The sequence below is a fragment of the Dyella sp. 01N36 genome (assembly GCF_056399745.1).
Map to the genome: position 1 here is coordinate 1 of NZ_JBFTRY010000020.1, position 45,765 is coordinate 45,765.

Annotated in this window: 48 protein-coding genes; 27 read left to right on the forward strand and 21 right to left on the reverse strand. The window is 64.4% G+C overall.

What is annotated here, in order from left to right; translation table 11 throughout:
• The first annotated feature begins 70 nt into the window (after nt 1-70).
• The 4 genes from AC1DMG_RS06800 to AC1DMG_RS06815 are packed head-to-tail and all read left to right on the forward strand — an operon-like array spanning nt 71 to nt 5,769.
• Nucleotides 71-640: a LexA family protein gene (locus tag AC1DMG_RS06800; protein ID WP_441602259.1), complete on the forward strand. Its 570-nt coding sequence runs from the start codon at nt 71-73 to the stop codon at nt 638-640.
• Nucleotides 641-652: 12 nt separating this feature from the next.
• Nucleotides 653-1,276 (forward strand): translesion DNA synthesis-associated protein ImuA, encoded by a 624-nt coding sequence (gene imuA / locus AC1DMG_RS06805; protein WP_477175590.1) that lies wholly within the window; start codon nt 653-655, stop codon nt 1,274-1,276.
• A 6-nt stretch (nt 1,277-1,282) separates the two neighbouring features.
• A complete protein-coding gene (locus AC1DMG_RS06810) occupies nt 1,283-2,695 on the forward strand; it encodes a Y-family DNA polymerase (protein ID WP_477175589.1) in 1,413 nt (470 codons plus the stop codon).
• Complete coding sequence (locus tag AC1DMG_RS06815; protein WP_477175588.1) at nt 2,692-5,769, forward strand: error-prone DNA polymerase; 3,078 nt, start codon at nt 2,692-2,694, stop codon at nt 5,767-5,769. Before AC1DMG_RS06810 ends, AC1DMG_RS06815 begins: the two co-directional genes overlap by 4 nt.
• A 12-nt stretch (nt 5,770-5,781) precedes the next feature.
• Here the strand turns inward: AC1DMG_RS06815 and AC1DMG_RS06820 are convergent, their stop codons facing one another.
• The 4 genes from AC1DMG_RS06820 to AC1DMG_RS06835 form a co-directional block, all read right to left on the reverse strand.
• Entirely contained in the window at nt 5,782-6,504 is a 723-nt protein-coding gene (locus tag AC1DMG_RS06820; protein WP_477175587.1) for an SDR family oxidoreductase, read from the reverse strand.
• 34 nt (nt 6,505-6,538) lie between these two features.
• On the reverse strand, nt 6,539-7,135 hold the full coding sequence (locus AC1DMG_RS06825; RefSeq protein ID WP_477175586.1) for a TetR/AcrR family transcriptional regulator: 597 nt from the start codon (nt 7,133-7,135) through the stop codon (nt 6,539-6,541).
• A gap of 95 nt (nt 7,136-7,230) precedes the next feature.
• Nucleotides 7,231-9,153: an FTR1 family protein gene (locus AC1DMG_RS06830; RefSeq protein WP_477175585.1), complete on the reverse strand. Its 1,923-nt coding sequence runs from the start codon at nt 9,151-9,153 to the stop codon at nt 7,231-7,233.
• 91 nt (nt 9,154-9,244) lie between these two features.
• Nucleotides 9,245-9,664: a group III truncated hemoglobin gene (locus AC1DMG_RS06835; protein ID WP_477180339.1), complete on the reverse strand. Its 420-nt coding sequence runs from the start codon at nt 9,662-9,664 to the stop codon at nt 9,245-9,247.
• Between the two features lie 213 nt (nt 9,665-9,877).
• Here AC1DMG_RS06835 and AC1DMG_RS06840 point away from each other — a divergent pair, with 213 nt between their 5' ends.
• On the forward strand, nt 9,878-10,612 hold the full coding sequence (locus tag AC1DMG_RS06840; RefSeq protein ID WP_477178936.1) for a nuclear transport factor 2 family protein: 735 nt from the start codon (nt 9,878-9,880) through the stop codon (nt 10,610-10,612).
• Nucleotides 10,613-10,664: 52 nt separating this feature from the next.
• Entirely contained in the window at nt 10,665-11,099 is a 435-nt protein-coding gene (locus AC1DMG_RS06845; RefSeq protein ID WP_477175582.1) for a DUF6326 family protein, read from the forward strand.
• Between the two features lie 18 nt (nt 11,100-11,117).
• Here the strand turns inward: AC1DMG_RS06845 and AC1DMG_RS06850 are convergent, their stop codons facing one another.
• Entirely contained in the window at nt 11,118-11,756 is a 639-nt protein-coding gene (locus AC1DMG_RS06850) for an HD domain-containing protein (RefSeq protein ID WP_477175581.1), read from the reverse strand.
• A gap of 139 nt (nt 11,757-11,895) precedes the next feature.
• Between AC1DMG_RS06850 and AC1DMG_RS06855 the strand changes: the two genes are divergently transcribed.
• Complete coding sequence (locus AC1DMG_RS06855) at nt 11,896-12,870, forward strand: GlxA family transcriptional regulator (RefSeq protein WP_477175580.1); 975 nt, start codon at nt 11,896-11,898, stop codon at nt 12,868-12,870.
• Nucleotides 12,871-12,875: 5 nt separating this feature from the next.
• Here the strand turns inward: AC1DMG_RS06855 and AC1DMG_RS06860 are convergent, their stop codons facing one another.
• On the reverse strand, nt 12,876-13,931 hold the full coding sequence (locus tag AC1DMG_RS06860) for a DNA topoisomerase IB (RefSeq protein WP_477175579.1): 1,056 nt from the start codon (nt 13,929-13,931) through the stop codon (nt 12,876-12,878).
• 23 nt (nt 13,932-13,954) lie between these two features.
• Between AC1DMG_RS06860 and AC1DMG_RS06865 the strand changes: the two genes are divergently transcribed.
• A complete protein-coding gene (locus AC1DMG_RS06865; RefSeq protein WP_477179491.1) occupies nt 13,955-14,632 on the forward strand; it encodes a GIY-YIG nuclease family protein in 678 nt (225 codons plus the stop codon).
• 63 nt (nt 14,633-14,695) lie between these two features.
• Nucleotides 14,696-14,923, forward strand: a complete 228-nt coding sequence (locus tag AC1DMG_RS06870; protein ID WP_441602245.1) for a hypothetical protein — start codon at nt 14,696-14,698, stop codon at nt 14,921-14,923.
• Between the two features lie 3 nt (nt 14,924-14,926).
• Here the strand turns inward: AC1DMG_RS06870 and AC1DMG_RS06875 are convergent, their stop codons facing one another.
• The 5 genes from AC1DMG_RS06875 to AC1DMG_RS06895 all read right to left on the reverse strand — a co-directional run bounded on the left by AC1DMG_RS06875 (nt 14,927) and on the right by AC1DMG_RS06895 (nt 20,180).
• Entirely contained in the window at nt 14,927-17,071 is a 2,145-nt protein-coding gene (locus AC1DMG_RS06875) for an amylo-alpha-1,6-glucosidase (protein ID WP_441602244.1), read from the reverse strand.
• A gap of 4 nt (nt 17,072-17,075) precedes the next feature.
• Nucleotides 17,076-18,134 carry a glycosyltransferase family 4 protein gene (locus AC1DMG_RS06880; protein WP_441602243.1) on the reverse strand — a complete coding sequence of 353 codons (1,059 nt, stop codon included), beginning with the start codon at nt 18,132-18,134 and terminating at the stop codon, nt 17,076-17,078.
• A 309-nt stretch (nt 18,135-18,443) separates the two neighbouring features.
• Nucleotides 18,444-19,199 (reverse strand): response regulator transcription factor, encoded by a 756-nt coding sequence (locus tag AC1DMG_RS06885; RefSeq protein ID WP_441602242.1) that lies wholly within the window; start codon nt 19,197-19,199, stop codon nt 18,444-18,446.
• 125 nt (nt 19,200-19,324) lie between these two features.
• Complete coding sequence (locus AC1DMG_RS06890; protein ID WP_441602241.1) at nt 19,325-19,843, reverse strand: hypothetical protein; 519 nt, start codon at nt 19,841-19,843, stop codon at nt 19,325-19,327.
• Nucleotides 19,844-19,889: 46 nt separating this feature from the next.
• Nucleotides 19,890-20,180 (reverse strand): glycine zipper 2TM domain-containing protein, encoded by a 291-nt coding sequence (locus tag AC1DMG_RS06895; RefSeq protein WP_441602446.1) that lies wholly within the window; start codon nt 20,178-20,180, stop codon nt 19,890-19,892.
• A gap of 287 nt (nt 20,181-20,467) precedes the next feature.
• Between AC1DMG_RS06895 and AC1DMG_RS06900 the strand changes: the two genes are divergently transcribed.
• Nucleotides 20,468-20,668, forward strand: coding sequence for a hypothetical protein (locus AC1DMG_RS06900; protein ID WP_477180340.1), 201 nt, complete (start codon nt 20,468-20,470; stop codon nt 20,666-20,668).
• Between the two features lie 57 nt (nt 20,669-20,725).
• On the opposite strand, the gene AC1DMG_RS06905 is transcribed toward AC1DMG_RS06900, so the two are convergent.
• Complete coding sequence (locus AC1DMG_RS06905; RefSeq protein WP_441602239.1) at nt 20,726-21,172, reverse strand: ferritin-like domain-containing protein; 447 nt, start codon at nt 21,170-21,172, stop codon at nt 20,726-20,728.
• A 236-nt stretch (nt 21,173-21,408) separates the two neighbouring features.
• On the opposite strand from AC1DMG_RS06905, the gene AC1DMG_RS06910 reads away from it, so the two are divergent.
• Entirely contained in the window at nt 21,409-21,636 is a 228-nt protein-coding gene (locus AC1DMG_RS06910; protein ID WP_441602238.1) for a hypothetical protein, read from the forward strand.
• A gap of 4 nt (nt 21,637-21,640) precedes the next feature.
• Here the strand turns inward: AC1DMG_RS06910 and AC1DMG_RS06915 are convergent, their stop codons facing one another.
• Nucleotides 21,641-22,015, reverse strand: a complete 375-nt coding sequence (locus AC1DMG_RS06915; protein ID WP_477180341.1) for a response regulator — start codon at nt 22,013-22,015, stop codon at nt 21,641-21,643.
• Between the two features lie 159 nt (nt 22,016-22,174).
• Here AC1DMG_RS06915 and AC1DMG_RS06920 point away from each other — a divergent pair, with 159 nt between their 5' ends.
• From AC1DMG_RS06920 to AC1DMG_RS06950, 7 genes are all read left to right on the forward strand, one after another.
• A complete protein-coding gene (locus AC1DMG_RS06920; protein WP_441602236.1) occupies nt 22,175-23,032 on the forward strand; it encodes an STAS domain-containing protein in 858 nt (285 codons plus the stop codon).
• Between the two features lie 4 nt (nt 23,033-23,036).
• Entirely contained in the window at nt 23,037-23,399 is a 363-nt protein-coding gene (locus AC1DMG_RS06925) for an STAS domain-containing protein (protein ID WP_441602235.1), read from the forward strand.
• Nucleotides 23,396-23,800: an anti-sigma regulatory factor gene (locus AC1DMG_RS06930; RefSeq protein ID WP_441602234.1), complete on the forward strand. Its 405-nt coding sequence runs from the start codon at nt 23,396-23,398 to the stop codon at nt 23,798-23,800. The genes AC1DMG_RS06925 and AC1DMG_RS06930 overlap by 4 nt, the downstream gene beginning before the upstream one ends.
• Complete coding sequence (locus AC1DMG_RS06935) at nt 23,791-24,807, forward strand: ATP-binding protein (RefSeq protein WP_477175576.1); 1,017 nt, start codon at nt 23,791-23,793, stop codon at nt 24,805-24,807. The genes AC1DMG_RS06930 and AC1DMG_RS06935 overlap by 10 nt, the downstream gene beginning before the upstream one ends.
• The gene (locus tag AC1DMG_RS06940; protein ID WP_477175575.1) at nt 24,800-25,681 is read left to right on the forward strand and encodes a sensor histidine kinase; all 882 of its coding nucleotides are present in this window, start codon (nt 24,800-24,802) and stop codon (nt 25,679-25,681) included. Before AC1DMG_RS06935 ends, AC1DMG_RS06940 begins: the two co-directional genes overlap by 8 nt.
• Nucleotides 25,668-27,605 (forward strand): hybrid sensor histidine kinase/response regulator, encoded by a 1,938-nt coding sequence (locus AC1DMG_RS06945; RefSeq protein WP_477180342.1) that lies wholly within the window; start codon nt 25,668-25,670, stop codon nt 27,603-27,605. Before AC1DMG_RS06940 ends, AC1DMG_RS06945 begins: the two co-directional genes overlap by 14 nt.
• Before the next feature lie 184 nt (nt 27,606-27,789).
• Entirely contained in the window at nt 27,790-27,975 is a 186-nt protein-coding gene (locus tag AC1DMG_RS06950; protein ID WP_441602230.1) for a CsbD family protein, read from the forward strand.
• 58 nt (nt 27,976-28,033) lie between these two features.
• Here the strand turns inward: AC1DMG_RS06950 and AC1DMG_RS06955 are convergent, their stop codons facing one another.
• Both AC1DMG_RS06955 and AC1DMG_RS06960 read right to left on the reverse strand, forming a co-directional pair.
• Complete coding sequence (locus AC1DMG_RS06955; RefSeq protein WP_477175573.1) at nt 28,034-28,723, reverse strand: hypothetical protein; 690 nt, start codon at nt 28,721-28,723, stop codon at nt 28,034-28,036.
• A 92-nt stretch (nt 28,724-28,815) separates the two neighbouring features.
• Nucleotides 28,816-29,097, reverse strand: a complete 282-nt coding sequence (locus tag AC1DMG_RS06960; protein ID WP_441602228.1) for a hypothetical protein — start codon at nt 29,095-29,097, stop codon at nt 28,816-28,818.
• Between the two features lie 263 nt (nt 29,098-29,360).
• Here AC1DMG_RS06960 and AC1DMG_RS06965 point away from each other — a divergent pair, with 263 nt between their 5' ends.
• The 3 genes from AC1DMG_RS06965 (at nt 29,361) to AC1DMG_RS06975 (ending at nt 32,895) form a co-directional block, all read left to right on the forward strand.
• Nucleotides 29,361-31,196 carry a CHASE3 domain-containing protein gene (locus tag AC1DMG_RS06965; RefSeq protein ID WP_477175572.1) on the forward strand — a complete coding sequence of 612 codons (1,836 nt, stop codon included), beginning with the start codon at nt 29,361-29,363 and terminating at the stop codon, nt 31,194-31,196.
• 99 nt (nt 31,197-31,295) lie between these two features.
• Entirely contained in the window at nt 31,296-32,225 is a 930-nt protein-coding gene (gene ku, locus AC1DMG_RS06970; RefSeq protein ID WP_477175571.1) for a non-homologous end joining protein Ku, read from the forward strand.
• Nucleotides 32,226-32,349: 124 nt separating this feature from the next.
• Nucleotides 32,350-32,895, forward strand: coding sequence for a type 1 glutamine amidotransferase domain-containing protein (locus AC1DMG_RS06975; RefSeq protein WP_477175570.1), 546 nt, complete (start codon nt 32,350-32,352; stop codon nt 32,893-32,895).
• 9 nt (nt 32,896-32,904) lie between these two features.
• On the opposite strand, the gene AC1DMG_RS06980 is transcribed toward AC1DMG_RS06975, so the two are convergent.
• The 3 genes from AC1DMG_RS06980 to AC1DMG_RS06990 all read right to left on the reverse strand — a co-directional run bounded on the left by AC1DMG_RS06980 (nt 32,905) and on the right by AC1DMG_RS06990 (nt 34,465).
• Nucleotides 32,905-33,066: a hypothetical protein gene (locus tag AC1DMG_RS06980; protein ID WP_477175569.1), complete on the reverse strand. Its 162-nt coding sequence runs from the start codon at nt 33,064-33,066 to the stop codon at nt 32,905-32,907.
• Nucleotides 33,067-33,166: 100 nt separating this feature from the next.
• The gene (locus AC1DMG_RS06985) at nt 33,167-33,751 is read right to left on the reverse strand and encodes an alpha-ketoglutarate-dependent dioxygenase AlkB (protein ID WP_477175568.1); all 585 of its coding nucleotides are present in this window, start codon (nt 33,749-33,751) and stop codon (nt 33,167-33,169) included.
• Between the two features lie 78 nt (nt 33,752-33,829).
• The gene (locus AC1DMG_RS06990; protein WP_477175567.1) at nt 33,830-34,465 is read right to left on the reverse strand and encodes a nucleotidyltransferase family protein; all 636 of its coding nucleotides are present in this window, start codon (nt 34,463-34,465) and stop codon (nt 33,830-33,832) included.
• Nucleotides 34,466-34,676: 211 nt separating this feature from the next.
• Between AC1DMG_RS06990 and AC1DMG_RS06995 the strand changes: the two genes are divergently transcribed.
• Nucleotides 34,677-35,123, forward strand: a complete 447-nt coding sequence (locus AC1DMG_RS06995) for an H-NS histone family protein (protein ID WP_441602221.1) — start codon at nt 34,677-34,679, stop codon at nt 35,121-35,123.
• A 57-nt stretch (nt 35,124-35,180) separates the two neighbouring features.
• On the opposite strand, the gene AC1DMG_RS07000 is transcribed toward AC1DMG_RS06995, so the two are convergent.
• Complete coding sequence (locus AC1DMG_RS07000) at nt 35,181-35,480, reverse strand: hypothetical protein (RefSeq protein ID WP_477175566.1); 300 nt, start codon at nt 35,478-35,480, stop codon at nt 35,181-35,183.
• 377 nt (nt 35,481-35,857) lie between these two features.
• Here AC1DMG_RS07000 and katG point away from each other — a divergent pair, with 377 nt between their 5' ends.
• The 3 genes from katG (at nt 35,858) to AC1DMG_RS07015 (ending at nt 40,320) form a co-directional block, all read left to right on the forward strand.
• Nucleotides 35,858-38,119, forward strand: a complete 2,262-nt coding sequence (gene katG / locus AC1DMG_RS07005) for a catalase/peroxidase HPI (protein ID WP_477175565.1) — start codon at nt 35,858-35,860, stop codon at nt 38,117-38,119.
• A gap of 217 nt (nt 38,120-38,336) precedes the next feature.
• Entirely contained in the window at nt 38,337-39,527 is a 1,191-nt protein-coding gene (locus AC1DMG_RS07010; protein ID WP_477175564.1) for an acetyl-CoA C-acyltransferase, read from the forward strand.
• Nucleotides 39,528-39,717: 190 nt separating this feature from the next.
• Nucleotides 39,718-40,320, forward strand: a complete 603-nt coding sequence (locus AC1DMG_RS07015) for a peroxiredoxin (RefSeq protein ID WP_441602217.1) — start codon at nt 39,718-39,720, stop codon at nt 40,318-40,320.
• 94 nt (nt 40,321-40,414) lie between these two features.
• Here the strand turns inward: AC1DMG_RS07015 and AC1DMG_RS07020 are convergent, their stop codons facing one another.
• Together AC1DMG_RS07020 and AC1DMG_RS07025 are read right to left on the reverse strand one after the other, a co-directional pair.
• On the reverse strand, nt 40,415-40,783 hold the full coding sequence (locus tag AC1DMG_RS07020) for a response regulator transcription factor (protein WP_441602216.1): 369 nt from the start codon (nt 40,781-40,783) through the stop codon (nt 40,415-40,417).
• Nucleotides 40,780-43,059 (reverse strand): PAS domain S-box protein, encoded by a 2,280-nt coding sequence (locus AC1DMG_RS07025; RefSeq protein WP_477175562.1) that lies wholly within the window; start codon nt 43,057-43,059, stop codon nt 40,780-40,782. Before AC1DMG_RS07025 ends, AC1DMG_RS07020 begins: the two co-directional genes overlap by 4 nt.
• Before the next feature lie 407 nt (nt 43,060-43,466).
• On the opposite strand from AC1DMG_RS07025, the gene AC1DMG_RS07030 reads away from it, so the two are divergent.
• Together AC1DMG_RS07030 and AC1DMG_RS07035 are read left to right on the forward strand one after the other, a co-directional pair.
• Entirely contained in the window at nt 43,467-44,558 is a 1,092-nt protein-coding gene (locus AC1DMG_RS07030) for a redoxin domain-containing protein (protein ID WP_441602214.1), read from the forward strand.
• Nucleotides 44,559-44,589: 31 nt separating this feature from the next.
• On the forward strand, nt 44,590-45,657 hold the full coding sequence (locus AC1DMG_RS07035) for an alpha/beta fold hydrolase (protein WP_441602213.1): 1,068 nt from the start codon (nt 44,590-44,592) through the stop codon (nt 45,655-45,657).
• Nucleotides 45,658-45,765 lie beyond the last annotated feature (108 nt).

The window sequence follows — 45,765 nt, forward strand, 5'->3', positions numbered from 1 at the left end:
GTGCTGAATCTCGCTCGGTGAGAATCCCATCGTGCTATCTTGATTACCGTCCCACTAATCAAGTCGCCCCATGCCTCCTTCCGACCACGGTGGACGCCGCCCGGGAGCCGGTCGTCCCGCCGGTGAACCCAGTCAGCGCATACGCGTACCCGACAGCCAGGTACCGGGCGTGCTGGCCTACCTGGAGGCCTACCGCAGTCCTGCCACGCTGGAGGCGCCGCGGCCTTTGTCGCTGGAGCCATCGACGGTCGCGCTGACGGCTTTCCTCAGTCGCGTGCCGGCCGGCCTGCCGTCGATCGCCGACGACGATGTCGACGAAGTGGTCGACCTCAACGAACACCTCGTGCTGCCCGGCCACGAGCCGAGCACCTTCATCATCCGCGTGTCGGGCTGGTCGATGATCGGCGCCGGCATTTTCGACGGCGACGAAGTGCTGGTGGATCGTGCGCTCGCGCCGCGCCAGGGCGACATCGTGGTGGCGATGGTCAACAACGAGCTGACCATCAAGCGGCTGGGCAAGGTGGATGGGCATATCGCGCTGCTGCCGGAAAACGCGCACTTCAAGCCCATCGTGTTCCGCGAAGGCGAGACGCTCAGCGTGTGGGGCGTCGTCACCCGTTGCCTGCGCACGTTGCGCTGAGGGGCGTGCGCCGTGGGTCAGGTCCTTGCGCTCGATACACTTCTGCACAGCCGCCAGGTCTGGCAAGGCCGCGCTGCGCCGCAACCGTCGGGCAGTCAGCCCACCGGCTGGGCGACGCTCGATGCCGCCTTGCCCAGCGGCGGCTGGCCCGAGCACGCGATGACTGAAATCCTGCTGCCCGCCGATGGCGTGGGTGAGCTGCAATTGTTGTTGCCTACGCTGGCGCGCCTCACCCGCGAAGGGCGTCCGGTGATGGTGATCTCGCCGCCGTACGTGCCTTATGTGGCGGGCTGGGAAGCGCGCGGCGTGGTGATGTCGAACGTGGACATCGTGCACGCGGACGAACGCGATGTGCTGTGGGCGGCCGAGCAATGCCTGCGCTCGGCCAGTTGCGCCGCCGTGCTGGCGTGGCCGGTGCACGCCGATGACCGTGCCTTGCGTCGATTGCAGGTGGCGGCCGATACCGGCAAGGCGCTGGCCTTTCTGTTCCGCGATCGCCGCCATGCCGTGCAGGCGTCGCCCGCGGCATTGCGATTGGAACTGGAAAGCACGCCCAGCTGGCAGATACGCGTGCGCAAATGCCGTGGCGGCAATCCGCCGGCACAGGCGGTATCGCTAGCTTCCGGCTGGTCGTGACGCGCCATGCTCTGGGCTTGCATCTTGCTGCCGCAACTGGCGCTGGACGGTGTCCTCCGGCGACGGCCGCCGTCGGACGAACCACTGGTGCTGGTGAGCGGTCCCGCGCAGGCGCGCATCGTGCACGCGGCCAATGCGAGCGCGCGTGCGGCGGGCATTTATCGCGGGCAGCGACTCACCGCGGCGCAAGCCTTGTTGCAGCAGTTCGCGATGGTCGAGCACGATCCGGAAGACGAGGCGCGCTGGCATCGTCTGCTCGCTGCCTGGGCGTATCGCTATAGCGCCGAGGTGGGGCTGTACGCGCACGCCGTGGTGCTGGAGGTGAGTCGCAGCCTCAACCTGTTCGGGCCATGGCCGCGTTTTGAATCGCTGTTGCGGGACGATCTGCAGGGACTGGCTTTCCGTCATCGCATCGCGCTCGCACCGACACCGCATGCGGCCTATGTGCTGGCCGGCGTGCACGACGGGCTGGCGGTGATGTCGCCGGAGATCCTGCGCGAGGCGCTGGCGCCTGTGCCGATTGCGCGTGCGCGCCTGCCGGCCGATGCCGCGCAGGGTTTGCCGTCGATGGGCATCCGCACCCTGGGCCAAGTCTTGAAGCTGCCGCGCGCAGGCCTGCAACGCCGCTTCGGCGCCGAGCTGGTGGCGCAGCTCGATCGCCTCACCGGCGACGAGCCCACGCCAATGGACAGCTACCGTCCGCCCGATGCGTTCGAGCAGCGCATGGAGTGGACGCACGAAATCGAGCACGTCGAGGCGCTGGTGTTTCCGCTGCGCCGTCTCACCGGCGACCTGGCGGCGTATCTCGCCGGTCGCGATGGCGGCGTGCAGCGATTCGAACTGGAACTGGAACATCGCAGCGGTCTGCCCACCTGCGTGACGGTGGGCATGCTGGCCGCCGCGCGTGATGCCACGCTGTTGTTCGACTGCGCGCGCGGACGGCTCGAGCGCCTGGAATTGCACCAGCCGGTGCTGGCGATGCGGCTGGTGGCAAGCGACTTGCCGCCGTTCGTTCCCGCCGGCCGCGACCTGTTCGATACCCGGCCCACGCATGCCGTGCCGCTGGATCAGCTGCGCGAACGCTTGCGTGCACGCCTGGGCGAGCAGGCCATCCAGCATCTGCATCGCACGGTGGATCCGCGCCCGGAGCGTGCGCAGTCCGATGCGGCGCATGTGAAAGCAGCCACCACGCCGGAAACCTTGCCGCGCCCGACCTGGCTGCTGGCCTCGCCATGCCCGCTGCGTGGCCCGGCGCCGGAGGTGCTCGCCGGCCCCGAGCGCATCGAAACCGGCTGGTGGGATGGTGGCGACATCCGGCGCGATTACTACGTGGTGCGCACCTCGCAGGGACAGTGTGCGTGGGTGTATTGCGCGCCGGGCGAGCAGGGCCACTGGATGTTGCATGGGTGGTTCGCATGAACGACTACGCCGAACTGCATTGCCTGTCCAACTTCTCGTTCCAGCGTGGCGCGTCGAGTGCGCGCGAGTTGTTCGAGCGGGCCAAGGCCTGCGGTTATCGCGCGCTGGCGATCACCGACGAATGTTCGCTCGCCGGCATCGTGCGCGCCTACGAGGCCTCGCGCGATACCGGGCTGCCGCTGATCGTCGGCGCCGAGTTCCAGATCGAGCATGGCCCGAAGCTGGTGCTGTTGTGCGAGAACCTGCAGGGCTATACCTCGCTGTGTGCACTCATCACGCGCGGTCGGCGCGTGGCAGAGAAGGGCACGTATCGGGTGACGCGCGAGGACTTTGCCGACGGCCTGCCCGGCACGCTGGCCTTGTGGTTGCCGCAGGCCGAGCTGCAGCAGGCGCATGGTGAGTGGCTGCGCTCGCTGTTCGAGGCGCGATTGTGGCTGGCGGTCGAACTGCATCGTGGCCCCGACGACGACCGCCGTTTCGCCCGGCTGCAGATGCTGGCCGATGCACTGCAGCTGCCAATGGTGGCCGCGGGCGACGTACACATGCACGTGCGCCGCCGCCGTGCCTTGCAGGATGTGATGACGGCGATCCGCCACCATCGCACCGTGGCCGATGCCGGTGACCTGCTGTTTCCCAATGGCGAGCGACATCTGCGTACGCGCGTGGCTTTGTCCGCGATCCATCCCGACGAACTGATGGCCGAAAGCGTGCGCATCGCCGAGCGCTGCCAGTTCGTGATGACCGACCTGAGCTATCGCTATCCCGCCGAACTGGTGCCGGCAGGACATACGCCGACCACATGGTTGCGCCAGCTCACCGAAGAGGGCGTGCGCTGGCGCTGGCCGCAGGGCGAGCCGCCCAAGGTGAGGGAGCAGATCGAGTATGAGCTGAAGCTGGTCGAGCAGCTCAAGTACGAGTCGTACTTCCTGACCGTGCAGGAAATCGTGAGCTTCGCGCGCGGCAAGGACATCCTGTGCCAGGGCCGCGGTTCGGCCGCCAATTCGGCGGTTTGCTACGCGCTCGGCGTGACGGCGGTGGATCCGGCCACGACCACGCTGCTGGTCGAGCGTTTTATTTCCGCCAAACGCAACGAGCCGCCGGATATCGATATCGACTTCGAGCACGAGCGGCGCGAAGAAGTCATCCAGCATATCTACGAGAAATACGGCCGCGAGAGGGCCGCGCTGGCCGCCACCGTGATCTGCTATCGAGGCCGCAGCGCGGTACGCGACGTGGCACGCGTGCTCGGCCTGCCATCGGATCAGATCGACCTGTTGTCGCGCACCTTCGCCTGGCAGGACGGCGACGATCCGCTGGACGGCCGCCTGCGCGAGCGCGGCTTCGATCCGGATAGTCCCGTGCTGCGGCGGGTGATGGCGCTCACCGAAGAGCTGATGGATTTTCCGCGCCACCTGTCCCAGCACGTGGGTGGCTTTGTGATTTCCGATCAGCCGCTGTCACATCTGGTGCCGGTGGAAAATGCCTCGATGCCCGACCGCACCATCATCCAGTGGGACAAGGATGATCTGGACACCATGCGCCTGCTCAAGGTCGATTGCCTGGCGCTGGGCATGCTCACCTGTATCCGCAAATGTCTTGATCTATTGAAGAGTCATCATGGTCGCGTGGAAACGCTGGCGTCGATTCCGCCGGATGATCCGCCGACCTATGAACTGATCCAGCGCGCCGACACCATCGGCGTGTTCCAGATCGAATCGCGCGCGCAGATGGCGATGCTGCCGCGGCATCGGCCGGAGAATTTCTACGACCTGGTGATCCAGGTGGCGATCGTGCGGCCGGGCCCGATTCAGGGCGACATGGTGCATCCGTATCTGCGCCGCAAGCGCGGCGAGGAGCCGATCACTTATCCGTCGGAGGCCTTGAAGGATGTGTTCGAGCGCACGCTCGGCGTGCCCTTGTTCCAGGAACAGGTGATGAAGCTGGCGATCGTCGCGGCGGAATACACGCCCGGCGAGGCGGACCAGCTGCGCCGTTCGATGGCGGCGTGGCGACGCAACGGCGACATGGAAATCCATCGCCAGAAACTGATGGCCGGCATGCTGAAAAACGGCTTCACGCCGGATTTTGCCGCGCGCCTGTTCGAGCAGATCAAGGGCTTTGGTTCCTACGGTTTTCCCGAAAGCCATGCGGCGAGCTTCGCTTTGCTGGTGTATGCCAGCTGCTGGCTCAAATGCCATTACTGCGCGGCCTTCATGTGCGCCTTGCTCAACGCGCAGCCGATGGGTTTCTACGGCCCGAGCCAGATCGTGCAGGACACCCAGCGCCATGGCATCAAGGTGCGACCGGTGGATGTGCGCCACAGCGACTGGGACAACACGCTCGAAGCCGATGACTCCTCGCGCGGCGGCTATGCCATGCGGCTTGGCTTGCGGCAGGTGCGCGGCTGCCGCGAGGAGGTGATGACGCAACTGATGGCGGCGCGTGCACGCCGGCCGTTCGAAGACGTGGCCGACCTGTGCGCGCGCGCCGGACTCAACAAGCAACAGCAGGATGCGCTGGCCGAGGCGGATGCATTACGCGGCCTGGCCGGCCATCGTCATCGTGCGCGCTGGGTCATGGCGGGCATCGAGGCGCAGCTGCCCTTGTTCGGCAACACCAGTCCGGTGGAAGAAGAGGTCGTGCTGCCGCCACCATCGCAAGGTGAAAGCACGCTGGCCGATTACGCGCGTATGGGGCTCAGTCTGGGGCCGCATCCGCTGCAGCAGATCCGTGCGCGCCTGCGCGCGGCGCGCTGCCTGGATTCCAAGAGCCTGCACCTGCGCCCGCATGCCAGCAAGGTGCGCGCGGCCGGGCTGGTGACGCAGCGCCAGCGTCCGCAGACGGCCAGCGGCGTCACCTTCATCACCATGGAAGACGAGTTCGGACCCATCAACGTGGTGGTGTGGAGTCACGTGGCCGAACGTCAGCGCCGCATCTTTCTCGAGTCGCGCCTGCTGGGCGTGGATGGACGTTGGGAACACGCGGACGGCGTAAGCCATCTCATCGCCGATCGACTCATCGACCTGAGCGAGTTGCTGGGTTCGCTGGACAGCCGTTCGCGCGATTTCCACTGAACCGTCGCACGATCAGGCGGCGGAGCGACCGATCGATGCGCCGCCATCGACATACAACGTCTGCCCGGTGATAAAGCTGGCGCCATCAGACAGCAGGAACTCCACGGTCGCCGCCAATTCGTCCGGCTTGCCCAGGCGCTTCATCGGCACCACCGAGAGAAAGCGCTGCTCGGCCTCGCTGCCTTCGGGCGTGTTCGCACGGAACAGCTCCGTTTCGGTCGGACCGGGCGCCACCGCATTCACCGTGATGCCGCTTTCCGCGAGCTCCAGGCCCCAGGTGCGGGTGAAACTGTTCACCGCAGCCTTGGCGGCTGCATACGACGTGCGATTCGCATAACCCAGCGCGACGAAGCTGGTGATATTCACCACGCGGCCCCAGCCCTTGGCACGCATCTGCGGCAGCAGCGCCTGAACGGTCTGGATGGTGGGCACGAGGTTGATGCGCAGGATGTCGTCGAGATCGTTGAGGTCTACCTCGTCGATTGGCGCCACGCGCACATAGCCGACGTTGTTGACCACGCCGTCGAAGGAATATTGCTCGACCAGCGCCTTGAGCGCCTTGGCGGTGGCTGCGCGGTCGCCAAGATCGACGGACACCAGGGTGCCCGGGAAGTCCGGCTCGTCGATGTTACGCGCCAGGCCGACGACGTGATGTCCTGCGTTGGCGAGACGTTGGGAAATAGCGCGGCCGATGCCCTTGGTGGCGCCGGTGATGAGGAAAGTGCGGGGTGACATGAGGGGTAGTTCCAGAGGGGAATGGGGATGTTGTTCAGCGGTGTTTCGCGATGCCGGCGGCTTTCAGCGCCGTGGCTACGGCAGCCGTCATCGTGGTGCGATCGGGATCGACGCGGGCCATCACGCGCAGGCCGAGCATGACGGTCAGGAGATGCGCGGAAGCTTCCGCTGCGGAAACGGATGAGGGCACTTCACCGCTGCGGCGGGCGGCCAGCAGGCAGCGACGGAAAAAGGCGCGGATGGCGTCGATTTCGGCAGCAATCGCAGCGCGCAGTTCGGGCGCTTCGGGCGTGGCCTCCAGCGCCGAGTTCACCAGGAAACAGCCGCGCTGCTGCGTATCGGACAGCGAGCGCTCGATCACTTCCTGGAAGAACGCGGCGATCGCCTCGCTGGGAGCCAGTGACTTCTCCTGGCGGTCGATGCGCTCGCGGAGCGTTGCATCCAGATAGTGCTCCAAGGCGCGTTGAAACAGCGCCCGCTTGTCGCCGAACGCGTTGTACAGGCTGGTCACCGTCAGGCCGGTGCGCTCCGCCAGTTCACGCGTGGAGGTGGCCTCATAGCCACGCGCCCAGAAAGCCTCGGCAACGGCCTCCAGGGTCTTCTGTTCGTCGAATTCGCGTGGGCGGGCCATAACGCACCTTCATTCTGTATCGATTGATACAATAATATGTATCGACCGATACAGAATTCAAGTGCCGCCCGGCAGAGGCCTCCAGGGCGACAACTTCAGGTGGCGTTGGCCCGCCAGCGGTTGTAGGTGAAGCCGATGGCCAGCATCACGGCCACGGCCAGCTGCGCCAGCAGCGACTGCCAGGTGGGATAGATGCCCAGCAGATCGATGGACGGCACCGGGGCCACGGTGACGGCGGTCCATCCCGCTTCCTGCAACGCTGCCACGCCCTTGCCGGTCAGCACGATCGCCAGCACGGCGATCACCAGCGAACTCACCGAGAAGAACAGGCCCAGCGGCAGGCGCTGGCTGGTGCGCAGCAGTACCCAGGCAATGAAGCCCAGGATGATGGCGCCCACCACGATGCCAGCAAGCAACCACTGTCCCTGGCCTTCGTTCCACAGTGCCGTGTAGAACAGGATGGTTTCGAAGACTTCGCGATAGACCGAGATGAAGGTCAGGCCGAACACGAACCACGCTGAGCGACGATCGAGCGCCGTGGCCATCTTCGCCTTCAGATAAGACTGCCAGCGGCCGCCGATGCTCTTCTGGTGCATCCACAAGCCAACCGCAAGCAGCACGCCCGCGGCAAACAACGACGACAGGCCTTCGGTGAGCTCGCGGCTGGCGCCACTGATCGAGATGAAATAGCTCGCCACCGCCCAGGTGGCAGCGCCTGCCAGCAGCGCGAGCAGCCAGCCCGCGTGCACATAGCGGGTGGCGTCGTGCCGATCGGCCTTGCGCAGGAAGGCCAGCAGCGCCACGACCACAAGCAAGGCTTCCAGCCCCTCGCGGACCAGGATGGTGAGCGCGCCGATGAAGGTCGTCATCGGGCTGGCCGTGCCTTCCATCAGCAGGGATTGCGCTTGCGCAAGCAGTTGATCCACCGCGTGCGCCTGCGTGGTCACCGCATCGCCTGCCGCGGACTGCGACAGCGAGGTGCGATAGGCGCCCATGGCGGTTTCGATGCGTGCGCGCAACGCTGCATCGCGTGCATCCAGTCGCGCCTCCATGGGTTCGACGCCATCGAGATAAGCCGAGAGTGCGAGCTGTCGCGCTTCTTCAGGCTTGCCTCTGCGATACGCCTCTACGCTGTCGGCGACGCGAGTGCGCGCCAGTGGAATCCCGGCCAGGGCCTCGTGCACGGCCTCGGGATGTGCGCGCAAGTAGCCGACGATAAGGCGTGCCTGGGTCGTGCCGATCAGATCTGACAGACCGGAAACGCGTGCACGCGCCAGTTCGCTGGGCGATGCGATGGCGCCGCGGGCTTGTTGATCCTTGCGCCATGCCTGTTCGCCTTGCGCGCTCGCCTCGGGATAGGCGAGGGTGCCGACGTAATAGGCAAGCGACCAGCGGTCGTCGCTCGAGAGCGTCTGTGCGTAGCTGGCCATCGGCGTGCCGGCGACGCCCTGGGTGATCACTTCATAGAGCGACAAGGCACTGCGTTGATCGGCGCGCGATGCGTCGGTGAAATCGATGGGCCGCGGCGACAGCTGCAGTCCCGCCGGGCCATCGCCATGTCCACTCGCGCCGTGGCAGAGAGCGCACTGCGTCTGATAGAGCGCCGCTCCGCGCGCAAGCTCCGGTGCCTTGGTCGGTGCGGTGGGAATGGGATAGGCCTGCAGCAAGGTGTCGGTCAGCGCGTGCGCCTGATGGGCGACCTCGGACTCTGGCGCCTTGGCGTCGATCAGTTCGACCAATTTGTCGGCCTGTTCGCGCAGGACGGGCGAGGCGGAGCTGGGCGGCAATGCGGTCACGCGATCGCGCGCATGGCGCGCGAACTCGCGCATCTCGTCGTATTCCGAAGCGCTTACCACCTCGCCGTGTTTGACCGCGCCCGCGTAATCCGCGGCGAGGTAATCGAGCATTTGCCAAGTCTGCGGCACGCTGGCCGCGGGATCGTTGGCGTCCGCCTGGGCGTGGGCGGGCGGCGAGGCCAGGCCCAGCAGGAGGATCAGGAGCGGGACTGCGCGCAGCACATCACAAATGCGATTGATTCTCATCTGTGCAGTGTACTCTGACTCAGCGCCGTTGCGTCGTTCGTGCCGGCAAACGCGGCGTTCGGTTGCGTCAGGAGATGATGTGCAACGGACCCAGCACCCGCGAGGGGTGGTCGACCGACAAGCGTCCGTGACCCAGCCCCATGCTGAGGCCCTGCGCCACGCGCTCGGCGGTGCCGATGAACAGCTCGGCCGCCGGTGTGTCGAAGACCTCGCGCGCGGTTTCCCGCCACAACGCCAGCCAGCGATGAAACAGGTGCTGCGGGAACGCGGGCAGGGCGCGATGCACGCCCATCGGGTTGCCTTGATAACGCCCCGAGCGCAACACCAGGGACGACCAGAAGTCGCGCAACAGCACTTTGTGCGCCGGCCAGTCATGGACGGCCGCGTTGAACTCGTGGCCGAGCTCGGCGTCCGCGCGCACCTTGTCGTAGAAGCGGTCGATCAGGGTGGCAATGCCGATGTCGTTGGCAGCGGGGAAAAGTGCCATGAGATGAAATCCATGCTGCGGAGCCTGCCTGCCTTGGGGACGGCGCGGAGCTCCATGATCGGGCTGATTCTGGTCGTCTTTGCCACACCGGTCGATGGATCGATTGCCGCATGCGTCGCACGCGGCCCTGGACCGTGGGGCATCCAATGACTTAAAGCACGGGTGTGGCATGGCGGCCGAGCGCATGCTTCACGGCATCGCCGGAGGGATGCCATGTTCAAGCGATCCATCGTATCGGGACTGATTGCCGCAGTGACCATCGTGCCGCTGCACGCGGCCGAAGCGCCGACCGCCTTGCGCGACGAGCTGGTGCAGACCACGCAGAAGCTGATGGACGCGCTACCCACAGGCGACAAAACCATCTGGGAAAAGGCGGTCACCGACGATGCGGTGATGATCGACGAGTTTGGCCGCGTCGCCAGCAAGGCCGAAACCATCGCCTCGCTGCACCCCTTTCCCGCCGGCATCACCGGCAGCATGGAGATGCGCGATCCGCACGCCTGGGTGCATGGCGACAGCGCCTTGCTCAGCGTGGAGCAGTACGAGCGCGAAACGTATTTTGGACAGTCCTTCGTCGTGCGCTATCGCGCACTGCTCACCTTCGTGAAGCAGGGCGGCGAGTGGAAGGTGGCCGGCTTCGAGGATGTGACCATTCCCACCGCGCCGCCGAAAATCGACGTACCAGGTCTTGTGCTGAATGATTACGCGGGCACCTATCGTTTCGCGCCGAATCGCGCATGGACGGTCTCGGTGGATCATGGCGTGCTCAGCTATGTCACGCGCGCCGGCGGCCCCGTCAATACCTTGCAGCCGGTGGCGAAGGACGTATTCATGGGCACGGATGACGAACGCAACCTGCTGGTGTTCCAGCGCGATGCCAACGGAAAAATCACCGCGCTGATCGAGCGACGCAAGTTCAACGATCTGCGCCTCAACAGGGAGGGCTGAGCGCGTCCCATCGGCGCACACTCCATTGACTCATCGCACGCAAGGAGCAGACGTGAATTCGCAACCAAGTGCCAAGGCGCCGCTCGAAGACCTGAAGGTGCCGGTCAAGCTGAAGCTCGCCGGGCTATGGACGAGCCTCATGTTCCTTTACATCTACGTCGATTACTTCGGCCTCTACCAGCCCGGCAATTTGCAGGACATGCTGAAGGGAAACATAGGCCCGCTCGGTCCCGCCACGCAGGGCGTTCTGCTGGGTACGTCACTGCTCATGGCCGTACCCAGCCTGATGATTTTTCTTTCGCTGGTGATGAGGCCGATGTTGAGTCGGGTGCTCAATATCTTCCTTGGCCTGGTCTACGCCATCATCATGCTCGTCACCATGCCGGGTGCCTGGACGTTCTACCTGGTGATGGGCGCCATCGAGATCGCGCTGTCCCTGCTTATCGTCTGGCATGCCTGGACGTGGCCCCGCCTGGCTACGGGTTGAACGATCGACGGCGAAGCCTCAGCCCGGCCAAGCCGAATGGAGGATGACGCTGCAGAAGTTGCCGCGATGGAAGTGCGGCTCCTTCAGGGCCATCACGTCGGCTTTGACATTGCCGAAGGTCGTGTCGGGCTTGTGGCGTATGCCCTGGTAGAACGCCTCGATGATGTCCTGCTTGAACTGCGCGCTGCGGGGATGCGCTTCCACCACGGTGGCGCGATCGCCATCGGCGACATTCGAAAAGCCCAGTCCGAGCACATCCATTTCCACGCCGGCGGTGAGCAGGGCGATTTCCGGGCGCATGAATTCGGGAATGCCCGGCGTGGTGTGCAGCGCGATCGAGGTCCACACCAGTTCGATGCTCTGCTGGGGAATGCCGTGACGGCGCAGGAAGTCCGCGGCCGCGTTGGCGCCATCCACTTCGAAGCGGTGGTCCGGGCTGCTGTGGGCAGGCATCAATCCCATGTCGTGGAACATGGCGCCGATATAGAGCAGTTCGGGATCGAAGCTGAGCTGCTTCTGGCGGCCGGTGAGTGCGCCGAACAGGAAGACGCGGCGCGAGTGGTGGTACAGCAGATCCGTTTCGGTGTCGCGCACCAGGTCGGTAACTTCCCGGGCGAGCTGGCTGTCCGGAATGGCAATGCCTGCAATCGTGGTCATGATGGATGCTCCAAGGTGGCCGGCATACGGCATGCCGCCTTCGCAGCCATTGGAACGCGAAATCCATCCGTCATGATTTGACTCAAAGTGGCAGATCATGCCATTTTGTGGCCAGGACGGACGCGTGCCGGAGGCGCCCATGATCCGCACCATCGCCATCCTTGCCTTTCCCGGCGTGCAGCTGCTGGATGTATCCGGGCCGCTTGACGTATTTGCCGAAGCGAATCGACGCCTTGGCAAGACGGTTTATCAGCTGCGGGTGGTGGGCACGTCCGCGCGTGCGATCGAAAGCTCGTCCGGCGTGCGACTGATGCCCGATCTGACCCTGCGCGATGCGCTCCCGCGCTTCGATACGGTGCTCGTGGCCGGCGCACCCGGCATGGCCCATGCGCCGACTCATCTCAATGCATTGGATTGGTTGCGGCGCGCAGCGAAGCGCAGTCGGCGCTATGGGTCCGTGTGCAACGGTGCCTTGGTGCTGGCGGCCAGCGGCCTGATCGAGGCGCGTCGAATCACCACCCATTGGGGCGTGGTCGACGTGATGCGTGAGCGCTATCCCCAGATCCAGGTCGAGCCCGATGCGCTTTATCTGCGCGATGGTCCGGTATGCACCGCGGCAGGCGTGACGGCAGGCATGGATCTCGCGCTCGCCCTGGTCGAGGAAGATCTCGGCCGCGAGGTGGCGATGCAGGTGGCCAGTGAGCTGGTGATGTTCTTCAAGCGTCCCGGCGGGCAACTGCAGTTCAGTCGTCATGGCGAAGCCGGGCTGGCGGGACATGCCGCCATCCAGGAGCTGCAGCGCTGGATTGGCGCCCATCCCGGCGAGGACCACTCGGTGGCGGCATTGGCGCAGCGTGCGGGCTTGAGTCCACGTCATTTCGCGCGCGTGTTCCATCAGGAAGTGGGCGTGCCGCCTGCGGAGTACGTGGAACAGGTGCGGGTGGAAGCGGCACGTCGACTGCTCGAACTGGGACAGGAACCGCCCAAGCGCGTGGCCAGCTTGTGCGGCTACGCGGATGCCAATGGGCTGCGCCGGGCCTTCATGCGTCAAGTTGGCGTGACGCCGGCGGACTATCGGCGCATGCATCGACCGGCTGCCGTCACTGAGGAGTGAACGACTCAGCGGCTGCGCGGACGATATTTCAAAAAGCGCAGCGTGGCGCTTTCCAGCTTTCTCGGTTGATGCGCCACCGACGCAGATACCAGGCGCTGCAGACTGCCATCCTTCCATCCCTCGAACGCCTTGGGGTGGATATACGACGTGCGGCAGACCTTGGGCGTGTTGCGCAGCGCGTCGGCCACCTCACGGACGACCAGGTTGATCGCTTCCTGCAGCTCGCGCTCGCTGGCCTCGGCCGGCATGGGCTGTTCGGCAAGCAGGCCGATCGCCATCACCGTACCGGCCCAGGTGCGAAAATCCTTGGCGGTGAAATCGCCGCCGCTGGCCTCGTGCAGGTAGTCGTTGACCATGCCCGAGTCGACGGCATGGCGCTTGCCGTCATCGTCGACGTATTGAAACAGGCGCTGTCCCGGCAGCTGCTGGACGCGTCGCAACAGGCGAGCCAGGCGTTTATTGCTGAGCGTCACGTCGCTCTGCTGTCCGCTTTTGGCGCGAAAAATAAGGTGCAGCTTGCCGGCTTCCGTGCGCAGGTGGCGCGAGCGCAACGTGGTGAGGCCGTAACTGCCGTTGTCCGTGGCATAAGCCTCGTTGCCCACGCGGATCAGCGTTTCATCCAGTAGCCGCACCAGCAGCGCCAACACCTTTTGCTTGGGCCAGCCGGGCAACGCGAGATCGAGACGAACGCGTCGCCGAATGCGCGGCAGTGCAGCCCCGAATTCGGCCATATGCGAAAACTTGCCGCCATCGCGCACGCGTCGCCAGCGTGCGTGGTAGCGATACTGCTTGCGACCCTTGGCATCGCGCCCGGTGGCCTGCAGGTGGCCGCGCGGGTTGGCGCTGATCCAGACATCGACATAGGCCGGCGGAATGGCGAGCAGGCGGATGCGATCGAGCACGCGTGCCTGGGTGACCCGATGCCCGCGGGCGTCGAGATAGACAAACCCCTTGCCCTGGCGACGACGACGCAGACCGGGTTCGTCGCCGCGCATGTAGACCAGGCCTTCGGACGCGGCATCGCGTTCGGGTCGGGTGGCTGCCTGTTGGGTCGCGGTCATGCGGCGAGGCTTTCACGGGCTGCGTGAATCGCCTGATTGGCTTTTGTGACCGGGGCATGGGCTTCGACTCGGGCGATGCCTGTGTAACCATCGTGCGCATGGATGAATTCGTCATGCCCAGGACGCTCAGCAAGGGGCGTACCTTCGTCTACCTGCTGCCATGGCGGGAGCAGGACCTGGTGAAAGTCGGCTACTCACGGCAGCCGCTGGTGCGCATGCGCAACCTGCATCGACGGTTTTTCGACGTATTCGATCTGGATCGCGGCTTGCTGCTGGAAACCGAACGGCTCGCCCAGGCGCGCCAGGTGGAGCGAAGCATCCTGTTGCGGCATGCCGAACAGCGTTCGCCGGCGCCGCTGGTCATACCTGATGCGGCAGCCGGTTACAGCGAATGGCTGCGCGGCGTCTGTCCCGAAGTGACTGCCGAGTTGCAGGAGGTGTCGGTCCGCGACGACCTGCCATTGCACACGCTCAAGGACTGGCTGCAACGGTGGTTCCAGAGTCAGGGCGACGGTCTCTACGAGTGGTCGCTGCGGATGCTGGAGGCCATCGAGTACGAGGCCTTCAATGTGCCGCGCGAACTGCAACGGGGCGAGGCGGCGCGTTCGCTGGCTTATGTGATGGATGCCTGCGAAGCGGTCGACGTGCCGCTGGCGGGGCTCTTTCCGGACACGGTGCTGGCGTGGCGAAGGCAGTTTTAGGCAAGACGCCCCGCTCGCAAAAATCCCACATCGCCGTGATGAATCCGGGCTTACGCTCCGCCCATGAAGCCCAACCGACTACGCCTGGAACGCAGCCTCGACGAACTGGACATCGAGGTGTCCTCGTTGCTGCAGGCGCATCCTTCGGCGACCGAATTCTGGCCGCGCTTCGCCGAGCTCGCCGACGAGCTGATGCAGCGCAGCGATCCGCTCGATCAGGACTGGTTGACGGCGCGCATCGGCGCCATGTTGACCACGCACGGCGTGCAGGGCTGCTATCCGATGTTCTAAGCGCTATTGCTCGACCTGGATGCGCAAGTCGTTGTCGCCACGTTCGCGGAAGGTCACCACGCGTCCGCCGATGCGTTCAAAGCCCAGGTCCAGTTGCGCGCCGCCCACTTCGAGGCCGTTGACGACCAGTCGGTCGATGCCTTGGGGCAGGCGCGGACGGCGCACGTGCACGATGCCGCGGCGTCCGTCGATCTCCACACCCAGACAGGCCTGCATCAGCATGAACATGGTGCCGGCCGCCCAGGCCTGCGGCATGCATGCCACCGGATAGGCCACCGGCGGCTCGCCCGCGCGGCGGGGGAAACCGCAGAACAACTCCGGCAGGCGCATGCCGAAGTACGTGGCGGCCTCAAAAGTCTCGCCGACCAGACGCACCACATCCGCGCGCTCGCCGTACTGCGCCATGCCTGCGGCGCCCATGGCGACATCGTGCGGCCATACCGAACCGTCGTGATAAGACATGGGGTTGTAGCGCGCCTGTTCGTTCGCCAGCGTGCGGATGCCCCAGCCGCCATCGAAGGCCGCCGAACTGAGCTGGCGGATCACCTGGCGCGCCCGCTTCTTGCGCGGCAGTCCCGTGTAAAGCAGATGCCCCACGTTGGAAGCGCGCACGCGGCATAGCGAATCGTCGCCGTCGCGGGCAATCGCGTAGTTGGCCAGGTCCTCATCCCAGAACAGCTCTTCCACCGCGTGCCGCATGTCGCTGGCGCGGGTGCGCCAGCGTGTCGCGCAGTCGCTGTCGCCGCGGTGCTCGGCCAGTTTCGCCATGCTGCGCAACGCGGCATAGACATAGCCCTGCACTTCGACCAGGGCGATCGGCCCCTGCGGAATGCGGCCATCGGCGTGGAAGACCGAATCGTTGCTGTCCTTCCAGCCCTGATTGACCAGGCCGCCCTCGGCACCGCGCGCATAGGCGAGAAAACCGTGGGCATGCGCATCGCAGGTGGTTTCAATCCAGCCCATGGCAGCCTTGAGCGAGGGCCATAGCTGGTCGATGAAGGCATAGTTGGCGGTGCGTTGCGCATAGGCGCCGGCCAGCATCACGAACAGCGGCGTGCTGTCCACGCCGCCGTAGTACAGACCGAAAGGCACTTCGCCCAGCGAGGCCATTTCGCCCGAGCGCGTCTCGTGCATGATCTTGCCCGGCGCGGAATCGCGGAATGCCGAGGTTTGCGTGGCCTGTCGACTGGACAGATAAGCCAGCACGCCGCGCGCCAGACTGGGATCCACCCATAGCGTCTGCAGGGCCGTGATCAGCCCGTCGCGCCCGAACGGCGTGGAAAACCAGGGGATGCCTGCGTAAGGGTAAGGGCCGGTAGGCAGGTCAGCTACCAGCAGCGCGATATCGGCGCGCGAGCGATCCAGCCAGTTGTTGAACAGGCGCGAATTGCTCTTCAGGCAGGCGCCACGATGGCGACGGCGGCGCATGGTGGCGCGCGCTGCGGCGGCGGCACTGCGGTAGCGTTCGCGTGTGGGTTGCAGATGCTCGTCGCCCACCTCGAGGTAAATCGAGGTGCTGCCCAATCGTGGTATGGCCAGCTCGAAGTCCGCCCGCTGCGCGGCGAGCTGATGCGGTTTTTCGGAAAACGAAATCACCGTGCTGCGCAACACCTCATCGAGCCCGCGATAACCGAGCTGGACGTGGTCGCCATGCAGCTGGGCGGGCAGTGCTTCGCCGCGCTGTTTGCGGGTCATGCCGCGCACTTCGAAGATGTCGCGAAAATCCGCATGGAAGCGCAGGCGCACCAGCACCGTCAGGTCGCTGTCGTCGAAGTTGTGTAGGTGGATCTGCTCGAACAGGCGGTTGTCCCACAACAGCCGCGTGCGTTGCACATGGATCACGCCCGCCGGCGCCGCCTTGCCGCCGGTGGGCGGCAAGGGCTCGTTGGTGAGGTCGGCGGTGAACAGCACGTTGTCGTGGCTCACCGCGCCGCTGAGCAGGGAAGGGCGCTCGCCGCCCAGTTCGAGAATCCAGTGGGACAGCACGCGCGTATCGTTGCGAAACATACCCTCTGCGCCGCCCAGCATGTCGCCGCGTGCGTCGCTCACGGCAAAGCTGTGCGCCGCCTTGAGCGCAAACATCGCCCGCGTTTCGCCGATGCTGAGGCTGTCCGTTATCTCATTGGGAGTAAACGCGTCTTCATTCATCCGCTCAGGTTCCTACCGCGCGAAGATCGGCCGACTCCATCAAGGCCTGGCGGTAGACCGTCTCGTACGCGGCCGCCATGACGTCGGCAGTGAAGCGTCGTTCGAAGACGCTACGGATACTCTTGCGGTTGAGCCTGGGGATGCGTTTGACGGCTTCGACCGCTTCGTCCTCACTGTTTACTATGAAGCCGGTCAAGCCATCGTCGACGACGCTGGGCACCGATCCGCAGTTCCATGCGATGACGGGTGTGCCGCAGGCCATCGCCTCGATCATCACCAGCCCGAACGGCTCGGGCCAGTCGATCGGAAACAGCAGGGCGCGGGCGTTGCCAAGGAACGCCTCTTTCTCTGCATCGCTGATCTCGCCCACGTACTGCACCAGCGGATCGTCGAGCATCGGCGCGATATGCTCGTGGAAATACGCCTTATCCACCGCATCCACCTTGGCGGCAATGCGCAGCGGAATGCCGGCACGTCGCGCGATGGCGATTGCCCGATCCGGTCGCTTCTCCGGCGAAATGCGGCCGAGGAAGGCCAGATAGCCCTCGCCCGAGTGCGGGTGCGCACGATAGAGCTCGGCCGGTATGCCGTGGGGCACGGTGGCAAGCCAGGACGCATTCGGCATGGGCGCGCGCTGCTGCCTGGAGATGGAGACCAGCGGATATTGCGGCCAGCGCGCATAGGCGTCGGCCAGATCGGACAGATCCAGGCGGCCGTGCAAGGTGGTGATGGTGCGCGAGGCCACCGCTTCAAACGCCGGCAGGTGCAGCAGGTCGATATGGAAGTGCAGCACATCAAATCGATCGATCTGTCGCTGTACCTCGTGCAGCAAGGTCAGGTGCGCGGCGAGATCGGATTTCAGCGGCGATGGATCGAGCCGGATCGATTGCGCACGCGTAGCGCACAATCGCGCCCGGGTCTGGGCGTCCGCGCTGGCGAACAGGGTGACGTCGTGACCGCGTTTGACCAGGGCGTCGGTCAGATAGGCGACGATGCGCTCGGTGCCACCATAGAGTTTGGGCGGAACCGATTCATAGAGCGGTGAGATCTGGGCGATACGCACGGTCACCTCGCTGATGGCGGACGGCGCCGCGTGGCGTCATCGGTGGAAGGGTGCATCCATGCGGTAGGCCGGGCGACTGCGTTGATGCGCATCAGCCTGGCGGCTGCATGCGTCCAATCGGCGAGGCGGGTATCGCGGCGCTTGCGGTCGATGGTTTGCTTGCGCGGGGCGGTGTTGGTCCGTGCCTTCAACTTTGCGTGGTCGAAGGTGCAGCCTGCGTGGAGATGATGTTTGACGCCACCATTCTCGAAAAAACAACGGCCGCCGATTGCTCGGCGGCCGTCGCGTCGGTGCATGTGGGGCGCTGTATCAGGCCATCGCGAGAGTCGTGCCCGACGCCTTCGGCGTTGCGCCCTTGGCGGCGGGCGAGAGATCGGCAAGGCGATAACCGGCCGTCGGCAAGGTGTGCATCAAGGGGTTGGCAAACGGCTTGTCGATCGCGCGACGCAGGATGTACAGGTGCGAGCGCAAGGTGTCCGAATCGGGCAGCGATTCGCCCCACACTTCGCGTTCCAGGCGGGAGCGGCTGACCACGCGGGGCGATTCGCGCATCAGGATGGCCAGCAGGCGCAATCCGATCGGCGACAAAGTGAGCTCCTGCTCGGCGCGCGTCACGCTCAGCGTGCCGGTGTCGAAGGTGAGATCACCCACCGTGAGGACTTCACGCGACACCTGGCGCCGCTCACGACGGATGAGCGTGCGCAGGCGTGCTTCCAGCTCGCGCAGATCGAATGGCTTGCACAGGTAATCGTCGGCACCGGTGTCAAGACCGGCGACCTTGTCGTCCAGGGTGTTGCGGCCGGTGAGCATCAGGATGGGCGCGGCCAGCTTGTGCTCGGTGCGCAGGCGGCGACAGACCTCCAGGCCATCCATGCCGGGCAGCATGCCGTCGAGCACGACGGCGTCGTAGTCGTTGGACGAAGCCAAGTGCAGGCCGGTAATGCCATCGTAGGCGTAATCCACCGTATAGCCCTGGCTTTCCAGGTATTCACCCGTGGCCTGCGCGTTCTGGCGATTGTCTTCCACCAGTATCACGAAACCGGATCGACGTTTCTTGGCGTGCATGTCTTTGCCCCCACTGTGCTGTACGTGGTGAATGGCCGGATCAAATCGTTCCGGTCGTGAGCCACGTGTGAAAACCTCGTTGCCGCCGCTGGGTCGAGTCAGCTGGCGTCAGGATCGCCGCGGGCTCAGTGCACCCGCGCCTCCGAAGCGGTCGAGATATCGTCCGCATTGTTGCGTTTGAACACGTCCTTGGCGACATCCTTTTGCTTGCCGCTTTCCGTGTGCACGGAAATGAGGATGTTCCCCTCGCGGATCTTCGCGTCGTAGCGCTTGGCTTCGAACTCCGGCATGCCCAGACCCACCAGGCTGCCGACCACGCCGCCGGTGGCGGTGCCGACGGCCGCGCCGCTGAGTGCGGCCATGATCGGGCCGGCTGCGATAAATGGCCCGACGCCCGGTATCGCCAACGCGCCGACGCCAGCCAGCCAACCCAGTGCAGCGCCGACGCCCATGCCGGCGATGCCGCCCGCGGTTGCGCCCTCCGGCGCCTTGGTGTTGTGTTCGTGGGCGAAGTCCTTGGTGCCCCGGCGATCCGGCAGCAGGGCGGAAATATCGTTATTGGTGAACCCGGCCTGCTTGAGTTCCAGCAGGATCACTTCAGCCTGCTCCGAGGTGCGGGCCATGCAATAGACGGACGTTTGCATGCAGGAGTCTCCTAAGAGCGATGGATGGGCGGTGATACAGCGAGGATCAGTACTGCTCCTGATGGCAGCGGCGTTCGGTGGTATAGGTGGCGTTCTTGTCCTGATGCGATTTCTGCACCTGGTTGCCCACCACGCCGCCGGCAACCGCGCCGCCGACCGTCGCAAGCGTCTTGCCCTTGCCGCCGCCGACCTGGTTGCCGAGCACGCCGCCGGCGACGGCGCCGATGGCCGTGCCTGCAACGCGATGGGTATCGCTGGAATTGACCTGCTTCACCGGTACGTCTTCGCACACGGTGCGGGTTTGCGTCTGCGCAAACGTCGCACCCGTAAAAGTCATCAGGACGATGGCGAGAGTAGTGATGGCACGCGTCTTCATGCGTCGGTCCTCCGTTGGCATGGCAACGAGAATTACGCGCCAACAAGTGACCAGCCAGTCAAATTTCAATGGTGCAAGTCAGCTGCGGTTGCAGCAATCACAGCGGCGCGTACAGGCTGATGAATCGTTCCGATACGGCGCACCGTGAATATCGGTATTCACGCCGTGCGTGCACGCAGTTCAATCGCCAATGGCGAGGATGAAGGCGTCTACGCAGGAGTCGAACGATGATCGCCGAGAAATTCGTCATGTACGTCGCGCACGGCGAGGTGCCTGCGCCCACGCCCGATCCGGTCAAGCCGCCGGGGCCGCCCAGCCCGGTCGAGCCGCCCGCGCCCCCGGAGCCGCCGGTGCCCACACCCGCGCGTCCGCCATTGACCGATCCCGAGCCGCAGCCACCGCCGGTTGGCGATCCGGTGCCACCGCCGGAGCAGCAGCCGCAGATGTGATCAAGCAAAGCGACGGACGGCATGCCGTCCGTCGCAGGTCAACGAGATGGCAATGATTTACTGCACGGCGTGCTTGATCGCACTCATCTGATCATGGCCCTGGCGCACCGAGGTATAGGCCTGCTGGATGGATTCGCGGGCAGAGAGCGACAGCTTGTCGTCCTTGAGCGCTTCATCGTATTTGGCCTTGATGTGATCTTCGCCGCGTTCCACTTCCTCGATCACCGCCTTGTCGCCATGGCTCATGGAACTGCGCAGGCCGGTGAAGACGCGATGCGCCGAGGCGAGCACGGTGCCGTCATCGGCAGGCTCGCCGCCTTCGCGACGCACGGCCTCGCGCAGATGCGCGGCGACCTGGCGGCGCTCGGCGGCGCGGGTCAGGAAGAGATCGCGGAACTGGGCGTTTTCCGCATCCTTGGCCGCTTCGGCGTAACCGTCGACGCTGTCGATGGTGGTTTCGATCAGGCCGTTCAGTACCTTGATTTCGTGGTCGTGCTGACTCATGGGGAATAACCTCGTCGTGGGGTGTGCGACGACGATGGCGGTCCGCTCGTGAGTGCACTGCCGCTCAAATGTGAAACATCCGGAGTGAGGCGCAGATCCACTTGTCGCATTAGGCTGACGTTGCAAGAGGGCTGTGCGCATCACGCGCAGCCGACATGTTCACGACGCGATGCATAACGTCGCGCCGCTACAACACAGGCGCCGAAGACTTTGGCCAGATGAGTCGTTGAGTCACCATGACCAAGAATCGCGACAACCTCGATAGCGATCTGGATCGACTGCAAGGCTATGCGCAGGCACTGGCCCGTAAATATCCGGAGCCGCCTTTGTTCTGGCAGGAATTCTCAGGCCTGGCGGAAGAAGTGCTGCGCAATGCTGCGCGCGACGATCACGATTGGGCGCTGCAGCGTATTCGCCGCATGGTGGCGGAGGTGGGCATGGGGGCTCCGCCGGCCAGGACGTGATCGATCAGGCCACGGCCTTGGCGGTTGCGTCGATGGCCGCAAGCAGTGTTCGACGGTCATACGGCTTGTTCAGATAGTGAATGCCCGATGCCAGCCATGCGGGATCGGGCACGGCCTCGCCCGAGGTCATCAGCACGCGCAGCCCCGGATGGGCCAGTCGCGCGAGGCGCGCCAGTTCCGTGCCGCTCATGCCGCCGGGCATGTTGATATCGGTAAACAGCACGTCAGGCTGGCCTTGTTTAAGCCATTCGCTGGCCAGTTCGCCATTGGCCATCGCATGCACGCGATGGCCCTGCGACTCCAATAACACGCTTGCAATCGTGCGGATGCCGTCGTCATCTTCGACGAGCAGAATGGTCAGGACGTGATCGGAGCTCATGGAGTCGCTTAGTGGACGAAAGGCTGTAACCGTTCTGTCTAAGGGCGTGAGCGTCAACGGCGTGTCAAATTTCCATACACATCGATCTTTTGCTCAGCGCCTATTCCCAAGCCCTGCTTGATCCCGGATGATGAATGAATTCAACGGGGAGACTGCCATATGTCGATTCTCAAGCCGGCAACCATCGACGCCATCAAGAACAACGAGCCTGCCTTGCTCGCAGGGTGGGTCGCGAACTTGGAGCAGGGTGGTTCGTTGTCGGATAACCGCATCAGTCGCGACGACGTGAGCCGCCAGGCGAAGGAATTCCTGGCCTTGCTGGTGAGCGCGTCGGCCACGGGCGATGCGGCCGACCTGTCAACGACCGATTGGGCGGAATCGCGCCAGTTCCTCGAAACGCTGTCGCGCAGCCGCGCGATGCAGGGCTTCGACTCGTATCACACGGCGCACTTCATATTTTCGCTGAAGCGTCCGTTGTTTGATCTGCTGCAGAAGACCTATGCGAGCAATCCCTCGGTGCTGTCAGGTGAGCTGTGGGCCATCTCCGAGCTGCTCGATACCTTGGGCATGCACACCATTCGCGCGTTCCAGAAGTCCCGCGAAGAAGTGATCCGGCGTCAGCAGGAAGAATTGCTCGAGCTTTCCACCCCCGTGGTCAAGCTGTGGGATGGCGTACTGGCCTTGCCGATGATCGGTACGCTCGATTCGCAGCGCACCCAGGTGGTGATGGAGTCGCTGCTGCAGCGTATCGTGGAAACCGGTTCGGATATCGCCATCATCGACATCACCGGCGTGCCCACCGTGGATACGCTGGTGGCACAGCACCTGTTGAAGACCGTGACGGCGATCCGGCTGATGGGCGCGGACTGCATCATCAGCGGCATCCGGCCGCAGATCGCGCAGACCATCGTGCATCTGGGCCTGGACCTGGGCGGTATCGTGACCAAGGCCAACCTGGCCGACGCGCTGGCGCTGGCGCTCAAGCGCTCGGGCCTGAGCGTGACGAAGGCCGGGTAAGCTCATGGATCGCATTCCCATTCTTCGCATGGGTAGCTTTCTGCTGGTCACCATCCAGGTCGACATGCATGATCAGCTCGCCATGACACTGCAGGACGATCTCTCGGCCAAGATCAGCGAGACCTCGGCCAAGGGTGTGCTGATCGATATTTCCGCGCTTGACGTGGTCGACTCCTTCATCGGCCGGATGATCGGCATGATCTCGGGCCTGTCGCGCATCATGGATGCCGAGACCGTGGTGGTCGGCATGCAGCCGGCCGTGGCCATCACCCTGGTGGAACTGGGCCTCACCTTGTCCGGCGTGAGCACGGCGCTCGATGTCGAGCGCGGCATGAAACTTCTGCGCGAGCGTGTCCCGACGCAATGAGTACGCCGCGCAGTGGAACCTACGCCATCCGCTCTGAGCAGGACGTTGTGCTCGGGCGCCAGGCCGTGCGCAAGCTGGCGCAGGAATGCGGCTTGCGCCTGGTGGATCAGACCAAGCTGGTGACTGCGGTCAGCGAGCTGGCGCGCAACGCCGTGATCTACGGCGGCGGCGGAGACATGGATTGGACGATCGTGGAAGAGGGCGCGCGCAAAGGCGTGCAGCTGGTTTTTCGCGATACCGGTCCGGGCATCGCCGATCTCAAGCAGGCCATGACCGATGGCTGGACCTCCGGCAATGGCCTGGGGCTTGGCCTGGCGGGTGCCAAGCGGCTGGTCGATCAATTCGAAATACAGAGCGCGCCGGGAAAGGGAACGCGCGTCACCATCACCAAATGGAACTGACGCTGCCCGGATCGCTCGGCGTCGCCATTGCGATCGATGAAATCACCCAGGTCGGCCAGGCGCGCCGTTACGCGCAGCAGCTGGCCGATGAAGCGGGTTTCGACGATGGCGACGCAGGGCGTGTCGCGCTGGTGGTGACCGAGCTGGCCACCAATGTGATCAAGCATGGCCGTGGGGGCGCGGTCTATTTGCGAGCGGTCCCTGGGCGACGCACGCGCGGCATCGAGATCATCGCGGTGGACCGCGGACCGGGCTTCAGTCTTGCCCATTGCCTGCCGGACGGCTTCTCCACCGGCGGCACGCGGGGCATCGGGCTCGGCGCCGTGGTTCGCCAGTCGCAGGTGATGGATGTCTACGCCGATAGCCGCGGCGCGGTGGTGCTGGCCCGTTTCTATCCGCGTCAGCAGGCCGACGATGATCTGCGTTTCGGCGTGAGCCAGACGGCGTTGCATGGTGAAGCGTATTGCGGGGATGGCTGGGCGCTGGCGAGCAAGGGCACCACCTGGTCGTTCCTGATGGTCGACGGGTTGGGACATGGCGAAGCCGCAGCGTTGGCCGCAGAGGCCGCCGTCAAGGCCTTTGTCGCCCAGCCGCTGGCCGAGCCTGCGGCCCTGATGGCGGATCTGCACCAGGCCATGATGGGTACGCGCGGTGGTGCGGTGGCCTTGGCTCGGGTGGACACTGCCCAGGGAACGTTGCGCTTTTCCGGCATCGGCAACATCTCTGCGTCGTTGCTCACGCCGGAGGCCACGCGCGGCCTGGCCTCCCACCCCGGCATTGTCGGTGCGCAGTTTCGACGCGCCCAGGCCTTCGATTTCAGCGATATCATCGGGCAGTTGCTGATCATGCATAGCGACGGGCTGCAGTCGAGGTGGCGCATGGCGGATTATCCGGGCTTGTGGCAGCGGCATCCGGCGGTGATTGCCGCGGTATTGCATCGCGACTTCAATCGGATTCGCGACGACGCCACCGTCATGGTGATCTCCCTGGAGCGGACGCATGGCTGAATCCACTGAACCCCGTTCCGAGGCATCCATGCGCGAGGAGTTGGAGCGCTTGCGCGAGGAGTCGGAGTCGCTGCGCGCCGAGCTTGAGGAAACCAATCAGGGCGTGGTTGCGCTCTACGCCGAACTGGACAAGCAGGCCGAGCAGTTGCGCGAAGCCTCCGAGCTGAAGAGCCGCTTCCTGTCCTATATGAGTCACGAATTCCGCACGCCGCTGGGTTCCATCCTCAGCATCGCGCGCATCATGACCGACGAAATGGATGGCCAGCTTTCGGAAGAACAGCATCGCCAGGTCAAGTACATCTCCAACGCCGCGCGCGAACTGAGCGACATGGTCGACGACTTGCTGGACCTGGCCAAGATCGAGGCGGGGCGCATCACCATCTCGCCGGCCTGGTTCGACATGGTGGACCTGTTCTCCGCGCTGCGCGGCACCTTCCGTCCGATCACCGAGCTGACCGACGCCGACCTGATCTTCGAAGATCCCGAAGGCATGCCCAAGCTCTACACCGACGACCGCAAGGTGGCGCAGATCCTGCGCAATTACATCTCGAACGCCTTGAAGTTCACGCCGCGCGGCACCGTGAAAGTGTCGGCAACCCTGCAGGACGACGGCACCGTGTGCTTTGCCGTGCGCGATACCGGCATCGGCATCCCGCAAGACCTGCAGCAGGATCTGTTCAAGGATTTCAGCCAGCTGGAATCGCCGTTGCAGAAGCGCCTGCGCGGCACCGGCCTGGGTCTTGCGCTGTGCAAGCGCTATGCGGAATTGCTCGGTGGCCACGTCGGCATGGAAAGCAAGCCGGGCGAGGGTTCGGTGTTCTTCGTCGTTCTGCCGCGCACGCTCCCGGAGGCTGCTGCCGATGCCACGCCATAACCCGCTGCTGATCGTCGACGACAACGCCGCGACACGCTACTCGATGCGGCGCGTGCTCGAGCGCCACGGCTATCCCGTGCTGGAGGCAGGCACCGGCGCGGACGGCCTCGCCTTGATGGCGCAGCATGTGTTTGCCGCCCTGATCCTGGACGTGAATCTGCCCGATATCAGCGGCTTCGACATTGTCCGGCACCTGCGTAGCCAGGCGCCGACGCGCTTGCTGCCCGTCATCCACGTGTCGGCCGCGTCGATCGAAACCAACGATTTGATCACCGGCCTGGATGCGGGCGCCGATGCCTACCTGATCCATCCGGTGGACCCGGACGTGCTGCTGGCCACGTTGCGCACCTTGTTGCGTGTGCGTATTGCCGAAGATGCGCTGCTGGAAAGCGAGGCGCGCTTCCGCGAGATCTTCACCAGCGCGATCGCACCCATCGCGGTGATGGACTCGGGCCTGGTGATCCATGAGGCGAACGAGGCCTTCATGCGGCTGCTGGACGGCGCCGTGGACGACGGCAGGTTGCCCGCGGCGTTCGAGCACAACCAGGAAGATGCCATCGAGCAATTGCGCACGCATCTGTCGGAGCGCAAGCGCTGGCGTGGCACCTTCTCCATGAGTATTCGCGGCGTCGCTCGTTACATCGAGTGGCGTATCGCGCCGTATCGTGCGCCGGACCTGGGCCTGGTGTTTGTCGAGGATGTCACCGAGCAGTGGCGGCGCGAGCAGCGCCATGTGGTGGCCCTGGCCTCGGTCAATACCCAGCTGGCCCAGGAAATCGCCGAGCGCGAACGCACGGAGTCGCAGCTGCACCAGGCCATGAAGATGGACGCGCTGGGCAAGCTGACCGGCGGCATTGCGCACGACTTCAACAACCTGCTCACCACCATCATCACCGGCATCGACCTGATGAGTCGCCATGTCGCGGAGGGTCGCGTGGAAGGCGTGCAGCGCTTTGCCGATATGGCGCTGGGTTCGGCGCGCCGCGCCGTGTCGCTGACGCATCGCCTGCTGGCCTTTGCGCGCCAGCAGCCGCTCGATCCCAAGCCGGTGGACATCAATCAGCTGATGCGTTCGCTCGGCGACCTGCTGCGCCGGACCATCGGCGAGCATATCGAGTTGCGCTTCGATTTGATGGACGGCACCGGTATCGCCAAGGTCGATGCGAACCAGCTGGAAAACGCCATCATCAACCTGGTCATCAATGCACGCGACGCCATGCCCAACGGCGGCGAGATTCGCGTGCTCACCTCCACGGTCAGCCTGGAAGGCGACAGCGAGTTGCCCGATGGCGACTATGTGCAGGTGGCGGTGATCGACAATGGCACCGGCATCGAGCCTGAAGTGCTGGAGCGCGTGTTCGAGCCGTTCTTCTCGACCAAGCCGATCGGCAAGGGCACGGGCCTGGGGCTGTCGATGATCTACGGGTTCTCGCGGCAGTCCGGCGGTCGCGTATCCATCTGCAGCCAGAGCGGCGTGGGCACGGAAGTGCGGATCACCCTGCCGCGCGGACACTTGCAGGTGGAAGAGGAAGTCGATGCTTCGATCGACCTGGTGCAAGGGCAGGGCGAAAGCATCCTTATCGTGGAGGACAACACCTCGCTGCGCGCGCTGGCCCGCGAGCTGCTCTCCGATGCGGGTTATCACTGTACCGAGGCAGAGGACGTGGAGGCCGCGCTGCGCGCCCTGCGTGGCGATGCCGCCATCCATCTCCTGCTGACCGACGTTGGCCTGCCGGGCATGAATGGCCGGCAGCTGGCTGAGGCGGCGCGCGCATGGCGACCGGCCTTGCCGATTCTCTTCATGACCGGCTACGCCGAGCGTGCATTGACCGGCGAAGAGCTGCTCGACGAAGGCATGGACATCCTGATCAAGCCCTTTGAGATCGACCAGCTGCTGACCAAGGTGCGCGACATGCTCAATTGAGCGCGCCGACTGGGGCGTGAATGCGCACGTGCTGCGCATCTGTCCTTGCCGTGCAGCTAACAAGTGGCGAGCGCAGCTGAAGACGCATTCAGAAGAACGCCGTGTTTTCTTCTATTTTCACAGGGCGGGCACCACCCAATTTCTAAAAACGTCCTGTCGCAATTAGGCGGCTCTGGAGGATGTTATGGATAAGAATCGCGTTGAAGGCACCAAGCATGAAGTAAAGGGCGCTATCAAAGAAGGCGTCGGCAAGATCACCAACAATCCCGCCAAGGAAGTCGCAGGCAATATTGAAAAGAATGCCGGCAAGATCCAGAAGGAAGTCGGCAAAGAGCACGATCGCCAGCGCGACCTCGATAAGCACCATTAATTTGCACGTACTTACGCTCTAACAGGGAGAGCGGCGCTCGGCAGGGCGCCGCTACTCTTCAGCCCGGACTGATTTCCCTGAGCACATCGGCACAGCGCACGCCTTCGCTGGCCATGCGCAGGAGCAAAGCGCGCAGATGCTCATCATCGCGCCCGCAGGGCGTATCCAGGGCCAGATCCGTCAGCAGCACGATATTGCTGAGGATATTGTTGGCACGGTGGACGGCGCCCATCGCGGCGGTGGACGTTCCATTCTCCGTACCCAGGATCTGCCAGCACAGCAGTGGCCACATCAGCATGCGGATCTCGGCCAGCAACGCGATGGTATCGCTGACATCGACGTCGTCGTGGGTGAAATAGACACCCAGCGAACCGAATTTCATGGGGCCTTGCTGCAAAGCCACCGCAGCGCCGCCGGCAATACCCAGCTTCGCCAGCCAGGGGTCGCGGCTGAACATGCTGCGTTCGAGCGCAACCGGCGTGGGCGCGCTGAATAGGTGTTCGATCGTGCTGCCACCCAGCGGATACAGATCGCGCGACAGGGCTTGAGCACTAGGGCCATACGACGATGCGAGCGAGCCATGCGTGCCCGCGCCGTTGAGGCGCAATACCAGGCACACGTCGGCGCCAACCTGTTGCCCGATGGTGGCGAGCAGCCACTGCATCGCTTCGGTCGCCGAGGGCCGGCCGAACGCTTCGCCGATCCAGCCTGGGATGGCGCTGCTGAAGCTCGACGGCGATGCATTCATGGCTTGCCTGCAGTCACCGCGTTCGGTGACAGAGAGATCATTCGGTGCGCTCACGCGCTCGGCCAACAGGGTGTCCAAACCCTCCGTCCAGCTCACCAGCGTAGGCGAGCCCGCGCGCGCGAGGCTCGCTCGCCAAGGTGAACGCCCGTCCACGCCACGCCAAACGCCAACGGTAACACCGCCAGGCGCAGCGCGGGCGATACCAGTCCACTTCCGGCAAGCAGCATGCAGGCCAACACCAGCAGCAGATCCGCCCCCAGGCGCCTGCGCCGGCAATCGGCAACTTTCCTGAGGTAAATGGCCATCGCCTCGTCAAACGCCGCCCGTTCCCCGAGCGAGGTGACACTGCGTTCCCGCGTGGCCATCATGCGCATTCGCTTTCCCCCAGCCTGGCGCCCCTACGGCGCGTGAAGGCATGGTAGCGGCTGAGAAGGTGATGACCGTATCAAGAAATCGTGTGAATGGAATTGCGCGCTCTACACACCATAAAGACCCGATTGACAGCATCGGGCGTATGGGGAAAATCGCGGGATCAACGTTATGAAACGGTGATGTTTCCAGTTCGCTGGCAGCACGCCGTCCTCGCGTTGGCCGGTGTCGGCGATGTGTTCAAGGGGGTTCGATGGAATCGGTAGCCATGCGCTCGCGCATGAGGCGAGGCATCGTTGGCGGGTTCGCGCTATTGGGCGTGGCCTGCGTATTGATCGTGTTTGCCGTGGCGTCGAGTTTTCGCGCCGAACGGTGGGTGGAGCATTCGCTGGAGCTGCAGCAGAGCACCTGGGAGCTTTTCAGTCTCGTGCAGGATGCCGAGACGGGGCAGCGCGGTTATCTGCTGACCGGCGATCGCTCCTATCTCCAGCCCTTCCTCGAGGCCAAGGCGCAACTGCCCGAACGCGAGGATCAGCTGCGCCGCATGGTGGCGCTCAGCCCCGAGCGCGCGGCCCAGCAGAATCAGCTGTTCGATCTGATCGCCGCGAAGATGGATGAGCTGGGCCGCACCGTGCAACTGCGCGGCAACGGCCAGCTCGATGAATCCGCTGCGCTGGTCAAGACCGACGCCGGCCGCCAGCTGATGGTGCAGATACGCAGCGTCGTCACCGGCATGGACCGGGGTGAGCAGGACGTACTGAGCAAGCGCACCTCGGCCATGGATACGCAGCGCCTGCTGCTGATGGTCGCCATCGTGCTGGCGATAGGGCTGGCCTGCGCGCTGGCCTATATGGTGATACGCGAGGGCCGGCAGCACTCTCATGCGTTGCGACGCTCCGTGCTGGCGCTGGAGCAGGAAATCCAGCAGCGCGAAGAAGTCGAGGCACAGCTGCGCCAGGCGCAGAAGATGGAAGCGATCGGCCAGCTCACCGGTGGCGTCGCCCACGATTTCAACAATATGCTGGCCATCATCATCGGCAATCTCGAGTTGCTGATACGGCGGCTGCCCACGGAGGACGCTCGCCTGCAGGGGCCCGCCAACAACGCGCTCAACGGCGCGATGATGGCGGGGGAGCTGACCAAGCAACTGCTGGCGTTCTCGCGCCAGCAGGCGCTGCAACCCAAGCCCACCGACATCAATCTGTGCATTCGCGACATGTCCGCGCTATTGCGCCGGTCGCTGGGCGAAAACATCCAGATCGAGACGGTGCAGGCCGGCGGCCTGTGGCCAGCCTTTGTCGATCGCGCGCAACTGGAAAGCGCTATCGTCAATCTCGCGGTGAACAGCCGCGACGCCATGAATGGCTCGGGCAAGCTCACCATCGAGACGGCCAACACCGTGCTCGATCGCACCTACGCCAAGCAGCATCTCGAAGTCACCTCGGGCCAGTACGTGATGGTGGCGGTGACCGACACCGGTGCCGGCATGAGCGCGGAGGTGATGCAGAAAGCCTTCGACCCGTTCTTCAGCACCAAGGAGCTGGGCAAGGGTACGGGCCTGGGCCTGAGCCAGGTGCACGGCTTCGTCAAGCAATCGCACGGGCACATCAAGATCTACAGCGAGATCGGCGTCGGTACGACGGTGAAGATCTATCTGCCGCGCGACTTCTCCGAGGCGCTGGACGAGACGGTTGCGCCCCATCGTGAGGAGGCCTTGCTCTCTCAGCACAAAGTGCTGGTGGTCGAGGACGATCAGGATGTGCGCCTGTTCGTGGTCAATGCGCTGCGCGAGATCGGCTATATCGCGATCGAAGCCGGCGGCGCGGATGCCGCCTTGATGGCCCTGGACGAACACCCCGACGTCCGCGTACTGCTGACCGATGTGGTGATGCCCGGCACCAATGGCCGTCAATTGGCCAGCAAGGCCAAGGAGCGCTACCCCGAACTGATCGTGGTCTACATGACCGGCTATACGCGTAACGCGATCGTTCACAATGGTGTCCTCGACCCCGGCGTGCGCTTGATCAGCAAGCCGTTCACCATGGTGGACCTGGCGCGCGAGATGCTGGCGGCGATCAAGGACGGCACCAGCGAGCACGCCTAGCGGGAGCCAGGCGTTGCTGGGCGGGATTTCACGCGTGGCTCACCGCGGGCTCACGCGGGAGGGCTTTTGCTCAGGGTTCGTCTTTCGAGGAGCCCTGCCATGGCCCGCCCCATCTGGAACGGAACGCTGTCGTTCGGTCTGTTGAACGTGCCGGTATCCGTGATGCCGGCGGAGCGCCGCGTCGACCTGCATTTCCGCATGCTCGACAGCCGCAGCAATACGCCCATCCGCTACGAGCGCGTCAACGCCGACACCGGCGAGGAAGTGCCGTGGAAGGACATCGTCAAGGCGTACGAGTACAAGAAGGGCAGCTACGTGGTGCTGCGGCCCGAAGACATCAAATCCGCCTCGCCGGAAGGGCGCGAGGCGGTGGAGGTGGAGGCCTTTGTCGATGCCGCGGCCGTGGGCCCCGAATACTTCGAGAAGCCCTATGTGCTGGTGCCCGGCAAGAAGGCCGAAAAGGGTTATGTGCTGCTGCGCGAAACGCTGCGACGCACCGGCAAGATCGGCATCGCACGCGTGGTGATACGTACGCGTGGCTATCTCTCCGCGGTGATTCCCAAGGATGACAGCCTGCTGCTGGTGCTGCTGCGCTATCCGCAGGAGCTGGTAGATGTGGACGATTACGCGCTGCCGTCGGGGAAAACAGCCAGCTACCGCATCACCGCCAAGGAATTGCAGATGGCCGAACAACTGGTCGATTCCATGTCCGGCAAGTGGGAGCCGGGCGACTTCCGCGACGAATTCCGCGACCGCCTGCACAAGGTGATCGAGAAGCGCATGAAGTCCAAGGGCGTTGTGACGCCGATCGATGACGAGCCGTCGGCGCCGGAAGACGCCAGCACCAATGTGGTGGATTTCATGTCGCTGCTGCAAAAGAGCCTGGCGAGCAAGAAACGCACGCCGGCAAAGAAGGCGGCCACGCGCAGCAAGGCCAAGGAGACCAGCACTCCGCGCAAACGCGCCACGGCCAAGAAGACCGCCAAGAAAGCACCTGCCCGCAAGCGCACGTCGCGACGAACCGCTTGAATCTCGGACATGACGCAAGACTGAGCCGAACCCGACCTCGTCACGCAGCGACCACGCAGAACCGACGCGACCCGTATGGCGTGTTTTGCAGGATCGGCACCCACCAGTCAGGAGAGGTAGCGTCATGACACAAGCCAGAATCAAAGGTCGCAAAGTGGCGATGCTTGCCACCGACGGTTTCGAACAGTCGGAGCTGATGGAGCCCAAGCGCTTGCTGGAAGAAGCGGGTGCACAGGTGACGGTGATTGCCCCGGAAGGCAAGCAGCAGATCACCGGCTGGAACAAGAAGGACTGGGGTGACGATGTCCGTGTCGATGCATCGCTCGACGAGGCCAAGGCCGAGGGTTTCGATGCGCTGGTGTTGCCCGGCGGCGTGATGAATCCGGACAACCTGCGCCAGCTTCCGCAGGCGGTCGAATTCGTCAAGGCCTTCGGCAGCGCGGGCAAGCCGATCGCCGCTATTTGCCACGGCCCGTGGACTTTGATCAATGCGGGCCTGGTCAAAGGCCACCAGGTCACCTCATGGCCGTCCCTGCGCCAGGATCTCGAAAATGCCGGCGCCACCTGGGTGGACCGCGACGTGGTGACGGACGGTCAGCTCATCACCAGCCGGAAGCCCGCGGATATTCCTGCCTTTGTCGATGCGGTGATTAAAAGCCTGGCGGCCTGATCTATCTGCTTACGAGGACTTGGGCTTTTGCCGTGGGTTGTTTTGCGGCTCATGCGGGGTGTGCTCGTCGGGCATGTTCTTGCCCTTCGATGGCGTGGGTTGCGGTTCGGGATAGCCTGAGGTGCCCGGCGGTTGATGATGCGGGTCCTGCTCTTTCTTGTGTTTGCTCATGGCGATGGCCTTTGCGGGACGTATCCCGAGGCTGTCGCCTGGCTCTTCAAGAAGGCGTCGCGCTAGCGTGAGTGTTGCGTTGTGCGTTCAGGCCCGAGAATCAGTCGCGCTTGCGGGTCCTGAACGCGAGGCTGATGCGCGGGCCTAGCGGATGGGGCTGCTTGGGAATGCCGTGATCGTAGTGAAGCTGGGTTTCCCAGCTCATCAGCAAGAGGCTGCCGGCCGCCAGATCCAGGTCCAGGCGCCGCGCCGGCACATGTTTCTTGTTGCGGATGTGCATGCGGCGCGTCTCTCCCAGTGAGATCAGCGCAATCGGGTGACCTTCGTGCAGATCGCCGAGGCGGTCGTTGTGCATGGCCACGCTGTCGTGCTCGTCGCGATAGAGATTGAGGCCGATGCTGTTGAACTGCTCGCCGGTGATGGCGCGCACCTGCTCGAGCGCTTTGCCCAGGGGCTCGGGCAGATCCGCATCGTCGGCTGCAAAATGTGCAGTCAGGCGCGGCACATCGAGCTCGCGTTCGTACATCACGCGGCGCTGTTGCCGCCAGATCGGGCTGTCCAGCAGCAGCGCGTGCCACTGCGCCGCCTGCTCGGCGGGGATGACGTTTTCTTCATAGACGATCCGTCCGCTGGGGTCGTCCAGCAGCACCAGCGGGCCTTGGGAAAACAGCGAAAATTGCGTCACGGGCGGGCAGGGCAAAGAGCTTGGGAAAGGTCTGGAGATGGGGGCGATCAGCCTGAATTCGAGTGCCCCGTGCGGCGCTCAAAAAGCCCCGTCGTCCGTGGGTGGTTTCGCTCGCCGACTTGGCCACGCGCCCTCTTCGTCGGGGTTGTCGGTATCGAGGAAGGCTTCGGGCAGGTCGAAGGCGTCGACCTGCGCGGCGTATTTCTGCAGCAAGGATTCTGCACCGGCAGCCGCCTGCAGCGTGGCGAGTTCCTCGGCATAGGCGATCGGGAAAATGCAGGGCAAGCGCAGCACGCGCTGCCGACCGCAGGCCAGGATGCGGTCGGGTGCCGCGGCGTGCGCGGCCAGCATTTTTTCCATATGGCCGACACGGATCGATGCCTGGTTGGCCAGGAGCACCATCAATGCGCGCAACGGTTCTGCGCTGGCCAACAGCGCTTTCACGCCCTCGGCCAGCGAGCCGCCGGCACCCTCCGACGAGGCCTGGTTTTCGACAGGGACGATATCCAGATTGTTGAGGCAGGCGATGACGCCGTCCCCTTGCGCACCGACCACGACCACCACGGGCTGCAGGCGTGCAGCCAGTGCATCCCGCGCGACGCGTCGCACCGTAGGCTCGCCATCGATGGCGATGACCTGCCTGAGCGCATCAAGGCGACTGGCGCTGTCGGCCGCCAGGATGATGCCGCCCACGCGAAGTTCGCGGTGATTCATTGCCGTGTCCACACGTGGAGCAGACGGGCTTCGTCATCGACGGTGACGGGCGGATTGGCGATGTCCATGATGCAGAGTCAGCGACGAATCGCGTGGAGATTTTGTCAACGTGCCGACAAGCATCACATCGTCGACGAATCAGACAGGTCGATGGAGTCATCAGGCTTGCAATGGCTTAGACTGAGCTCGAACCCACTACGCAGGTATATCGATGGCTATTGATCTGAAGAACCTTACGCCCAAAGAACTGCAGGCTCTCATTGCGAACGCGAGTGCCCATATGCAGGAGGCACGGGTGGCCCACGTGCGGGCCATCAAGGAAAAGATCGATGCCCTGTTGAGTCATGCAGGCCTGAACCTGGACGACGTCTATCCCGCGCGCGGCAAGAAGGTCGCGGGCAAAAAGGGCAAGACCGGCTCGGTAGCGCCGAAGTATCGCGACCCGTCTGATCCATCCGTGACGTGGTCGGGACGTGGCCGCCAGCCGCTCTGGTTCGTGAAGGCGCTCAAGCGTCGCGGCGTGACCGAAGCGGATCTGCTGATTGACGGCGCTGCCAGCTCCGCTGCGCAACCCAAGCGCGCCAAAGCCGCCAAAAAGACGCCGAAAAAGGCCGTGAAGCGCGCGGTGCGCAAGACCACTGCCAAGAAGAAAGCCTAAGACGGCCTGATCGCGCTGCGGTGATCGGCCTCACCATCACCGCAGCGCGATACCTGCTCAGGTCAGCGTAACCGCCAGCGCAAACGTGATGGCCCAGAGCGCGAGCTGCAGCGCCAGCGCAGGCAGGATCTGCCGGACGCGACGACGTCCGGGGGCGGTGAACCAGAACATGATGGGAATCTGCCCGAACATCAGCAGCTGGGCGATGTGATCGGCCAGGTCGTTGACGTGGTGCGCGTGCAGTCCGTACCGCAACAGCTCGGATGCGATCATCAGCAAGACAGCCAGCGACATCAGCAGCGGGAGGGCACCGTCCCAGGCCCGCAACGGCGCAGTGGCTGCATGTTTATAGGCCATGGCAACACTCTCTTTGCCGATACGGCGCGACCATGCCCGCCCCATGTGGCAGGCGCATGACGGCCACCGGGCGCTGGCATCCGTCCACCGTGGCGCGTTGGCGATGGCCGCGGTTTGCTGCGGATTGGCCGGTTCCCTCGGCTCGCTGGATGGCTACGGGCCGAATACGGAACTTTCGCTCCGGTCGGCGTAAGCTCCGACAACTGCGGGCACCGTCGACGCGCGCCAGAACCCGCCCGACGCGCGTCCAGGCGGCCCACCGGACCAGGCTCATGCACCTTGGGTGACCGCTTTCGGTTTCCCGCCACGACAGGGGCATAGACGCCTGACGCATCGAAAGAACGTGTAGTGGGTTCATCCTCCCAAGGAGAGAGCGCATGTCAACCGAAGCAAAGTGCCCCTTCATCCATGCCGCCGGCGGCGGTACGACGAACCGGGACTGGTGGCCCAAGCAATTGCGAGTGGATCTGCTCGCACAGCACTCGAGCAAATCCAATCCGCTCGATCAAGGCTTCAACTACGCCGAAGCCTTCAAGAAGCTCGACCTGCCCGCGGTGAAGAGGGATCTGACCGCACTGATGACCGATTCGCAGGATTGGTGGCCGGCCGATTTCGGCCACTACGGTCCGCTGTTCATCCGCATGGCCTGGCATAGCGCCGGCACCTACCGCATCGGCGATGGCCGTGGTGGTGGCGGTCGCGGGCAGCAACGTTTTGCGCCGCTCAACAGCTGGCCCGACAACGTGAGCCTGGACAAGGCACGTCGCCTGCTGTGGCCGATCAAGCAGAAGTATGGCCAGAGCATTTCCTGGGCCGATCTGATGATTCTTGCCGGCAACGTCGCACTGGAGTCGATGGGCTTCAAGACCTTCGGATTCGGTGGCGGGCGCGAGGACACGTGGGAACCCGATCAGGACGTCTACTGGGGCAACGAGAAGACCTGGCTGGGCGGCGATATCCGCTATGGCAAAGGCAAGCCCGGTGACGAGAAAGAAGGCGTGCTGGTGGCCGAGCCGGAACTGCATGGCAGCGAGACCAGCCGCACCGATGGCGGACGCAATCTCGAAAACCCGCTGGGCGCCGTGCAGATGGGCCTGATCTACGTGAATCCGGAAGGCCCGGACGGCAATCCCGATCCGGCCGCGGCCAGTCACGATATCCGCGATACCTTCGGCCGCATGGCGATGAACGACGAAGAGACCGTGGCGCTGATCGCGGGCGGTCACACCTTCGGCAAGACGCACGGCGCCGGTCCCGCCGATCATGTCGGTCCGGAGCCCGAAGGTGCGGATCTCGAGCACATGGGACTGGGTTGGGTCAGCACGTTTGGCAGCGGTAAGGGTGCCGACACCATCACCAGCGGCCTGGAAGTCACCTGGACCAGCACGCCCACGCGCTGGAGCAACAACTTCTTCTGGAATCTGTTCGGCTTCGAATGGGAGCTCACCAAGAGCCCGGCCGGCGCCAATCAGTGGCAGCCCAAGAACGGTGGCGGTGCGGGCACCGTGCCGCACGCGCACGACAAGGACAAACGCATCGCGCCATCGATGCTCACCACCGACATCGCGCTGCGCGTGGATCCGGTGTACGAGAAAATCTCGCGGCGCTTCATGGAAAATCCGGATCAGTTCGCCGATGCCTTTGCCCGGGCCTGGTTCAAGCTCACCCATCGCGACATGGGGCCGCGCGCCCGCTATCTCGGGCCGGAAGTGCCCAAGGAAGAGCTGATCTGGCAGGATCCGATCCCCGCCGTCGATCATCCGCTGGTGGATGAGCAGGACATCGCCTCGCTCAAGCAGAAGCTGCAATCGTCCGGACTATCGGTCGCGCAGCTGGTGCAAACGGCGTGGGCGTCGGCATCCACCTTCCGCGGTTCGGATAAGCGTGGCGGCGCCAATGGCGCACGTATTCGCCTGGCGCCGCAGAAAGACTGGCCGGTCAATCAGCCCGACGAACTGGCGAAGGTGCTCAAGGTGCTGGAAGGCATCCGGGACGACTTCAACAAGGGCCAGTCCGGTGGCAAGAAGATTTCGCTGGCCGATCTGATCGTGCTCGCCGGCAGCGCCGGCATCGAGCAGGCCGCGAAAAATGCGGGCCATCCGCTCAATGTGCCGTTCTCGCCGGGCCGCATGGACGCCTCGCAGGAACAGACCGAAGTGGAATCGGTAGCCATGCTCGAACCGGTGGCCGATGGATTCCGCAACTTCCTCAAGGGCAAGTACAGCATCCCGGCCGAGCAGCTGCTGATCGACAAGGCCCAGCTGCTGACGTTGACCGCGCCGGAGATGACCGCGCTGATCGGTGGTCTGCGCGTGCTCAATGTCCACACCGGCAAGGATGCCCATGGCGTGCTCACCGACAAGCCCGAAACACTCACCAACGACTACTTTCGCAACCTGCTCGACATGGGCGTGGAATGGACGTCGACCTCGCACGATGTGTTCGAGGGACGCGATCGCAAGAGCGGCAAGGTGAAGTGGACGGGCAGTCGCGTGGATCTGATTTTCGGCGCGCATGCCCAGCTGCGTGCCTTGTCGGAAGTCTATGCGGCGCAAGACGGCAAGGAGAAATTCCTGCGCGACTTCGTGGCGGCCTGGGTCAAGGTGATGAACCTCGACCGGTTCGATCTCGCCGCCTGATCGATGACGACGCCCCGCCGGGAGCAGGTTCCCGGCGGGGCGTTTGTTTGTTCAGGGCGCGAGCTGCAGTCGTGTCATGTCGGGTCGCTCGTCGGATGGGTCTTCAGGATCGTGCCGCATGCGTGGGCACAGCGGCCGGCTGCTCTCTTCTTAACTTAAATATGATGTGTATCATATAAAAATCCACGCCACCCCAAACTTCGCCGCGGAAATCATCATGCTCACCTCCGACCCCGTCGTTATCGTCGCCGCCGCCCGTACGCCGCTGGGGCGTTTCCAGGGTGCGCTATCCGGTCTGGCCGGTCATGCGCTGGGCAGCATCGCCATGCGCGCCGCCATCGCCCGCGCCGGCGTTGCCCCGGACATGGTTGACGAAGTGCTGATGGGTTGCGTGCTTCCGGCCGGGCAGCGGCAAGCGCCGGCGCGTCAGGCGGCCTGGGGCGCCGGACTGCCGCGTGAAGTAGGCGCCACCACCATCAACAAGGTCTGCGGCTCGGGCATGAAGGCGGCCATGCTGGCGCATGACCTGCTCGCCGCGGGCTCGGCACGGGTGGTCATGGCTGGTGGCATGGAGTCGATGACGAACGCGCCTTACCTGCTGTCCAAGGCGAGGGGCGGCTATCGCGTCGGCCACGATCAGATCTTCGATCACATGATGCTCGATGGCCTGGAAGACGCCTATGAACAAGGCCGCCCGATGGGCGACTTCGGCGAGATGGCCGCCGAGCGCTACGGCTTTGATCGCGCCGCCCAGGATGCGTGGGCCATCGAGACCCTGCAGCGCGCGCAGGCGGCGGCACGCGAGCAAGCCTTCGCCGATGAAATCGCGCCGATCGAGCTGCATGACCGCACGGGTACCAGCGTGTTCAAGGATGACGAGCACCCGCAGCGCGTCTCCGTCGAAAAGATTTCCGCCTTGAAGCCCGCCTTCCGCGATAACGGCAGCATCACGGCCGCCAGTGCCTCGGCCAACGCCGATGGCGCGGCTGCCCTGCTGATGACGCGGCGTTCGATCGCAGAACAGCAGGGTTGGCCGGTGCTGGCCATCGTCAAAGGCCACGCCACCCATTCGCACGAGCCTGCGTGGTACACCACTGCGCCGGTACCGGCGATCCGCAAGTTGCTGGCAACGCTGGACTGGTCCATCGACAGCGTTGATCTGTTCGAAATCAACGAAGCGTTTGCGGTGGTGCCGATGATTGCGGCCAAGGAGCTTGGCATCCCGCGCGACAAGATCAATGTGCACGGCGGCGCCTGCGCACTGGGCCATCCCATTGGCGCCACCGGCGCGCGCCTGCTGGTGACCCTGGTGCACGCGCTGCGGCGGGCGAAGTTGCAGCGAGGCGTGGCGTCGCTGTGCATCGGCGGCGGCGAGGCCACGGCGGTGGCGCTGGAGCTGCCCGCCTGAAGCGGGTGCAGGACGGAAGCTGAGGCGGCCCGCGGCCGAGATGAAAGCTCGTTCATCTCGCGCCGGGAAACGAGCGGATTGCCCCGCTTTGGAGCAAGATGGCAACCTTCCCGCGCTCAACGGGTACTTACCGCGGACGCTTGCGCGTTACCCGGCCAGGCTTCCCTCTCCATCACAAGGGCTCCAAGCAATGAAACACTTTCTTGTCCGTTCGCTCGCCATCACCGCCCTGACCCTGGCGACGTCAGCGTTCGCGGCCGCCGGCCAGGGCGATGCCGCGCCCAGCTTCAACGCTCCGGCCAGCAAGGCAGGCAAGACCATCTCGTTCTCACTGGCCGACGCACTCAAGTCGGGGCCGGTGGTGGTCTATTTCTTCCCCTCGGCTTATACCGGCGGTTGCGATATCGAGGCGCATGAGTTTGCGCAGGAGACGGAGAAGTTCAAGGCCGCCGGCGCCACCGTGATCGGCGTGTCGGAGGACAGCATCCAGCGCCTCAACACCTTCTCGTCCGATCCCAACTACTGCGCCGGCAAGTTTGCGGTGGCCTCCGATCCGGACGGCAAGATCGCCCAGTCCTATGGCCTGAAGGTGTCTGCTGCCGATCCCAAGGCCGTCGACGTGCGCGGCGTGGCCATCGACCATGGCTTCATCGAACGCACCACCTTCGTGATCGGACGCGACGGCAAGATCGCTGCCGTGCTTTCCTCGGAAACCGATCACCTGCATCCCAAGGATCACGTGAGCAAGTCGCTGAGCGTGGTCGAGCAGATGAAGAGCCCGAAGGCTCCGTAAGCGCCATGGGTGCGCGGCCAGTGCCGCGCACCTTTCACCGCAGGGCCGCGGCGCTACGAACAGAGCGTCGAGGTGGATGCGCTTGCCACCCGCTTCAGTGAAAGGCGGTATGGAGTGCGGCCAGCAGCAGCGACTCGCTGAATGGCTTGAACAGGCAGTCGACCGCGCCGCGCTTGAGTGCCAGCGTGCGCACGCTTTCATCCCTGCTGGCGGTGATGAAGACGATGGGAATATCCCGCCCGCTTTGCGCCAACACTTGTTGCAGTTCGAGTCCCGACATGCCTGGCATGGCCATGTCCAGAATCAGGCAGCGTGCCGCGCCGACACAGTCCGAACTGAGGAAAGCTTCCGCCGACGGAAAGGCCCGCACCGAGTAACCAAACTCCATCAACAGGTCGGGCAAGGACTCGCGCACGGACTCGTCGTCGTCCACCACCGTAACCAGGGGACCTGCAGCGGTCACAGCTGCCTCGTGTTGCGCGTCGTGCCGGTGGTTGCTGTTTGCGTCGCCGGCTCATCCTGGCTGGCGCGCGGAATGGAAAACCAGAAGCTCACGCCCGGTCCGTCGTTGGGCGCGGCCCATAGCCGTCCCTGATGGCGCTCGATGATGGACTGGCTGATCGATAGTCCTATCCCCATGCCGCCGTCCTTGGTCGTATAGAACGTATCGAACAGTTTGCTCACGCCCTTGGGCCCGAAGCCCACGCCCGAATCGCGTACCGTCAGGCGTACACGGTCGCCGGTGTCGCGTTCGGTGCGGATCACCACCTGCCTGGGACGATCGTCCACCTCGCGCATGGCTTCAGCCGCATTCATCAGCAAGTTGAGGATCACCTGCTGGAGTTGCACGCGATCGCCCATCACCAGCGGCATGTCATCGAGCAGCTCGGCTTTCAACATCACGCGGCTGCTCTTGAGCGTGCTCTGCGAAAGCGCGATGACTTCACGGGTGGCGTCGTTCAAGTTCACCCACTCGGGCACGGTTGCCTTGTTGCTGAAGAGGGCGCGCACGCGGGTCATCACATCGGCCGCGCGATGGCCGTCGCGAATGGTGCGCTTGGCGGTGTCGATGGCTCCCTCGATGCATGGCGGATCGGCAGCCAGCTGGCGCAGGCAGGTGCTTGCATTGGTGATCACGCCTGACAGGGGCTGGTTGACCTCGTGCGCGATCGATGCGGTGAGCACACCGAGGCTGTTGATCTTGGTCATGCTCGCCAGCTCGGCGCGCAACGCGCCCAGGGTTTCTTCCGAAGTGCGTCGCTGGGTGACGTCTTGCACGGCGCCGAGGTACTCGCGTCCGTAGCGGCCTCGCGTGCTGTGGGAAACGATGTGTACGTGCTTGATCGAACCGTTGGGCATCAGCAGGCGTATTTCGTAGTCGTGGTCGTTGCCTGCCGTGCGCGCATCGATCCGCTTGTCGGTCAGCAGCGGCATGTCATCGGGATGCACGCGATCGGTAATCCGCTCCAGCGTGACGGTGCTGCCCTGGGCGAATCCAAAGATGCGATACAGCTCTTCGGAGAAGACGATCTCGTCGCTGTCCAGGCACCAGGAAAAGCTGCCGGTAAGGCTGATGCGCTGGCCATCGGCGAGAAATGCCTCGCTGCGGCGCAGCTTTTCATCGGCGCGCTTGCGGTCGTCGATGTCGATGCTGATGCCATACCAGCGGATGATGCCGCCGTACTCGTTGCGCAGAGGATTGACGCGGAACAGAAACCAGCGGTACTCGCCGTCGCAGCGGCGCAGGCGGGTTTCGATCTCGCCGGGCTCGTGCGAGGCCAGGATGAGCCGCCAGGAGACCGTGAGGTTGTCCACGTCGTCCGGGTGGACGGCCACCATCCAGCCCCAGCCGAGCGCCTGCTCGGCATTGAGTCCGACATAGTCGAGATAGTGCTGGTTGAAGAACTCCGCCGAACCATCGGTGCGCGCCGACCACACCAGCGCAGGTATGGTGTGGATGGTGGCGTGCAGATTGCGCTCGGCGGTGCGCAGGGCTTCCTCCGGCCGCCGCTGGTCGTCGATATCGATCAGCAGATGCAACCAGCAGGCAATCTCGCCGTCGCCATCTCGCCAGGGCATGCCGATCACGTTGAACCAGCGGTAGACGCCGTCTGAGCGGCGGTGGCGACTCTGCACGTTGTAAGTGGAGCCGCTCTCATAGGCCTTGGACTGCGCGCCAAGGATGTAGGGCAGATCGTCCGGGTGCACGACATCGGACGGCTTGAGACTTTTCAATTGCGAGAACGTCTTGCCGAAGTAATCGCGCGTGGCCTGGTTGATGCGCAGCAGTTTGCCCGTGCGCGTCGTGACGGCGGCCGGCACCGGCATGCTGTCCAGCGCAGCGCGCAAATCCGGCAAGGCTTTGGGCACGGCTTGTTCAAGCCGTTTGCGTTGGTCGATGTCGGTGGTGATGCCGCACCATTTTTCCACCCGGCCGGATGCGTCCGTCAGCGGACCCATCCGCAGCAGGAACCAGCGATAGTCTCCGTCGCATTGGCGCATTCGCACTTCGAGCTCCCCCTGGGCGCCGGCAGCCGCCATGGCATGCCAGCCCGCAAGCAGCGCCGAAAGATCGTCAGGATGTATCGCCATTTGCCAGCCCTGGCCCAAGGCCTCATCGAAACCCAGTCCCGTGTACTCGCACCAAGATGCATTGACGAAGTCCGCGCGTCCGTCGGCAAAAGCCGTCCACGCAGGGACAGGGAGCGCGTCGAAGATACGGTTCCACTCGTGTTGCACGACGATCTTCCTCGACGTTTATGCGCCACAGCTCCGAGCGTCGTCCATGGTACTTTGGTGTCGGCGAGCAGCCTCGACGCCTTGCGGGCCTGGGCAGATGGTGGCCGCTGATGCGTGACTCCAGCGTCGACTCGGGAGCGTGGATGTTGGGCTGGGCAATCGCTGGCCAAGCTCGCGCCACAATGTGTGGAGGCGATGTGACGGCGCCCGGCCCAACCAATACCAAAGCTCGATAGACGCTGCACGGGCGACGGGTGCAGCCTCGCGGACGGGTAGGGCAGCGGGCGCCCGTCGGCTTGCCGCGCTGGCGATGAGACGATGGCGCCGGCGCTACTGGGCAAGACCCAAGTAGACGTCCGTACCGCGACGGCGGGTGGCCAGCGTGCGACTAGGATCAAGGTCTGAACATGAAAGCAAACCAGCGCCTGCTGGCCTCCTTGGTGGTGCTTGCCACGGTATTCCTGCTGGCGACGCACGCGCGGGAACAAAGCGACGCGGCGGCACCGGCGCCGGGTGCGATCCACTTGCCTCGTGAAGGCAGCCTCCCGTCGCTCGATGGCGCCGTGGCATGGCTCAATTCGCCGCCACTGACGCCCGCGGCCTTGCGCGGCAAGGTGGTGCTGGTCGATATCTGGACCTATTCGTGCATCAACTCGATACGTCAGCTCCCCTATGTGCGCGCGTGGGCGAACAAGTACCAGAAACAGGGCCTGGTCGTGATCGGCGTGCACGCCCCCGAGTTTGCGTTTGAAAAAGACCCCGACAACGTTCGCCAGGCGGTGAAGGATCTGCGCTTCGGTCCACCCCTGATCACCGCGATCGATAGCCAGCACGCGATCTGGAACGCTTTCAACAACGAGTACTGGCCTGCGCTGTACTTCATCGATGCCAAGGGCGCGATACGCCATCACGTCTTTGGCGAAGGCGAGTACGACCAGTCCGAGCGGGTCATCCAGCAATTGCTGGTCGAGGCCGGTGCCACGCAGGTGAGCCACGACCTGGTGACCGTCGATGCGCGCGGCGTTGAGGCCGCTCCCGACTGGGACGATGTGAGATCGCAGGAAACCTATATCGGCTCCGAGCGCCGCGAGAATTTCGCCTCGACCGGCGCCAGTCGGTTCAGCGAGCGCAATGTCTACGCCAGGCCATCCCTGCTGAATCTCAACCAGTGGGCGCTGGTAGGCGACTGGACAGTGGGCAAGCATTCGGCCGTACTGAACAAGGCCCAGGGACGCATTGCCTACCATTTTCATGCGCGCGACCTGCATCTGGTGATGGGGCCGGCAACGCCAGGCACATCGGTGCGCTTTCGCGTGACCATCGATGGCAAACCGCCCGGCGCCGCCCACGGTGTTGACGTGAACGAGCAGGGCGAAGGTACGGTCACCGGGCCGCGGATGTATCAACTGATCCGGCAGCCCTTGCCGATCTTCGATCACGAGTTCGCGATCGAGTTTCTCGATCCGGGCGCCGAAGCGTTTGTGTTCACCTTCGGCTGAATCGTTTGCTGCATCCGCCAAGAGGAACGCCATGAAGCGCACCGGTTCGACCGATGACATCGACGTCCGCCGCCGCCAGCTGGTGGGTGCCGCGGCTGTCACGCTGGCTGCCACGCAGCTGGGCGTGGCGTCGCTGAGCCATGCGCAACAGGGCAGCACGGATCCCAAGATGCAGGCGCCGGCCAAGGCAGCTGCGCACACTTCGTTTGCGCCGCTCAAGCAGGTCAAGGCGGGCGATCTGAGTATCGGTTATGCCGAGGCTGGCCCCGCCGGCGGACCGGTGGCCTTGTTGCTCCACGGCTGGCCCTACGACATCTACAGCTTCGTGGACGTGGCGCCCTTGCTGGCCGCGGCGGGCTATCGGGTGATCGTTCCCTATCTGCGCGGCTACGGCACCACCCGTTTCATTTCTGACAGCACCATGCGCAACGGCGAGCCGGCGGCGCTAGCGGTCGACATCGTGGCAATGATGGATGCGCTCAAGATCAAGCAGGCGACCATCGGCGGCTTCGACTGGGGTGCACGTACGGCCAATATCATCGGGGCGCTGTGGCCGCAGCGTTGCAAGGCGATGGTATCGGTGAGCGGCTATCTGATCGGCAGCCAGGCGTCCGGCAAGACGCCGCTGCCGCCCAAGGCGGAGCTGCAATGGTGGTATCAGTTCTACTTCGCGACCGATCGCGGCAAGGAGGGCTACGACAAATACCGGCACGACTTCGCCAAGCTCATCTGGCAACTCGCCTCGCCCAAATGGAATTTCGACGACGCCACCTTCGAGCGGTCAGCCGCCGCCTTCGACAATCCCGATCATGTGGCCATCGCGATCCACAACTACCGCTGGCGTCTCGGGCTGGCCCAGGGCGAAGCGAAGTATGACGAGTATGAGCAGAAGCTCGCCGCCGCTCCTGTCATTACGGTGCCCACCATCACCATGGAAGGTGACGCCAATGGCGCGCCGCATCCTGATCCCAGCGCCTATGCAAAGAAATTCACCGGCAAGTATGCGCACCGCGATATCGCCGGTGGCATCGGTCACAATCTTCCGCAGGAAGCGCCGGAGGCCTTTGCCAAGGCGATGATCGATGTCGATCACCTGTGAGTTGTTGCCGCCGGCTATTCGATTGAAATGGCCAACTCCGCCGGGCGCGGAGCTCGCCACGGCTTGCGTGGAAGATGGAGAGAGGGTCACGGGTTTGCTTTGGAGGAG

What these genes read in the sequence shown, in the direction of transcription:
- AC1DMG_RS06810 (WP_477175589.1), top strand. Translation starts at nt 1,283, where the DNA reads ATGCTCTGGGCTTGCATCTTGCTGCCGCAACTGGCGCTGGACGGTGTC.
- ku (WP_477175571.1), top strand. Translation starts at nt 31,296, where the DNA reads ATGGCCCGCCCCATCTGGAACGGAACGCTGTCGTTCGGTCTGTTGAAC.
- katG (WP_477175565.1), top strand. Translation starts at nt 35,858, where the DNA reads ATGTCAACCGAAGCAAAGTGCCCCTTCATCCATGCCGCCGGCGGCGGT.
- AC1DMG_RS06910 (WP_441602238.1), top strand. Translation starts at nt 21,409, where the DNA reads ATGACCAAGAATCGCGACAACCTCGATAGCGATCTGGATCGACTGCAA.
- AC1DMG_RS06915 (WP_477180341.1), bottom strand. Translation starts at nt 22,015, where the DNA reads ATGAGCTCCGATCACGTCCTGACCATTCTGCTCGTCGAAGATGACGAC.
- AC1DMG_RS06815 (WP_477175588.1), top strand. Translation starts at nt 2,692, where the DNA reads ATGAACGACTACGCCGAACTGCATTGCCTGTCCAACTTCTCGTTCCAG.
- AC1DMG_RS06965 (WP_477175572.1), top strand. Translation starts at nt 29,361, where the DNA reads ATGCGCTCGCGCATGAGGCGAGGCATCGTTGGCGGGTTCGCGCTATTG.
- AC1DMG_RS06980 (WP_477175569.1), bottom strand. Translation starts at nt 33,066, where the DNA reads ATGAGCAAACACAAGAAAGAGCAGGACCCGCATCATCAACCGCCGGGC.
- AC1DMG_RS06870 (WP_441602245.1), top strand. Translation starts at nt 14,696, where the DNA reads ATGAAGCCCAACCGACTACGCCTGGAACGCAGCCTCGACGAACTGGAC.
- AC1DMG_RS06935 (WP_477175576.1), top strand. Translation starts at nt 23,791, where the DNA reads ATGGAACTGACGCTGCCCGGATCGCTCGGCGTCGCCATTGCGATCGAT.
- AC1DMG_RS06955 (WP_477175573.1), bottom strand. Translation starts at nt 28,723, where the DNA reads ATGAATGCATCGCCGTCGAGCTTCAGCAGCGCCATCCCAGGCTGGATC.
- AC1DMG_RS07015 (WP_441602217.1), top strand. Translation starts at nt 39,718, where the DNA reads ATGAAACACTTTCTTGTCCGTTCGCTCGCCATCACCGCCCTGACCCTG.
- AC1DMG_RS06840 (WP_477178936.1), top strand. Translation starts at nt 9,878, where the DNA reads ATGTTCAAGCGATCCATCGTATCGGGACTGATTGCCGCAGTGACCATC.
- AC1DMG_RS06820 (WP_477175587.1), bottom strand. Translation starts at nt 6,504, where the DNA reads ATGTCACCCCGCACTTTCCTCATCACCGGCGCCACCAAGGGCATCGGC.
- AC1DMG_RS06975 (WP_477175570.1), top strand. Translation starts at nt 32,350, where the DNA reads ATGACACAAGCCAGAATCAAAGGTCGCAAAGTGGCGATGCTTGCCACC.
- AC1DMG_RS06925 (WP_441602235.1), top strand. Translation starts at nt 23,037, where the DNA reads ATGGATCGCATTCCCATTCTTCGCATGGGTAGCTTTCTGCTGGTCACC.
- AC1DMG_RS06905 (WP_441602239.1), bottom strand. Translation starts at nt 21,172, where the DNA reads ATGAGTCAGCACGACCACGAAATCAAGGTACTGAACGGCCTGATCGAA.
- AC1DMG_RS06950 (WP_441602230.1), top strand. Translation starts at nt 27,790, where the DNA reads ATGGATAAGAATCGCGTTGAAGGCACCAAGCATGAAGTAAAGGGCGCT.
- AC1DMG_RS06920 (WP_441602236.1), top strand. Translation starts at nt 22,175, where the DNA reads ATGTCGATTCTCAAGCCGGCAACCATCGACGCCATCAAGAACAACGAG.
- AC1DMG_RS06850 (WP_477175581.1), bottom strand. Translation starts at nt 11,756, where the DNA reads ATGACCACGATTGCAGGCATTGCCATTCCGGACAGCCAGCTCGCCCGG.
- AC1DMG_RS06825 (WP_477175586.1), bottom strand. Translation starts at nt 7,135, where the DNA reads ATGGCCCGCCCACGCGAATTCGACGAACAGAAGACCCTGGAGGCCGTT.
- AC1DMG_RS06990 (WP_477175567.1), bottom strand. Translation starts at nt 34,465, where the DNA reads ATGAATCACCGCGAACTTCGCGTGGGCGGCATCATCCTGGCGGCCGAC.
- AC1DMG_RS07000 (WP_477175566.1), bottom strand. Translation starts at nt 35,480, where the DNA reads ATGGCCTATAAACATGCAGCCACTGCGCCGTTGCGGGCCTGGGACGGT.
- AC1DMG_RS06885 (WP_441602242.1), bottom strand. Translation starts at nt 19,199, where the DNA reads ATGCACGCCAAGAAACGTCGATCCGGTTTCGTGATACTGGTGGAAGAC.
- AC1DMG_RS06875 (WP_441602244.1), bottom strand. Translation starts at nt 17,071, where the DNA reads ATGAATGAAGACGCGTTTACTCCCAATGAGATAACGGACAGCCTCAGC.
- AC1DMG_RS06940 (WP_477175575.1), top strand. Translation starts at nt 24,800, where the DNA reads ATGGCTGAATCCACTGAACCCCGTTCCGAGGCATCCATGCGCGAGGAG.
- AC1DMG_RS06855 (WP_477175580.1), top strand. Translation starts at nt 11,896, where the DNA reads ATGATCCGCACCATCGCCATCCTTGCCTTTCCCGGCGTGCAGCTGCTG.
- AC1DMG_RS06800 (WP_441602259.1), top strand. Translation starts at nt 71, where the DNA reads ATGCCTCCTTCCGACCACGGTGGACGCCGCCCGGGAGCCGGTCGTCCC.
- AC1DMG_RS06960 (WP_441602228.1), bottom strand. Translation starts at nt 29,097, where the DNA reads ATGCGCATGATGGCCACGCGGGAACGCAGTGTCACCTCGCTCGGGGAA.
- AC1DMG_RS06900 (WP_477180340.1), top strand. Translation starts at nt 20,468, where the DNA reads ATGTACGTCGCGCACGGCGAGGTGCCTGCGCCCACGCCCGATCCGGTC.
- AC1DMG_RS06890 (WP_441602241.1), bottom strand. Translation starts at nt 19,843, where the DNA reads ATGCAAACGTCCGTCTATTGCATGGCCCGCACCTCGGAGCAGGCTGAA.
- AC1DMG_RS06895 (WP_441602446.1), bottom strand. Translation starts at nt 20,180, where the DNA reads ATGACTTTTACGGGTGCGACGTTTGCGCAGACGCAAACCCGCACCGTG.
- AC1DMG_RS07010 (WP_477175564.1), top strand. Translation starts at nt 38,337, where the DNA reads ATGCTCACCTCCGACCCCGTCGTTATCGTCGCCGCCGCCCGTACGCCG.
- AC1DMG_RS07035 (WP_441602213.1), top strand. Translation starts at nt 44,590, where the DNA reads ATGAAGCGCACCGGTTCGACCGATGACATCGACGTCCGCCGCCGCCAG.
- AC1DMG_RS06945 (WP_477180342.1), top strand. Translation starts at nt 25,668, where the DNA reads ATGCCACGCCATAACCCGCTGCTGATCGTCGACGACAACGCCGCGACA.
- AC1DMG_RS06995 (WP_441602221.1), top strand. Translation starts at nt 34,677, where the DNA reads ATGGCTATTGATCTGAAGAACCTTACGCCCAAAGAACTGCAGGCTCTC.
- AC1DMG_RS06930 (WP_441602234.1), top strand. Translation starts at nt 23,396, where the DNA reads ATGAGTACGCCGCGCAGTGGAACCTACGCCATCCGCTCTGAGCAGGAC.
- AC1DMG_RS07030 (WP_441602214.1), top strand. Translation starts at nt 43,467, where the DNA reads ATGAAAGCAAACCAGCGCCTGCTGGCCTCCTTGGTGGTGCTTGCCACG.
- AC1DMG_RS06835 (WP_477180339.1), bottom strand. Translation starts at nt 9,664, where the DNA reads ATGGCACTTTTCCCCGCTGCCAACGACATCGGCATTGCCACCCTGATC.
- AC1DMG_RS06860 (WP_477175579.1), bottom strand. Translation starts at nt 13,931, where the DNA reads ATGACCGCGACCCAACAGGCAGCCACCCGACCCGAACGCGATGCCGCG.